General features: G+C 41.7%; 43 protein-coding genes (1 of these 43 running past the window's edge). 20 read left to right on the top strand and 23 right to left on the bottom strand.

What is annotated here, in order from left to right; translation table 11 throughout:
* A protein-coding gene (locus KHS79_RS09415) for an ABC transporter substrate-binding protein (RefSeq protein WP_212718517.1) crosses the window boundary here: on the top strand, positions 1–759 show its 3' portion. It extends 90 nt beyond the left edge of the window; 759 of the gene's 849 nt are visible here — the last part of the coding sequence; the start codon falls outside the window, past its left edge; it ends in the stop codon at positions 757–759.
* Positions 760–1,091: 332 nt separating this feature from the next.
* Here the strand turns inward: KHS79_RS09415 and KHS79_RS09410 are convergent, their stop codons facing one another.
* Positions 1,092–1,433, bottom strand: coding sequence for a GFA family protein (locus KHS79_RS09410; protein WP_212718515.1), 342 nt, complete (start codon positions 1,431–1,433; stop codon positions 1,092–1,094).
* Positions 1,434–1,764: 331 nt separating this feature from the next.
* On the opposite strand from KHS79_RS09410, the gene KHS79_RS09405 reads away from it, so the two are divergent.
* Entirely contained in the window at positions 1,765–5,247 is a 3,483-nt protein-coding gene (locus KHS79_RS09405) for a LamG-like jellyroll fold domain-containing protein (RefSeq protein ID WP_212718513.1), read from the top strand.
* Between the two features lie 63 nt (positions 5,248–5,310).
* Here KHS79_RS09405 and sucD read toward each other — a convergent pair whose 3' ends face one another.
* From sucD to sdhC, 9 genes are all read right to left on the bottom strand, one after another.
* Entirely contained in the window at positions 5,311–6,186 is an 876-nt protein-coding gene (sucD, locus tag KHS79_RS09400) for a succinate--CoA ligase subunit alpha (protein ID WP_212718511.1), read from the bottom strand.
* A 2-nt stretch (positions 6,187–6,188) separates the two neighbouring features.
* On the bottom strand, positions 6,189–7,355 hold the full coding sequence (sucC, locus tag KHS79_RS09395) for an ADP-forming succinate--CoA ligase subunit beta (protein ID WP_027708729.1): 1,167 nt from the start codon (positions 7,353–7,355) through the stop codon (positions 6,189–6,191).
* A 323-nt stretch (positions 7,356–7,678) separates the two neighbouring features.
* Complete coding sequence (gene lpdA / locus KHS79_RS09390) at positions 7,679–9,121, bottom strand: dihydrolipoyl dehydrogenase (RefSeq protein ID WP_027708730.1); 1,443 nt, start codon at positions 9,119–9,121, stop codon at positions 7,679–7,681.
* 90 nt (positions 9,122–9,211) lie between these two features.
* Positions 9,212–10,444, bottom strand: a complete 1,233-nt coding sequence (gene odhB / locus KHS79_RS09385) for a 2-oxoglutarate dehydrogenase complex dihydrolipoyllysine-residue succinyltransferase (RefSeq protein WP_212718509.1) — start codon at positions 10,442–10,444, stop codon at positions 9,212–9,214.
* A 65-nt stretch (positions 10,445–10,509) separates the two neighbouring features.
* Positions 10,510–13,344, bottom strand: a complete 2,835-nt coding sequence (locus KHS79_RS09380) for a 2-oxoglutarate dehydrogenase E1 component (protein WP_027708732.1) — start codon at positions 13,342–13,344, stop codon at positions 10,510–10,512.
* A 231-nt stretch (positions 13,345–13,575) separates the two neighbouring features.
* Complete coding sequence (locus KHS79_RS09375; RefSeq protein WP_027708733.1) at positions 13,576–14,283, bottom strand: succinate dehydrogenase iron-sulfur subunit; 708 nt, start codon at positions 14,281–14,283, stop codon at positions 13,576–13,578.
* A gap of 12 nt (positions 14,284–14,295) precedes the next feature.
* On the bottom strand, positions 14,296–16,068 hold the full coding sequence (gene sdhA, locus KHS79_RS09370; protein WP_027708734.1) for a succinate dehydrogenase flavoprotein subunit: 1,773 nt from the start codon (positions 16,066–16,068) through the stop codon (positions 14,296–14,298).
* 3 nt (positions 16,069–16,071) lie between these two features.
* The gene (gene sdhD / locus KHS79_RS09365; protein WP_027708735.1) at positions 16,072–16,440 is read right to left on the bottom strand and encodes a succinate dehydrogenase, hydrophobic membrane anchor protein; all 369 of its coding nucleotides are present in this window, start codon (positions 16,438–16,440) and stop codon (positions 16,072–16,074) included.
* Positions 16,434–16,808: a succinate dehydrogenase, cytochrome b556 subunit gene (gene sdhC, locus KHS79_RS09360; protein WP_027708736.1), complete on the bottom strand. Its 375-nt coding sequence runs from the start codon at positions 16,806–16,808 to the stop codon at positions 16,434–16,436. Before sdhC ends, sdhD begins: the two co-directional genes overlap by 7 nt.
* Before the next feature lie 1,082 nt (positions 16,809–17,890).
* On the opposite strand from sdhC, the gene gltA reads away from it, so the two are divergent.
* Positions 17,891–19,180 carry a citrate synthase gene (gltA, locus tag KHS79_RS09355; RefSeq protein WP_212718507.1) on the top strand — a complete coding sequence of 430 codons (1,290 nt, stop codon included), beginning with the start codon at positions 17,891–17,893 and terminating at the stop codon, positions 19,178–19,180.
* Between the two features lie 156 nt (positions 19,181–19,336).
* Here gltA and KHS79_RS09350 read toward each other — a convergent pair whose 3' ends face one another.
* Positions 19,337–19,588: a zinc/iron-chelating domain-containing protein gene (locus KHS79_RS09350; RefSeq protein WP_027708738.1), complete on the bottom strand. Its 252-nt coding sequence runs from the start codon at positions 19,586–19,588 to the stop codon at positions 19,337–19,339.
* A gap of 307 nt (positions 19,589–19,895) precedes the next feature.
* Between KHS79_RS09350 and KHS79_RS09345 the strand changes: the two genes are divergently transcribed.
* From KHS79_RS09345 to KHS79_RS09335, 3 genes are read left to right on the top strand one after another with little or no spacing between them, the layout of a single operon-like run.
* Entirely contained in the window at positions 19,896–20,519 is a 624-nt protein-coding gene (locus KHS79_RS09345; protein WP_212718505.1) for a paraquat-inducible protein A, read from the top strand.
* Position 20,520: 1 nt separating this feature from the next.
* Positions 20,521–21,174, top strand: coding sequence for a paraquat-inducible protein A (locus tag KHS79_RS09340; protein ID WP_230400413.1), 654 nt, complete (start codon positions 20,521–20,523; stop codon positions 21,172–21,174).
* A 2-nt stretch (positions 21,175–21,176) separates the two neighbouring features.
* Positions 21,177–23,534, top strand: a complete 2,358-nt coding sequence (locus tag KHS79_RS09335; RefSeq protein WP_212718503.1) for a PqiB family protein — start codon at positions 21,177–21,179, stop codon at positions 23,532–23,534.
* A 150-nt stretch (positions 23,535–23,684) separates the two neighbouring features.
* Here KHS79_RS09335 and KHS79_RS09330 read toward each other — a convergent pair whose 3' ends face one another.
* A complete protein-coding gene (locus KHS79_RS09330; RefSeq protein ID WP_212718501.1) occupies positions 23,685–24,365 on the bottom strand; it encodes a hypothetical protein in 681 nt (226 codons plus the stop codon).
* Positions 24,366–24,962: 597 nt separating this feature from the next.
* On the opposite strand from KHS79_RS09330, the gene KHS79_RS09325 reads away from it, so the two are divergent.
* The 13 genes from KHS79_RS09325 to KHS79_RS09265 all read left to right on the top strand — a co-directional run bounded on the left by KHS79_RS09325 (position 24,963) and on the right by KHS79_RS09265 (position 41,614).
* Positions 24,963–26,678 carry a S8 family peptidase gene (locus tag KHS79_RS09325; RefSeq protein ID WP_212718500.1) on the top strand — a complete coding sequence of 572 codons (1,716 nt, stop codon included), beginning with the start codon at positions 24,963–24,965 and terminating at the stop codon, positions 26,676–26,678.
* 1,007 nt (positions 26,679–27,685) lie between these two features.
* The gene (locus tag KHS79_RS09320) at positions 27,686–28,810 is read left to right on the top strand and encodes a cysteine synthase family protein (protein WP_212718499.1); all 1,125 of its coding nucleotides are present in this window, start codon (positions 27,686–27,688) and stop codon (positions 28,808–28,810) included.
* A gap of 1 nt (position 28,811) precedes the next feature.
* A complete protein-coding gene (locus KHS79_RS09315; protein WP_212718498.1) occupies positions 28,812–30,023 on the top strand; it encodes an ATP-grasp domain-containing protein in 1,212 nt (403 codons plus the stop codon).
* 17 nt (positions 30,024–30,040) lie between these two features.
* The gene (locus KHS79_RS09310; protein ID WP_212718497.1) at positions 30,041–31,204 is read left to right on the top strand and encodes an MFS transporter; all 1,164 of its coding nucleotides are present in this window, start codon (positions 30,041–30,043) and stop codon (positions 31,202–31,204) included.
* A gap of 15 nt (positions 31,205–31,219) precedes the next feature.
* Positions 31,220–32,119 carry an ATP-grasp domain-containing protein gene (locus KHS79_RS09305; RefSeq protein WP_212718496.1) on the top strand — a complete coding sequence of 300 codons (900 nt, stop codon included), beginning with the start codon at positions 31,220–31,222 and terminating at the stop codon, positions 32,117–32,119.
* 9 nt (positions 32,120–32,128) lie between these two features.
* On the top strand, positions 32,129–33,307 hold the full coding sequence (locus KHS79_RS09300; RefSeq protein ID WP_212718494.1) for an ATP-grasp domain-containing protein: 1,179 nt from the start codon (positions 32,129–32,131) through the stop codon (positions 33,305–33,307).
* Between the two features lie 341 nt (positions 33,308–33,648).
* The gene (locus KHS79_RS09295; RefSeq protein WP_212718493.1) at positions 33,649–34,899 is read left to right on the top strand and encodes an ATP-grasp domain-containing protein; all 1,251 of its coding nucleotides are present in this window, start codon (positions 33,649–33,651) and stop codon (positions 34,897–34,899) included.
* Between the two features lie 120 nt (positions 34,900–35,019).
* Positions 35,020–36,387 (top strand): pyridoxal phosphate-dependent aminotransferase, encoded by a 1,368-nt coding sequence (locus tag KHS79_RS09290; protein ID WP_212718492.1) that lies wholly within the window; start codon positions 35,020–35,022, stop codon positions 36,385–36,387.
* A gap of 48 nt (positions 36,388–36,435) precedes the next feature.
* Positions 36,436–37,038 (top strand): NADPH-dependent FMN reductase, encoded by a 603-nt coding sequence (locus KHS79_RS09285; protein WP_212718491.1) that lies wholly within the window; start codon positions 36,436–36,438, stop codon positions 37,036–37,038.
* 16 nt (positions 37,039–37,054) lie between these two features.
* Positions 37,055–37,660 (top strand): GTP cyclohydrolase II RibA, encoded by a 606-nt coding sequence (ribA, locus tag KHS79_RS09280; protein ID WP_206196718.1) that lies wholly within the window; start codon positions 37,055–37,057, stop codon positions 37,658–37,660.
* A gap of 18 nt (positions 37,661–37,678) precedes the next feature.
* Complete coding sequence (locus KHS79_RS09275) at positions 37,679–39,370, top strand: WD40 repeat domain-containing protein (protein ID WP_212718490.1); 1,692 nt, start codon at positions 37,679–37,681, stop codon at positions 39,368–39,370.
* Complete coding sequence (locus tag KHS79_RS09270; RefSeq protein WP_212718489.1) at positions 39,363–40,364, top strand: formylglycine-generating enzyme family protein; 1,002 nt, start codon at positions 39,363–39,365, stop codon at positions 40,362–40,364. The genes KHS79_RS09275 and KHS79_RS09270 overlap by 8 nt, the downstream gene beginning before the upstream one ends.
* 56 nt (positions 40,365–40,420) lie before the next feature.
* Positions 40,421–41,614: an MFS transporter gene (locus tag KHS79_RS09265; RefSeq protein ID WP_212718488.1), complete on the top strand. Its 1,194-nt coding sequence runs from the start codon at positions 40,421–40,423 to the stop codon at positions 41,612–41,614.
* A 201-nt stretch (positions 41,615–41,815) separates the two neighbouring features.
* Here KHS79_RS09265 and KHS79_RS09260 read toward each other — a convergent pair whose 3' ends face one another.
* From KHS79_RS09260 to KHS79_RS09230, 7 genes are all read right to left on the bottom strand, one after another.
* Positions 41,816–42,394: a hypothetical protein gene (locus KHS79_RS09260; protein ID WP_212718486.1), complete on the bottom strand. Its 579-nt coding sequence runs from the start codon at positions 42,392–42,394 to the stop codon at positions 41,816–41,818.
* A 307-nt stretch (positions 42,395–42,701) separates the two neighbouring features.
* Entirely contained in the window at positions 42,702–43,721 is a 1,020-nt protein-coding gene (locus KHS79_RS09255; protein ID WP_212718484.1) for an oligopeptide/dipeptide ABC transporter ATP-binding protein, read from the bottom strand.
* Positions 43,718–45,694, bottom strand: a complete 1,977-nt coding sequence (locus tag KHS79_RS09250; protein WP_212718482.1) for a dipeptide/oligopeptide/nickel ABC transporter permease/ATP-binding protein — start codon at positions 45,692–45,694, stop codon at positions 43,718–43,720. The genes KHS79_RS09255 and KHS79_RS09250 overlap by 4 nt, the downstream gene beginning before the upstream one ends.
* A gap of 23 nt (positions 45,695–45,717) precedes the next feature.
* Positions 45,718–46,677, bottom strand: coding sequence for an ABC transporter permease (locus tag KHS79_RS09245; protein WP_212718480.1), 960 nt, complete (start codon positions 46,675–46,677; stop codon positions 45,718–45,720).
* Between the two features lie 39 nt (positions 46,678–46,716).
* The gene (locus tag KHS79_RS09240) at positions 46,717–48,351 is read right to left on the bottom strand and encodes an ABC transporter substrate-binding protein (protein WP_212718478.1); all 1,635 of its coding nucleotides are present in this window, start codon (positions 48,349–48,351) and stop codon (positions 46,717–46,719) included.
* 219 nt (positions 48,352–48,570) lie between these two features.
* Positions 48,571–50,547, bottom strand: coding sequence for a choline BCCT transporter BetT (betT, locus tag KHS79_RS09235; protein ID WP_212718476.1), 1,977 nt, complete (start codon positions 50,545–50,547; stop codon positions 48,571–48,573).
* Between the two features lie 621 nt (positions 50,548–51,168).
* Complete coding sequence (locus KHS79_RS09230) at positions 51,169–51,960, bottom strand: substrate-binding periplasmic protein (protein WP_212718474.1); 792 nt, start codon at positions 51,958–51,960, stop codon at positions 51,169–51,171.
* Positions 51,961–52,231: 271 nt separating this feature from the next.
* Between KHS79_RS09230 and KHS79_RS09225 the strand changes: the two genes are divergently transcribed.
* The gene (locus KHS79_RS09225; protein ID WP_094787009.1) at positions 52,232–52,423 is read left to right on the top strand and encodes a hypothetical protein; all 192 of its coding nucleotides are present in this window, start codon (positions 52,232–52,234) and stop codon (positions 52,421–52,423) included.
* 126 nt (positions 52,424–52,549) lie between these two features.
* Here the strand turns inward: KHS79_RS09225 and KHS79_RS09220 are convergent, their stop codons facing one another.
* The 4 genes from KHS79_RS09220 to KHS79_RS09205 all read right to left on the bottom strand — a co-directional run.
* Positions 52,550–52,876: a hypothetical protein gene (locus tag KHS79_RS09220; protein ID WP_212718472.1), complete on the bottom strand. Its 327-nt coding sequence runs from the start codon at positions 52,874–52,876 to the stop codon at positions 52,550–52,552.
* Positions 52,877–53,170: 294 nt separating this feature from the next.
* Positions 53,171–54,241, bottom strand: a complete 1,071-nt coding sequence (locus KHS79_RS09215; RefSeq protein ID WP_212718470.1) for a transposase — start codon at positions 54,239–54,241, stop codon at positions 53,171–53,173.
* A 177-nt stretch (positions 54,242–54,418) separates the two neighbouring features.
* A complete protein-coding gene (locus KHS79_RS09210; RefSeq protein WP_212718468.1) occupies positions 54,419–54,886 on the bottom strand; it encodes a hypothetical protein in 468 nt (155 codons plus the stop codon).
* Positions 54,887–54,897: 11 nt separating this feature from the next.
* The coding region (locus KHS79_RS09205) for a polymorphic toxin-type HINT domain-containing protein (RefSeq protein ID WP_233468356.1) at positions 54,898–57,671 on the bottom strand (2,774 nt) is incomplete at its 5' end.

Below are 57,671 nucleotides of genomic sequence, written 5' to 3'. Positions count from 1 at the left end.
CCTTATTCTCTTTCCAACCCAGAAAATACTACAAAACCATCAATCAACATTGCTACCGTTCATTGGCCTGGCTATACGAATAAAGATGGCAGTGGTTTATACTTAACCATACTAAAGTCGATCTTTGATGAAAAAGTAGTGACATTAGATATTTCACTAATGCCTTACCGTAGAGCACGCTATTCAGTTGAAACACTGCAAAATGATATTTTCTTGGTAGAAAGCGAGTTTACTAGATCGTTTAAACTCATCTACTCCCATATTCCCATAGATATTGGTAATGTTGATTATTTTCATAGTCAGGATACATTTTTTAGTGATGCAACGTCCTTTTCAGGAAAAACCCTGGGATGGGTAAAAGGCTATGAGTTTCAAAAAAAAATTAGCTTACCAGAAAGTCACTACAACACTTTTCATGTTAATGATGTTCTTCAAGGTGTCAAAATGTTAACCCAAGGACGTCTTGACTACTTCATTGACTATGATGAGGGTATAAAGCAAACTGCTCATCAAAACAATATTGATATTAAAAATTTCACATTTACACAAGGCTTTCAAGAAGTCTACCTAGTTGGCTTTTCTTCAGATACCAAGGGTAGAAAGCTCAGAGTTATGTATAACAATGGTATGAAAATGCTTTTTGCAAGTGGTCAGCTAGAAAATATACTGTTTGAGTATGGTGTAATACCTCAAATTATCGATGAACAACAAATTGCTACTATCTTGAATTATTACTCAAAACTATTTAGTCAAAATTAATCTAATATCAATTTTTTTTAAAAAACAGACACCCAAAATGAAGTTTTTTTAGGGGACCTGGTCTAGTCTATTTAGGCCTGTTAGGTTAAGTACTATGGGTAGGTAGCGCACATAAAAATGATTCATGAAAAATATAGTCGAACAATAAGATAGGTAAGTTTTTTTGTAACGCTAATCTCCTTATGGGCACCTCTAAAAATGCACCTTTTTCATAATAGCTGTCAGCGCTGTACTTAAATCCTCATGTATTCCTTATACACTGCGGTTATCCGTGCAATACATCCTTGCTCTTGCAAAAAAATCACTATTTTTAGAGGTGCCCTAATGAATGCTTACAACAGTTCCTTTCCATTAAAAAAACGTATAGGTATTTCTTTAGCTATCGTTTCATCAATCATTCGAAAATTAATAGCAACCCTAGGCTCTGGGCTACCTGAAACTGTACGATAGTAAACTACACAGCCACAGTTTTTACAGTGTACAAACGCTATCTCATTATCACCCCATGAATAACATTTCTCTCCAGCAGAGCCTATACTAATTTCAACCTCATCTGGTTTATAATACCCCCATAATGCTTGATAACGGCTACAAATGGAACAATTGCAGCTTGTAACCTGTTCAGGCTTTGTCACTTCCACTTTAATATTTTCACAATGACAGTACAGTTTCATGTATTCTCTCTATTTCTGTATACAAATATGCACTATTAATAGTATTTCATGATAAATCACTGATAGCACTAAGCACTTTGTAAACTCGCTATCATCACCAAGATTTAAAGATTATTTTCAGCTGCTAATTTAGACAACATCATTACTTTTGAGTTTTAGTTTTCCATAGAATCTACTGAAAACTCAAGCTTGGTCTAAACTAGATAATCTGTAATATTAAAGGATTTTATTGCATGCAACTAAACTAATACTATCTATAACAATAAAACATTAGCATTCACTTTATAAAGTACTTATTTATTTTCAATTTCCTGCTTAAAGGACTTAAGCGATGAAAGTGCTTCCTAAAAGCGTTATTAACACCACAGCTTATTTGATTCTGCTTATAATTCATAATACATCTTTTGGTGCCTTACCTAATCCATCTTTTGAAGTAGGAGAAGTAGGTGAAAAACCTGAGGGTTGGACTTGGTTTGGCCAGGATAGTACTTATCCTCCTCACATAGTTAAAGATGCTTTCCATGGTGAAAAAGCCGTCAAAATTCCTGTTAGAGACAAAGAATATGGAGATGCAACTTCTGGCATAAAACCAAGTAACCATCTTCCTGCAGGGAATCAAAAGTTTTATAAATTTGGTTTTTACTACAAAAGTAAAGACTTAAAGTCAATACGGATCAGAATGAGGATGTATGATGCCTCCAATACAAGCATTGGTTATGTTGACTCATTATTCGGAATAACTGATACCAATACGTGGACATATGGTGAACTTGATATAAAAACTTCTAAACCACAAACAATGTACATTAGTCCTCAGTTTGCAGGAGTGGGAGTTCGAGGCTGGGAACGTCTACATATGTATCACGATTACGACTTTAAAACTGACCACTCAAGCATGAATAAAGTATATGATATTAGTGAATTTACCAATCACGGTAATTATCTGGGCGATGCAACTATTTCTGAAGGCAAATACGGGCTTGGACTGCGCCTTGATGGCCAGGGTGATGCAGTTGTAGTCTCTCATGATGACTCATTAAGTCTAAAAGAAGAGTTTACCATTGCCGCTTGGATAGCTCCCGAACAGTCTGCAAACGTTGCTCGCCAAACAATTCTAGGAAAAAAAAACAGCTTTGAACTATACCTTGAAGCTAACAAGCTCGTATTCAGAGGGTATGGTTTAAATAATCAAAAGCATGAAATCCCTTTTTTTACCAGTCTTAAAAAATGGCATCACATTGCTGTCAGCTATCGTGGTTACGATTTAAAAATTTATATTAATGGTGAAGAGAAATATACCAATAATAAAGTATTTGGGGACTTACAAGTTTCCCGTAATGACCTTTTTACAGGTAGTTATGATGAAACACTCACCAATACTTTTAAAGGTAAAATTGACGAGCTTCGTATCTATAAAGAAGGGCTAACCGCACTGCAAATTGCTGAAGATATGAATAAACGGGATCCCTCCCCTGTACTCTGGCTTGACAATGTTTCTATGCAAGAAATTGGCAGCACAAATGGTATTGGTGAAATCAGAAATAGAACGAATCCCGTTATATTCCCTACCCCCAAAAAGGTAAGCTGGGATAGTTCAGATCAACCAGGCAAATTTACCATTAATAGTGAAACCGTCATTTATGTCCCTGATCTGAAAAGTGTTGAAAGCGCTATCGTACTTAAATCAGAAATTGAGTATTATTTTGGGCTCAAGTTACCAATACGACCATGGCAGAAAGACCATCAACCTGATAATTCAATTTTAATTGGTACAACGGCCAGTGACGACTTAGCCAAGTTGTTAGACAGAATGGGACTTCTCGATTATTTCAAAAGAATGTCACTTACAGGCCAAGGCTATGTGTTAAACGTTAATGCCAAGGGCGTTATTTTAGCCGGTCAAGACTACCCAGGCAGCTACTTTGCAAGCACCTCATTTTTACAAACCTTAAAGTTTAATTATGCTCAACAAACCGACCCGGTTTCACCTTACACTTTAGTTGTCGACTACCCTGATGTGAGTAACCGTGGTTTTCATTACACGATGAATAAAGATAAGCTAAAAGTTGATATGACTACATGGAGAGAGCTTATTCGAAGAACATTAAGCCAGTTTAAGGTAAACGAGCTTCAGCTTTATCTAGGTAATTTAGCCATTGGTGACGGCGCATACTACTATATTTGGGATAGATATCTAACCCCTCAAGAAATGCAACGTTTGATCCTTATCACCAAACAACATTTTTTTGAAAAAGTGGTTCCTATTGTCTACGGTGGAGCATTATTCCGAGACAAACATCCTGAATGGGCTTGGGTTGTCAAAAATGACGAAATTTACAGCCATTTTTTTGATACAACCAACCCCGGTTATCAAGCACTTACTGACGCTTACTATCAGGATATACTCTCCGCTTTTCCCAGTGAAAATTCGTTTAATATTGCGCACGATGAATCATTAGGTGATTACTGGGTAAATAAAACGCCCTTTGAAGAACAGGATTTTTTAATTCAAGGTCCTGGCCGGTTTCAGGAACCAAGGACAGTATGGTCAGATAGTATTATACGGCAGTACAATAAGCTTTCTGAGTTAGGTATAAAAGAAGTCAGATTTTGGGCTGATGGCTTAACCCCAGAACGAAATGGTGGTGCACCTTTTCACACAGATACTCAACTTTCAACTATTGCCAAACAGTGTCCCAATATTGTTCCTATGTATTGGGTCAGCCGCACTAAACATTATGAAAGAGGCTTTATTGATAAGTTAAAAAACGCAGGATTTAAAAAGGTTATTTTCTCAACCAATAAAGCAGACACATCACCCTATGACTTTCCAGATGCTACCAAAACAAACACCATGTACTCCAATAAGTGGTCTTCTTCTTACCTTTGGTGCTCTGTAACCAATAGCCCTAAGCAAGGCAAGTCATCAACAGGTTATGCTGATTATTGGTCTTTTTCAAAAGTCGTACATGAAGCCAACCTCTTCTGGAATGCTAATCAACAAAACCTACCTAATTTTTGGGAGTTTACCAGTCAATATGGAGTAGATATCTCTCGTCTCACCTCCATTTCTCCAAATATTTATGGTGGTGAACATTACAAGATATTTCCTGTGCTCAACTACAACGCTGACCTAATAGGGAATGAAAATGATTGGGCATTACCAGGTCCAGGGTTTGATTTTTCCCAAGTCATTATGCAAGGCAGCGAGCCAGCTGCATCATTTGCCTCTGTCATTCAAACACTACCTGAAAATGAACCAAACTCACTGGTATTATCTGCATCCGGTACAGCTACTACTACACAAGTGATAGATGGCTCAGCCTCTTCAATTTTACTTGTGCTCAGTAGCGCCTGGGAAGGCCCAGATCAAGATGCGTCGATGACAGCCTATATGCAACGCATAAAGGACATGTATCGAAATTACTATACCACTGATGATGGTCGAGATGGCGGAAAAATTGCCTACTTAACCATAAATTATTCAGATGGCACTAGGTACGAGGAACCTATTCGTTTTGGTAATGATATTTACCTTCATAAAACCAACGATATGACTCGAATTGCCTATGGTGCCAGAGACATATTACATGTTCCCGCAGGCCCAATGCAGTCAAATGCTGCGTATATTTGGGAAATCGTAAACCCTAATCCCTGTAAAAAAATTAATTCAGTAACCCTATGGTTAAATGATGGAAGGTATGAGCCTGAGATAGACACCGGTGATTATTACCGACCTGGAAATATTACAACAGAACTGAAATTAGCCCTCTTTAGTATCGCAGGACGAAGTGTGAAAGGCCGCTGTGAGTAATATTTAATAAAGGCAGCTTACGCTGCCTTTATTGTTCAAAGCCTAACTTTAGTAAACGTTAATTTATTTCCAGCCGGTCAACTCAGCCAAGGCTTGTCCAATATCTGCCAGACTACGAACTGTTTTAACACCAGCGTCTTCCAGGGCAGCGAATTTTTCATCTGCGGTACCTTTACCACCCGCAATAATCGCACCTGCGTGCCCCATACGCTTACCTGGAGGTGCTGTTACCCCAGCAATATAAGACACAACGGGTTTAGTGACATTGGCTTTAATGTAAGCTGCCGCTTCTTCTTCTGCAGTACCACCGATTTCGCCAATCATGACAATAGCTTCAGTCTGTTCGTCTTTCTCAAACAGTGCCAAGATATCGATAAAGTTACTGCCAGGAATCGGATCACCACCTATGCCCACACAGGTAGACTGACCAAAGCCATAATCTGTCGTTTGTTTAACCGCTTCGTATGTCAAAGTACCTGAGCGAGATACAATCCCTACTTTACCTGGCTTATGAATGTGACCTGGCATAATACCAATCTTACACTCGCCTGGCGTAATCACACCAGGACAGTTAGGGCCAATCAAACGTATACCTAACTCGTCGCACTTCACTTTACAGTCAAGCATATCCAGCGTGGGAATACCTTCTGTAATGCACACAATCAGCTTAATACCTGCATTCGCAGCTTCTAAAATTGAGTCTTTACAGAATGGTGCTGGTACATAAATAACAGAAGCCTCAGCTCCCGTAGCGGCAACTGCTTCAGCAACAGTATTAAAAACAGGTAAGCCTAAGTGGGTTTGACCACCTTTACCTGGTGTTACACCACCCACCATTTTGGTGCCATAGGCAATGGCTTGCTCAGAATGAAAGGTACCTTGTGAGCCAGTAAAACCCTGACAGATTACTTTGGTGTCTTTGTTAATCAATACGCTCATACCTAGTTACCCTCCGCAGCCTTCACTACCTGTTGAGCAGCATCGGTCAGACTTGAAGCTGCGATAATTGCCAGTCCACTGTCTGCAAGTTTTTGTGCACCTAATTCTGCATTGTTACCTTCCAGGCGAACAACAACAGGCACATTAACGCCGACTTCTTTCACTGCACCAATAATACCGTCTGCAATCAGGTCACAGCGGACAATGCCACCAAAGATATTGACCAGTACAGCCTTAACATTGTCATCTGACAGGATGATTTTAAAGGCTTCGGATACACGCTCTTTTGTTGCACCACCACCTACATCCAGGAAGTTTGCAGGTGCCCCACCATGTAACTTGACGATATCCATGGTACCCATAGCCAAGCCCGCACCATTAACCATACAGCCAATGTTACCGTCCAGCGCTACATAGTTAAGCTCCCAGCGAGCGGCATGGGCTTCACGTGGGTCTTCTTGAGAAGGGTCATGCATATCTTGTAACTTGGGCTGGCGATACAGTGCATTACTGTCAATGTTCACTTTTGCATCCAGACAATGCAGATTGCCTGCATCGGTAATGACGAGAGGATTTACTTCCAGCAGTGCCAAGTCATGGGCTTCAAATAACTTCGCCAAGCCTAAAAAGATCTTCGTAAACTGCTTGATTTGATCGCCTTGTAAACCCAGCTTAAAGGCCAAGTCACGTGCCTGATAAGGTTGGGCACCCACTAATGGGTCAATTTCTGCCTTGAGGATTTTCTCAGGGGTTTCCTCTGCTACTTTTTCAATTTCTACCCCACCTTCAGTGGAAGCCATAAATACAACACGGCGAGTGCCACGATCAACGACGGCTCCCAAGTACAGTTCTTTCGCAATATCAGTACACGATTCAACCAGAATCTTACTAACAGGCTGCCCTTTTTCATCCGTTTGATAAGTTACTAGATTATTGCCAAGCCATTTTTCAGCAAATTCTTTTACATCTTCTTTAGTGCTAACAACTTTTACACCACCGGCTTTACCACGTCCACCGGCATGGACCTGAGCTTTAACAACCCACGTGTCACCACCAATACGATCGGCCGCTTCTACGGCTGCTTTTGGAGTATCTACCGCGTACCCTTGAGATACGGGCAAGCCATATTCAGCAAAGAGCTGCTTTGCCTGATATTCGTGCAAATTCATGCCTAATTACCATTTTGCCTGGTTACGCCAAGTTACCAGCAGAAGTTTAGTTCTGCGGACCAAATGGGCGGCTAAGCCCGACAGCCTCCCAACTGCCCTGCAGCAGCCATCTCTCTCAACTTAGTCTTTATCAATGTTGAATTAAGTAAAGAGTGATGTGTCATTGTTATCTGGCTACTGCTTATTTTACTTCCCAGTAAATCGTGAGTTTGCTCTTAACACCCTCTAAGTAGCTGGACTCACCATAAACGGAAAGAGGAATGCTTATAGTTTAGGCTGGTGAGCTCATCACCAGCCCCAACAAGTCTTACTTGTTATCTGTGCTACTTACGCTTTTTACGGTTTGCAATATGGATCGCATGTCCATCAACCGCCAACGCAGCTTCATGTAGTGCTTCTGAAACAGTGGGGTGAGAGAAAATCATCAAGCCCAAGTCTTCAGAGCTAGAGCCAAACTCCATGGCAATCGCACCCTGCTGTACCAGTTCCGCAGCACTAGGACCAATCACATGGACGCCAAGGATACGATCAGTGGCTTCATCAGCGACCACTTTGACCATACCTTCGGTTTCATTAGAAGCCATGGCACGACCACTCGCCACAAATGGGAAGGTCCCCACTTTGTATGGCTCACCACTGGCTTTTAACTCTTCTTCCGTTTTCCCTACCCACGCTATCTCTGGATGAGTGTAGATGACAGAAGGAATAAGGTCATAATTCATTTGTGCAGCTTGGCCGGCTATCAGCTCTGCTACCATAATTCCTTCTTCAGAACCTTTATGCGCCAACATAGGACCACGCACCACATCACCCACCGCAAAAATGCCTGGTACGTCTGTACGGCACTGGTCGTCAACAAAAATAGCCCCGCGCTCGTCCAAGTTTACACCGCAGCCGGGGGCCAATAAGCCTTCTGTGTAAGGACGGCGACCCACTGCCACTATCAACTTATCAAAGGTAATTTGCTGCTCTTCACCTTTGTCATCCAGGTATTTAACGATAACTTCCTGGCCTTTATTCTCAGAACCCGTTACCCGACAACCCAGGCGAATATCCAGATCTTGTTTTTTGAATACCTTCAGCGCTTCTTTGGCAATCTGCTGATCGGCGACAGATAAAAAGGCTTCTTGTGCTTCCAGCACTACAACCTCAGCCCCTAAACGTGCCCAAACAGAACCCAGCTCCAAGCCAATGACACCCGCACCAATAACACCTAAACGCTTAGGTACTTCGGTAAACTCCAGTGCACCTGTGGAATCAACAATCAGGTCTTCGGTTAATGGAGTGGGCGGAATATCAATAGGTACAGAACCCGTCGCAATAATAATGTTCTCGGCATCTAAAACTTCGCTGCTGCCATCCTGTTTGGTCCATTCCACTTGCTTACCAGGCAGCACCTTGCCCATACCATGTAAAGAAGTCACGCCATTGGCTTTAAATAAGCCTGCAACACCTGTCGTCAAGTTATTTACAATCTTATTTTTGCGGGCAAGCATCGCACCCACATCAATTTTTAAGTTATCCAGGCCGATACCATGTAACTTAAATTCTTTATGTGCCGACTCATACTTATACGAGCTATCCAACAGTGCTTTTGATGGAATACAGCCCACATTCAAACACGTGCCACCTAAAGCTTGCTTACCATCTTCACGTGTCCACTTTTCAATACAAGCGGTTTTCAAACCTAGCTGGGCAGCTCGAATTGCAGCAACATACCCTGCAGGTCCTGAACCAATAACAACAACATCAAATTTTTGTGCCATTTCTGTTTCCTAACTTGCGTTTTTCGCGATGCGAACAGTACCACTTCTCCTCAGAAAAGAGGAGAAGTCAGGCCACTATTTCAAACAACATCAAATATCTAAAAGCATCCGCGCAGGATCTTCCAATAGCTCTTTGATGGTCACCAGAAAAGAAACGGCTTCTTTACCATCTAACAGCCGGTGGTCATAAGATAGCGCCAGATACATCATCGGTAAGATTTCTACCTTACCATTTACCGCCATTGGGCGATCCTGAATCTTATGCATACCCAAAATGGCGCTTTGAGGTGGGTTTAAAATGGGGGTCGATAACAGTGAACCAAAAACACCACCATTTGAGATGGTAAAAGTTCCCCCAGTCATTTCATCGATACCCAATTTACCGTCACGCGCTTTTAGCCCGAACTCGCGGATAGTCGCTTCAACTTCTGCCAGTCCCATATTTTCAGCATTACGCAATACTGGGACAACCAGACCACGGTCTGAAGACACTGCGACACCGATATCTTGATAGCCATGATACACAATATCATTACCATCAATGGAAGCATTTACTGCAGGAAAACGTTTTAGTGCTTCAACTGCGGCTTTGACAAAAAACGACATAAAGCCAAGCCGGACACCATTGTGTTTCTTCTCAAACAGCTCTTTATAACGGCTGCGGAGATCCATAATTGGCTGCATATTGACTTCATTGAACGTGGTCAACATGGCTGCTGTTTGCTGAGCTTCCACTAGGCGTTGAGCTACACGGGCACGCAACCGAGTCATGGGCACGCGCTTTTCAACCCGCTCTCCTGCAAAGACAGGTGCTGTAGGTTCGGGTGTCACTGCAGCTGGCTTAGATGCAGATGGTGCTGCTTGAGCCTGCGCGACCGATTGAGACTCAATATACTTGAGCGTATCTTCTTTTGTCACACGCCCGCCTTTACCAGAGCCAGGGATCACCTGCGGATCAATACCGTGTTCGTCAGCGAGGCGTCTTGCGGCTGGGCTAAGAATCGGTGACTCATCATTATTTTTTGCTGCTGGCGAAGCAGATTCTGCCGCCTTAGCGGGTGCAGCGGGTTTAGCTGACGCCACAGCCCCCTCAGCAAAAATAGCAATCAGCTCTTCACTGCTGATGGTTTCACCTTCCCCCTTCACGATTTCCTGTAGCACTCCATCAGCAGGCGCTACAACCTCCAATACCACTTTATCTGTTTCAATATCCACCAACAGGTCATCGCGAGAACAAGCATCCCCTGGTTGCTTGTGCCAAGTGGCTACCAAACCGTCGGCAACCGATTCAGGAAATGTAGGCGCTTTTATTTCAGTGGCCATGAGAATTCCTTTAATACTTATCGTTAAATACAGCGTATTACCAAAGTAATCGTTATTAGCGTGAGTTACACAGTGAAAGCAGTGTCGACTAGACGCTGCTGTTCTTCCACATGGGTGGACATATAGCCACTGGCAGGTGCAGCAGAAGCCTCACGGCCAGCATACTCTAAATACAGCGATGGATTATTATGATCAGCAATCACTCGCCGCATATGATGCTGACTTGAGTACCAAGCCCCCTGGTTCATCGGCTCTTCCTGGCACCACACCACTTTTTCTAAGTTTGGATACTGCAAGAAAATGCTCGATAAGTCCTCATGTGGGAAGGGATAAAGCTGCTCAATTCTTACCACAACAGCGTCTTGAATATCATCTGCCAACTGTTTTTCCAGCAGATCGTAATACACCTTACCACTGCACATAATAAAGCGTTTCACCTGCTCTGCAGGCACCTCTTGGTGGTTTGGCAGTACAGTCTGGAATGAGCCTTCAGCCAAATCCTCTAATGAAGAAGTTGCCTGTTTATGACGCAGCAAACTCTTCGGGGTCAGCGCAATCAACGGCTTACGCAGTGGACGAAGCATTTGGCGACGCAGCATATGGAAGACTTGCGCAGGCGTCGTAGGCGTACACACCTGAATATTATGCTCAGCGCACAGCTGTAAAAAGCGCTCCAAGCGGGCTGACGAGTGCTCAGGTCCCTGCCCTTCATAACCATGAGGCAGTAGCATAGTGAGGCCACATAAACGTCCCCACTTATGCTCACCACTGGTAATAAACTGGTCAATAACTACCTGGGCACCATTTGCAAAATCACCAAACTGTGCTTCCCATACCACCAACGCATTAGGGGTGGTGGTCGCATAGCCATACTCAAATGCTAACACCGCTTCTTCCGATAAAATGGAGTCATAGATATCAATGCGCGGCTGATTTTCGGCTAAATGACAAAGAGGGATATAAATTTCATCCTCTTTTTGACTATGTAATACCGCATGGCGGTGTGAAAATGTACCACGCCCGACATCCTGCCCTGTGATACGTACTGGGTGACCTTCCATTAATAACGTGGCATAAGCCATCGTCTCCGCAAACCCCCAATTTATAGCTAAGGCACCTGCTGCCATCTTGCGGCGATCATCAATGATTTTGCCAACCTGACGTTGTAGGACAATACCCTCAGGAATTTCACACAGCTTATGGGCTAATTCCTGTAATGTTTGTAAACATACCGAGGTATCATGTCGTGCGGTCCATTCGTGCGCCAAATAAGGTGCCCAATCAACAAACAGCTCCCGGTTTGGCTCCTTAACCAAGCTTTTGACCACATGCTGTCCGTTGTCTAATGCCTGACGGTAATCTTCAACCAGCTGCTTATCATCTTCTGGTGTCAGCGCCCCCTCCTGTACTAACTTTTCCGCATACAAAGTACGCGTTGTGCCGTGTTTTTTTATCACATCGTACATTTGGGGTTGGGTTGCACCTGGCTCATCGGCTTCGTTGTGGCCACGGCGGCGATAACATACCAGATCAATAACAACATCCTTTTTAAATTGCATCCGATAGTCAAGCGCCAGACGTGTAACAAACAATACGGCTTCTGGATCATCCCCATTCACATGCAGAATCGGGGCCTGAACCATTTTAGCAATATCCGTACAGTACTCTGTGGAGCGTGCATCCTCTGGACTGGTAGTAAACCCGACCTGATTATTGATAATAATGTGAATGGTACCACCTGTCTTATACGCCCGTGTTTGCGACAGTTGCAGGGTTTCCATGACTACCCCTTGCCCGGCAAAAGCAGCATCACCATGCAAGGTAATTGGCAGTACTAATTCCTGTTTGCTGTCCTTACGACGATCCTGCCTGGCACGAACCGATCCCTGCACTACAGGGGCAACAATCTCCAGATGTGAGGGGTTAAATGCCATGGCTAAGTGAACTTCTCCACCTGGCGTCATCACATTAGAGGAAAAGCCCTGGTGATATTTCACATCACCTGATCCCTTATCAAAAACACGCTTACCTTCAAACTCACTGAATAAATCCGCAGGATTTTTACCCAGAATATTAACCAGTAAGTTGAGGCGGCCGCGGTGTGCCATACCAATCACTAACTCTTTTACTTCATAGGCACCCGCCCGCTGGATAATTTCATCCACCATGGGTACCAGGCTTTCCCCCCCTTCTAAACCAAATCGTTTAGTGCCCGGGTACTTAGTGCCTAAATATTTTTCCAAGCCTTCCGCTGCAGTGAGTCTCTCCAAAATATGGAGCTTGGTTTCTGCACTGTATTCCGGGTGCGACCGCATACTTTCCAGGCGCTGTTGGAACCAGTGGCGCTCATCCGAGTTCACAATATGCATAAACTCAGCACCCACGGAACTACAGTAAGTTTGCTGCAGGGCCTCAACAATGGTGCTTAGTGGCGCTTCTTCTTGTCCAATATTAAGCGATGTTGAGCGAAACAACGTATCCATATCGGCTTTGGATAAACCATGATGCTCAATGGTCAAGTCCAGCACTGCCGGACGCTGCTGCAAACCCAGAGGGTCCAGCTTAGCATTTTGATGCCCTCGTAAACGATAGGCCTCAATCAGCTCGATCACCTGAACCTGCTTCTTCTCATGCTCTGTCGATAATGAAGCAGGCGTTAGTATCTTAGACTTAGCGCGATTCTTTCCAAGTAATAAGAAATGTTCACGAATGGTAGAGTGAGGAACGTCCTGGGTAGAAATACCACTGACGGTGGGTAACTTTTCAAAGTAATTTCGCCACTCCTCAGGAACGGCATTGGGATCCTGAATATAGGTTTCGTAAAGCTCTTCGACATATGCAGCATTACCACCGGATATATGACCTGTCTGCCACATCCGCTGCATGACACCTTCTTGCATTCTTAGCTACCCCATGAGATACAAGGCTTAGTGGACGTTGTGAGAACACCATGGCTCACCGGTCACTATAATTCAATCCTTTAGGGGCCAGTAAAACCAGGCACTCATTTCACTGCTATTACTGAATACGCTTTTTTAGAGTTAAGAGGACAGTTGCTGTACACGTGCTATCTTACACAACACCTGTACGTCTTCAGAACTCAAAAAAGCGCATCTTCAGCATATTTGCGATTAAGTACCGCTCTTCAACAACATTTGTCGTATGTGTCCAATTGCACGGGTTGGATTCAACCCTTTGGGACATACATTGACACAGTTCATAATGCCGCGGCAGCGAAATACACTAAATGGATCATCTAGTGCAGCCAAACGCTCTTCGGTATGCGTATCACGACTATCCACTAAAAAGCGATAAGCCTGAAGCAATCCCGCCGGACCAACAAACTTGTCAGGGTTCCACCAGAATGAAGGGCATGATGTAGAGCAACAAGCGCAAAGAATACACTCATAAAGACCGTCGAGTTTCTCCCGTTCTTCCGGTGTTTGTAGTCTTTCGATCGCAGGAACGGGCGTGTCGTTCTGCAAATAAGGTTTAATTTTTTCGTATTGTTTATAGAACTGGCTCATATCAACGACCAGGTCACGAACCACAGGCAGTCCAGGCAAAGGCCTTAATACCAGCTTATCACCATTTCCCACCGCCTGTGTTACCGGGGTAATACAGGCTAAGCCATTAGTACCATTGATATTCATTCCATCTGAGCCACACACCCCCTCACGACAAGATCGGCGATACGTGAGGGTGGGATCCTTTTCTTTCAATAATCCCAGTACATCCAACACCATCATATCCTTACCTTCAGGTAACTGGATATCAAAGTCCTGCATGAATGGGGTTTTATCTTTTTCTGGATTGTAGCGGTAAACACTGACTAACATCTCGACCTCCCCTTAGTAAGTTCTCTTAGTCGGTTGGAAAGCTTCTACTGTCTTCGGCGATTGATTGACATCTCGCTTACCAACGCGTTTTTCCAGAGGAAAGTACAGTGAATGTTTCAGCCAGTTTTTATCATCTCGCTCCGTGAAGTCTTCGCGGGCATGGGCGCCTCGGCTTTCTTTACGGGCTTCTGCCGCAACAGCCGTAGCCATGGCCACTTCAAATAAGTTATCCAGTTCAAGGGCTTCAATTCTTGCTGTGTTGAACGCTTGGCTGCTGTCCTCCAAGCACACGTTTTTCACGCGTTCACCAATACTGTTCAACATATTCAGGCCTTCCTGCATCGCTTCACCGGTTCGGAATACACCAAAGTAAAGCTGCATGGTTTTCTGCAGGTCAGCACGCACATCAGCCACTTTTTCACCAGAGGTCGTACTGTTTAAGCGATTAAGGCGGGCCAGTGCCTGCTCAATATCAGTATCGGTAGCATCGGCCGTATCAAAGCCTTCACTGAGCATTTTTTCAATATGCAGACCTGCAGCCCGACCAAACACCACCAAGTCCAACAGCGAGTTACCACCCAGGCGATTGGCACCATGGACCGACACACAAGCTGCCTCACCACAAGCAAATAAGCCATCTATAGTCGTATCACGTCCTTTACGGTCCTGAGACAGTGCTTGACCACCGACGTTGGTGGGAATTCCACCCATCATGTAGTGACAGGTTGGAATTACTGGGATTGGCTCTTTAACAGGATCAACATGAGCAAAGGTTCTGGATAATTCCAAAATACCCGGCAGACGAAGATTCAGTGTGTCTTCACCCAAATGATCCAGCTTCAGCAATACGTGGTCTTTATTGGGTCCACAGCCACGACCACCGAGGATCTCCAGAATCATCGAGCGAGCCACCACATCACGACCCGCTAAGTCCTTTGCATTGGGTGCATAGCGTTCCATAAAACGCTCACCTTCACTGTTGATCAGGTAGCCACCCTCACCCCGACAACCTTCTGTAACGAGTACACCTGCGCCATGAATACCGGTTGGGTGGAACTGCCACATTTCCATATCCTGTACCGGGAAACCTGCGCGCAGCGCCATGCCTATACCATCACCAGTATTAATTAGAGCATTGGTAGTCGACTGATAAATACGTCCAGCACCACCCGTAGCAAGAATTGTTGCCTTTGCTTTTACGTAATAGACTTCACCTGTTTCTATACAAATGGCAATGACACCCACCACTTGGTTTTGCTGATTTTTAACCAGGTCAACGGCGTACCACTCATTAAGAAACGTTGTACCACCTTTCAGGTTAGCTTGATAAAGGGTATGAAGAAGTGCATGTCCAGTTCGATCTGCCGCGGCACATGTCCTGGCAGCCTGACCACCTTTACCAAAGTCTTTTGATTGCCCACCAAATGGACGTTGGTAAATGCGGCCTTTTTCAGTTCGGGAAAATGGCAGCCCCATATGGTCCAGCTCAAACACCGCTTGAGGCCCTACCGAACACATATACTCAATGGCATCCTGATCACCAATAAAATCAGAGCCTTTAACAGTGTCATACATATGCCAGCGCCAATCATCATTGGGGTCAGCACTGGCGATGGCACAAGTAATCCCACCTTGAGCGGAGACCGTGTGAGAACGCGTAGGAAATACTTTACTGATACAAGCGGTGTTAATGCCTGCTTGCGTTAGCTGGTGAGCAGCCCGTAGACCCGCACCACCACCACCAACAACAATTGCGTCAAAACTCAATGTACGTAGTGATGTCATCGGTTATAGCCCCCAAAGCACCTGAATACCCCAAACAAAATAAGCAAACATGGCAATACCACACACGGCTTGAAAGGCAAAGCGAACGGCTACTGCCTTACATCCCAACGTTTGCTCAGTGAGATAGTCAGTTGAAATAGTCCACATCCCTACCCAGGCATGTGCACCTAGCGAAACCAGCGCTAATAAACTGAAGACACGGACCCAGGTGGAGCTAAAAAGCTGAGTCCACTCTGCATAGGTCAGACCTGGGTGAAACAACAGATACCCCAGCATAAACACGACATATGCCGCCAGTACAATGGCTGAGACACGCTGCACCATCCAGTCATACAAACCACTACGTGACAAGTTGGTTACATTGGTTACCATATCCACACTCCCGCCAATACAATCAGTATCACTGATACAACGATTGTCGCTTTGGCACCTAACGTGCCGCTTTCCTTTCCATCACCGATGTCGACATCCATCAATAGGTGCTTAATACCCGCCACAAAGTGGTATAACAAAGCAGACACCAATCCCCAGGTAATAAATTTAGCGAAGGGGTGAGCAAGTGTTTCTTTAATGGCATTAAATCCTTGTTGACTGCTTAAAGAGGTATCAAATGCCCAGAGAAGAAAGGCAATACCAATAAACAGAATGACACCAGAAATACGGTGCAAAATCGATGTGTAAGCAGGAAGTGGAAGTTTTATTGTTCTGAGGTCGAGATTTACAGGTCTCTTGCTATTCACGGTTCTTCACACTCAATAAGGCCTAAAATGTAACTAAGGCGATAATTATTTGGATGAGGCAATTATTGATGACAGGTTCCTTAATTAGGTTAGAATTCATTAGAGGCGTTAGCCAGCCTGTCAATACCGGCAAGAAGTATAAATAGAACGACTATTAATTACAATCGTGTAATGTTACGTAGCTCGGACGCAGCAAGGGCTGCACAAGAAATGCAAAACAGTTGAAGGGAAATTAAGCACACAAAAAAACCATATCTTTTTTATGGATAATTTTTATTTCAGAAATTTTCCTCATAATAATCATGAAAAACAGGCTATTGTTTGACAACTGTACTGGTTTTGAGCAGATTATTTTATACCCATTAGGTAATGACAAAAACAATCTAAGATACGACCACATGACTCATCATTCACTCAAATAATATGTCAAGTGTATGTAGCTAAATACAATAATTTTCGTAATATTACTGATCTCACCTACAGGTTATAATCCAACTATTTGACAAAACGATGAATCACCCTATAGTCTTGCGCCACCAATTAGTAGTTATTTATATCAAGTGTGTGTCATAGTCGCTTTAAGTAAACAAGAATAGAGCTGCTTGTTACGACGATAGATTGATTGCAGATAACTGGCATTACTCAGCATAAAAAATAAAAGTAACACCAATTAATAACCATACAAATAGTGCATAATACCAAGTGTCGGTTAACCATAAAATAACTGATATATACTGAGTTAACCGTCCTTGAAAGCCTGAGCCGTTCCCTGTCATATAGCCTACTGAGGCTCTAGGCTTACATTATCTTTGCAACTAAATCATAAAATGAAAACTGAGTTACGTATTTAGGCCAACACAATACTTTTACGTGGTTAAAAAGCTATAAAACACTTAGCTTGCAAGTATTGAGCGGGAACTCATGGTATCTGGGCAACAACCCAACATGAGAGACGCTAATAATTAGTGCCGTGCAAGGTCATAGAAGCAAATAAAACAAATACAATGTAACGCATGACGGTTGGTGTTCCCTTTTATTGCAATGCATGAGCTTTACAAGAATGACATGATAGGAGGCCATCTATGGCTGAAAAAAAAGCAATGTTAACCATCGACGGACAACAACATGAACTCCCTGTTTACACAGGTAGTCTAGGTCCTGATGTGGTAGATGTTCGCAGCCTTACTGGTGAAGGCTTGTTTACCTACGATCCCGGGTTTGTTTCCACTGCAGCGTGCGAGTCAAAAATCACTTACATCGATGGTGACAAGGGAATTTTGCTTCATCGTGGTTATCCTATTGAACAGCTGGCTGAGCATTCCACCTACTTAGAAACGTGCTTTCTATTGATTTATGGCGAGCTTCCCCTTCAATCAGAATTACGAGAGTTCGAAGAAATCATTCGTAAGCACACCATGGTCCATGAACAGCTACGTAACTTCTTCAATGGTTTCCGTCGTGATGCACACCCAATGGCTGTCATGTGTGGTGTAGTGGGTGCACTTTCAGCGTTCTATCATGACTCATTAGATATAAGTAATGAACGTCACCGAGAAATTGCGGCATTCCGCTTAATATCAAAAATGCCAACGCTAGCGGCCATGAGTTATAAATACTCTAAAGGACAGCCTTTTGTATACCCTCGCAATAGCCTGGACTACTCGGCTAACTTTCTGCACATGCTATTCGGCACCCCTTGCGAGGAGGCAGAAGTCAACCCCATTATCGCTCGTGCAATGGATCGCATATTCCTGCTTCATGCAGATCATGAGCAAAACGCGTCCACCTCTACAGTCCGCCTGGCAGGCTCCTCAGGAGCGAATCCTTTTGCCTGTATCGCTGCGGGCATTGCCGCACTCTGGGGACCCGCTCATGGTGGTGCTAATGAAGCCGTCTTAAATATGCTGCAAGAAATTGGTGATGAAAAAAATATTGATAAATATATTGCTCGCGCCAAAGACAAAGATGATCCTTTCCGCTTGATGGGTTTTGGTCACCGTGTCTACAAAAACTTTGACCCCCGCGCCAAAGTAATGAAGCAGACCTGTGATGAAGTATTAAATGAGCTTGGTTTAGAAGACGACCCACTTTTCAAAATAGCAAAACGCTTAGAAAAGATAGCGTTAGAAGATGAGTACTTTGTAGAGAAAAAGCTTTACCCTAATGTTGATTTTTATTCAGGGATAATTTTAAAAGCGATTGGTATTCCTACTGAAATGTTTACCGTTATCTTCGCGACTGGCAGAACGCCTGGATGGATAGCTCACTGGCATGAAATGATCAGTGGCCCCTACCGCATTGGTCGGCCCCGTCAATTATATACAGGCTCTGATATTCGCGACTATGTAGCTGTAAGCCAACGTAGCGTGTAAGCCCGATGTAAATGTAATGGATAAAAGTTGTGTCCTTCACAATCACAATCCATGCATTAATTTTCTCTTCCCGCGGTAGATGACCATCCCTGGTCTCTACTGCTCACAGCACTTTCAGCACCTGTATCACAACCGCATTCAAACTATCTTCGCACGTTATTGAGTGGATATCTCCAGCACCGTCAAGATTTCAAAAGCCTGCTCAGCACTGGAGCCACAGATAGCATCCTCGGCACGAAACTCAGCACAAACAGTGGGACGGCGTGGATCATTAAATAATGCACAGCGAAAATCAGCACCCAAGTGCAAACAGCGTTGGCCTGCAGGCTTACCGTTTGGCATACCAGGCAAAGAAGAGCTAATTGAAGGTACAATACAACAGGCACCACAACCACTTCGACAATTCACGCAAGACCTCTTACAAACCTACAATCCCTCATAACAACCCCTCATAAAAGGTATATTTCACTGCATAGCGACGACAAACCAGGCATAGTATATACCCAATTCACTTCACATAATTACAGTTAACACCACTCATATACAATTTATGCTTAGGTATGTCACATGGGATCATCTATGATTATTAGTTGTCATTATAAAAGTGTGTTATTCGCTAAACGCTTCAAGAATGTTCTAATGTACCTATGTATAAACCACTTTTTATTCGTTTTTTGAGCTGCTACAAACTTGGTCCTTTGAAAACAGTACAACCATGAAGGAATTGATTGCTTGTCATGAGTGTGATCTGCTGCTGCCTTACACCGCACTCCCCCCCGGAACCAAAGCCTGCTGTCCTCGCTGTGGATACCAGCTTTATAGTGCTCGTCACAACAGTCTAGAGCGCACACTAGCGCTGAATATTACAGGGCTGCTGTTGTACATTCCTGCGATGTTTTTACCTATTATGTCTCTAGAGATGTTAGGGCAATCACAATTTGATACGGTTTTTGCGGGTATTGCTACACTCTTTGCTCACGATATTTGGTGGGCTGCCTTGTTAGTCCTGTTTTGCAGCATGTTAGCGCCCTTATTCAAAAAACTATTGTTGTTGTATGTTCTGTTAGGCATTAAGTGTACATGGTCGAAACCACCATTAGCTCGCGCATTTTCCTGGTATCAACATCTTGATAGCTGGGCCATGCTAGAGGTCTATATGCTAGGTGTTTTAGTTTCAGTTGTTAAACTCATTGACCTGGCCGCTATCCAGTTTGGGCTTGGCTTAGTCTGTTTTATTGCACTGATGATTTGCTCAATGGCTACAGGTATCGTACTTGACCACCATTTAATCTGGCATAAGCTGGAGCAATTTCCTAACCAACCAAAGGCTGCAGAATAAAATGCACCACTCTGTAATAACGGCAAAAGAAGCTGGCTGGCTGGTTTGTTCGACTTGCCACAAACTCTCTCGACCTGTGTCTCATGCTCAACACTTGCGTTGTCCCCGCTGTCATACCCGTCTTCATTGGCGAACGCCAAACAGTTTAGCCTATGCCTGGGCATTTACATTGGCGGCTTTTATTATGTTCATTCCTGCCAACATGTACCCTATTACCCACATCAATTTTTTTGGTGCAGGCCAGGCAGACACTATTCTTTCTGGGGTAATTGAGTTAGCTAAAGCAGGTATGATTCCGATAGCCGCTGTTGTTTTTATTGCCAGCATCGCAGTCCCTTTATTGAAACTTGCTGGACTGATTATACTGCTATTGTCTGTTCAATTTCGTTGGGCAATGAGTGTTCGGCAACGCACACTTATGTACCGTTTTATTGAGTGGATTGGTCGTTGGTCCATGTTGGACTTATTTGTGATAGCCACACTGGTGGCATTGGTTAAATTAGGTAATATCGCCACGATTGAAGCCGGTATTGGTGCCAGTGCATTTGGTGCAGTTGTTGTACTTACCATGTTAGCAGCCCATGTCTTTGATCCAAGACTCATGTGGGATAATGCAGCCCTGCCTGAGAGTGCAGCCGAAATTGAAGAGGATTGACTTTGAGTCAAGAAACACCTGAAAGCCCTGAAACAGCAGAAGTACTACCTCCTTCTCCCGAAGACCAGCTGTCATTGGCTGAAGTCGATATTAAGCCACGTCGAGCTCTTTCGATGATTTGGCTACTCCCCTTTATTGCCGCATTAATTGGTGCATGGCTGATCTATAAAGGCATTTCAGAGGCAGGCATTGAAGCCACTATTTTCTTTAAGAGTGGTGAGGGCATTGTGCCTAATAAAACACAAGTCGTGTATCGCGGTCTGCAAGTTGGTATTGTCAAAAAAGTATCCATCACACCCGACTTACAAGGTGTAAACGCCACCGTAGAGCTAAAACCGCAAGCTGAAGCATTATTACGAAAAACATCAAAATTTTGGCTGGTAAAACCACGTATTTCTGTAGCTGAAATTTCTGGTTTGGAAACATTAGTTTCGGGTAATTATATTGATGTACAGCAGGGAGAAGGCAAACCCCAATATCACTTTAACGCATTAGAAAATCCACCCCCTGTTGACCCTGATACCCCAGGCCTGCACCTTACGCTACAAACAAAAGATTTAGGCTCACTTGAGCGTGGTAGCCCCGTGTTTTTCAAAAAAATACAAGTGGGTCAAGTGACTGATTACACTTTATCTAAAGATAATAAGAACGTTAATGTCCGTATTATTATTTCACCTAAACATCAGCACTTGGTTCAAAAAAATAGTCGCTTTTGGAATGCCAGCGGTGTCAGCGTAAAGGGGAATTTATCAGGATTTAAATTCAGAACAGGCTCTTTAACCTCTATTCTCAGCGGCGGTATTGCCTTTTTTAACCCTGATACAGAAAAAACTATTAAACCAGCCAAAAGTGGTGACTTATTTACCTTATTTGAGGATTTTGATGCCGCCGACATAGGCATACGCGCTAAAATTCATTTTTCCTCAGGACAATTTTTAACAGAAGGTCAAACAAAAGTCGTGTTTGAGGGACTCACCATTGGTGTAGTCAAACGGGTCAAAGTCAACAAAGACCTGAAAGGTGTTACTGCCACAATTTTATTTGATCCACGGGCAGAGCCTGCACTAATAGAAGGCACGCAATTTTGGCTAGTAAAACCAAAAATTAGTCTGGCAGAAGTCACAGGTCTGGATACTTTAATTAGTGGTAACTACATTGCTGTTCGCCTGGGCGATTTAGAGCAAAGTAAACCCCAACGGGTTTTCACTGCATTAGCAGGCCCTCCACCTCTGCCTCTTCATGAGCCAGGTTTGCACCTAACACTTGTGAGTGAAAGTCTTAGCTCTGTTGAGGTGGGAAGCCCCGTCTATTATAAAAAAATACCTGTCGGCAGCGTCCAAAGTTACGCATTTACCGAAAACAATAAACAGGTCAGTATCAATATTTTTATTAAACCAGAATACGCCGACTTAGTACGAACCAATTCGCGCTTTTGGAATGCCAGCGGCGTCAGTATCAGTGGAAACCTGTCGGGTATTAAAGTCCATACTGAGTCTATTACTTCCTTACTCACCGGCGGCATTGCATTTTATACCCCACCAGGACGCTATCGTTTAGCCAAAAATAGTGATCAATTTAATCTATATAATAATTATGATGATGCGCATCAAACAGGTATACCTATCAGCATATCATTTCCTAGCGGAGAAGGATTACGGGAAGGTACGCCTATAAAGTACGAAGGTGTTGAAGTGGGTAAAGTAACGCGTTTACGACTTAATGCTAAAGAACCTGGTGTTATTGTCAAAGCACTGATCACCCAAGGTGGTTACCGCCTTGCACAGGAAGACACCCAGTTTTGGATTGTCAAAGCACAGTTGGGACTGGCTAAAACACAACACTTAGAAACCCTAATTTCAGGACAATATATTCAAGCCAAGCCTGCCACAAAAAAAGGTAAACGACAGTATGTATTCAAAGGTTTGCTCAACGCACCAATGATCAAAGCTACCTCCGCACCAGGCTTAAAAATCACACTCACAGCTCCCCGTTTGGGTTCAATAAAAGAAGGGGTTAAGGTCTTTTATCGGGATATACCGGTTGGCTCAGTGACAGGTTTTGAACTCGCCCCTACAGCCAATAAAGTTCACATTTATCTTAATATCGAAAACCGCTATCGACACTTAGTAAGACAGCATACCCATTTCTGGAATACCAGCGGCATTGGTTTTGACTTCTCACTGTTTGGTGGAGCAAAACTAAAAACTGACTCGCTAGAATCTATAATTGAAGGGGGTATTGCCTTTGCAACCCCTAATAACCATAACATGGGTGGATTAGTTAGGCCATTTACTAAGTTTAGGCTGCACGCAGAACCCCTTGATGAGTGGTTACAGTGGGCTCCCAAAATTCCACTTTAACCATTAACACGCCCAGTGTAGAGTATTTTATAGCCACTAAAAGCACCAAAGACGGTTGCTCTTGCAACCGCCTTTAAAGTTATTTGTAGAGCAACTGCGCTTTAACTCCCCATACTAAAGAAGAGATTTATAGCTTCACTGAGAGACTCTTTAGTGAGGGGCATATTTTAGCTGGCGCTGCAGCAACAGACATAAGCCAAGTAACATCAAGCCTAATCCACCAGGTACAGGCATGGGGGTAGGATCTGGCTCGCCTCCTGGTGAAAATGCCGTTAATATCCGTATACTGTCACCTGGTGAGCTGGCCGTAAAGTTAATGAGTGCACGATGGGTTAGTACTGGATCAATGGCAACTGAATCAGCCGATTCTAGACCCCGGGCAGAGGGGCTTAAATAGTTTGCTGAAACATTCGCCAAAAAATCACTCGCCGCCAAAGTCGCTGTTTTTGTCATGATAGCTAAAATAGGTGCATCAAAATCCACATAACCAATCATCCGCTGTGAAGATGCAGGATCAAATACCACATAATGGCTAGCTACTTCAGTTCCCGTTGGCAAGGTTGCTGAAGGACCTATATCGACCGTTAAAGGTGCAGGTATAATAATATTTTGGTCTTCATCAAAACCATACAGGTTAGGATCATTAAAGTTATCATCACCAACATCGCCTATTGGTGGTATGAGTTTTATAAATATTCCTCCTGCTGTTGCTGCACTTCCTCCTGTTACATCTCCCGCTATGATAACTGCCTGTGCACTATTTAACCCAACAACAAAACAGCATACACCGTATATTATATGTCGAGCCATTATTAACATTTTTTTTAGCATTACATGCATCTCCTCAAAAGAAACCAGCAATACTAAAGCACAGTTCATACCAACCAACTTTAACACTAAAAATTAAGCTATTTCCAATTTTAAGATATATTGATTGAATAATAGGTCGAAAAATATATAAACACTCAACTTTATACAAAGCTTACCTGACACGCTCCCACCAACATTAATTCTCCAAGATAAAAAAATAATATTCCTAAAATATTTTTAACACTAAGCCCACATCAGTTTCAGTGTATTTATCAAACAGCATAAATGCTGTTGTAAGACAAAACACAAACATTAGAAAAACATCATAAACACTTTTTATAACTATGAATAATTTTCGTTAGTAATATACGACATATTGACTCACAAAAAAAATCCTGCTTATAATCGAACGCGGGAGTTATCTGGGGATTATTCCAGCAAAGATAAAATATAGTACAAAGTGGGATATTCGTACTTATTTAGCACTACCTTATTAAGGTAGCAAAGCCGATAATATAAGGTGTTTTTATAAGTTGAATAACAACCATTATTTATATTAGAAAAATAACCAAAGCAAAATACACAACATATAAAGTGTAAAATCAGTTAGGAAATTTCATGAAGCTTAATCAAGTTAAGGGTGTAACCTTATCAGCCCTTTTTTTGTCTATTTGTAGTGCAAACACGTTTGCAGCCAATCCTACGCAACTGCCACAGCCGGAACCAATGACCAATATAAAAGGTGTCATTATTGAAGAACCGGTACAGCTTAAACAAAAAACACAAAAGCGCCGTAGTAAACGAAGTGTTCCCCTTCGTGCACCTGTAGTAGAAGCTAATGACTGGTATAATTTAAGCCCTGAAGAAGACAATATCGAAGGCTCTAGCGTCAACAAAGTATATAACCAGCTTTCACTCACCAATAAATATAAGCCTGTTATTGTTGCGGTTATTGATAGTGGCGTTGACATCAAGCATGAAGATTTACAAGGAAAAATTTGGGAAAACTCTCGAGAAATACCCAACAATGGCATCGATGATGATGGTAATGGCTACGTTGATGATATTCATGGTTGGAACTTTATCGGTGGTAAAGACGGTCGTCATGTAAATTACGATACCTTAGAAATCACCCGTGAATATGCAAAATATCAAGCGCTTTTGGCTTCTGGTGCCTATATTCCTGCCAAGAAAAAAGCTTACTATGAAGAGCTTAGTAAAACATTCCAAGATGAAGTAAAAGAAACAACAGAAACCCGTGACCGATATGTCAACTATCAAGCCCAAATTAAGGAAAATAAAGCATTACTTTCTACCTATAATTATAATGACTTTTCCAAAGAAGGCTTATCAAGCATCAACAGCGATATTGAAGAAGTAGCCGTCGCTAGAGATTTTCTGTTAAAAATATTAGACCTATTCGGTAAGTACGAAAAAGTCGATAGTCGAGCTGAATATTACGCTAACAAATTGGCTTATAACTATAATACAGAGTTTGATCCTCGTACTGATATTGTCAAAGATGACCCAAACAATTTTTGGGAAACGGGTTATGGTAATAATGACGTAACAGGACCAGACTCTGATCATGGCACCCATGTATCTGGTATCATTGCGGCGGACCGGCATAATGATATTGGTATAAAAGGCATAGCAGAAAATGTCAAAATCATGGTATTACGTGCTGTGCCTAATGGCGATGAACGTGATAAAGATATTGCTAATGCAGTGCGTTATGCTGTAGATAACGGCGCTAGTATTATTAATATGAGCTTTGGTAAAAGCTATTCACCCAACAAAGCTAGACTTGATTTGGCCTTTGAATATGCCTCAAATGCCGGAGTTCTGTTAGTACATGCCGCGGGCAATGACAGCAACAACAATGACGAAAAACCTCGCTACCCTAACCGTAATTTCAAAAACTTTCCAGGCTATAAAATCAGTAACTGGTTAGATGTTGGTGCTTCGTCTGCTAATAAAGGTGAAGACTTGCCCGCCAGCTTTACCAACTTCGGCAAACGAACCGTTGACATTTTTGCGCCTGGCGTAAAAATCCTGTCAACCATTCCTGGCAACCAATACGCCAAATATAGTGGTACCAGTATGGCAACCCCTGTAGTGTCTGGTATTGCTGCATTAACACTCTCCCAGTACCCTTACTTGGATGGTTACTACCTGAAGTATATGCTACTCAACACAGGAAGAGAGTATCCTGGCCTTGAAGTTAAACAACCTGACACCCCTGAAACAAAAGTTGAGTTTAGTGAGTTATCCAAAACAGGGAGCGTTGCCGATGCTTACACTTTGTTGAGGAACTTTAAGCAAGGCCAATAGAGAGTACTAGGTAATTTATTTAGCAATAAACGCGCTAAATAACCCGCCCATCAATCGCTATAGTAGCTACAAGCTATCTATAGCGATTGCCCCGTTAATAAAACATCACTCAAGTTTCTCAATACTCTTCTAATATAACTACAGCGAAAGTTTTTAATGGGAGTAGAAGACCATCCTTGGTCTCCATTGCCCACGCCGCTCATTGCACTTACGTCACAAGCCAATTCAAGCATTGCAAATCCACTTTTTGCTCCATCTCTATCATTGTTAAAAGAACAATGGTGATGTATTAACGTAGCTCATTGACTAGGATCTGTTAACAGTCTTTTAGTTTATGCATGGTTTTAAAAAAGCCTTCTATACCCTTCACGAGTGATTTCTAGGTTTTGTTATCTTCATTCCTCACCCCAATCACCTATTAATATAGGCTCATGGGACTTCCTCACTCGATGGCCGCACCTAAAAACCATTCGTATTGGGTATAGGTTTTTACATTTTTAGTAGTATAAGACTAAAGTAGTATATACACCCTTTTTTAAACATCTGATAATTAAGAGCAACTCTAAAATACAATTTTTTACAGCTGTTTCAGCGCTGTACTCAGGTTTTGATGTATTCTTTAAACGCTACGCTCTTGTGTGCAGTGACTCATTGTTCTGACAAAAAGCACTACTTTTAGAGTTAACCCTGAATACGATACGTTTCACTAAATATAACGAATTAATTAAAACAGCCACTACCCCTTAGCAAAAAATATAAATACTTAACTCAGCCAAATTCTATAAATCCAAACAGTACATTTTTATATAGGGCCTACAAAAAAAACCAACAGCTTAGCTTTATGTAAAAATAAAATTCATTACCCAGCAAGAAAATGTCATGAGTCATTGAAATACAAACCAGAGAAAGCATAACTTATTAACCAATAAAGGAAGCAAAAATTGGGATAGTTTTTGACATTGAGCTGATAGTGCTAGTTAAACTAATTCCCCATAAGGAAGTATTCCATGCCATTTAATAATATTTTAGACAGCTTAGGTAACACCTCTTTAATTCATATTAATAAAATCAATCAGTTTTTAAACACTAATGTATTAGTTAAGTTAGAAAAAGAAAACCCTGGTGGTAGCATCAAAGACAGGGCAGCGACTTTTATTATCGAGCAAGCTGAAAAATCAGGCCTGCTACAGCCAGGAGGGACTATCATTGAGTCTTCCTCTGGGAATTTTGCTATTAGTCTAGCAATGATTGGAGCCATAAAAGGCTATCGAGTTATGGTCCTCGTCGACCCAAAGACCACTAAAACAAACATAGCTCTGATGAAAGCCTACGGTGCAGAAGTAATCGTCGTTACTGAAAAAGATGATACTGGCTCATACCATAAAACGCGAATCGCCAAAGCAAATCAACTTGCCAGAGAAAATGCAAAAAGTTATCGACCTGATCAATGTTTTAATGTACTTAGCTCCGTAGCTCACTACAACTCTACCGCTAAAGAGATTTATAAACAAACCCAAGGAAAAATAGATGGTGTTGTGTGTGCAGTAAGTACTGGCGGCCAAATTGGAGGGATCGCTGAATACTTTAAACGTTACTCGCCCAGGTGTAACATTGCCTGTGTCGATGCCTATGGTTCTGCAGTCTTCGGGGGGCCTTCCCATGCATATAAAATTCCTGGTGTAGGACTAGGCTGGACGCCAAGAAATATTAGAGATGTTAATAAAATAGACTATGTTTACCGAGTGTCTGATCAAGCAGCTTATACAGCCTCACGCATATTATGCCGTAATGAAGGCATACTAGTCGGAGTATCATCAGGTGCCGTATTACTGGCAGCGCTAAAGCTTTCCCTACAACTGAAAAATAAGCATCCCATTATTGCACTATTAGGTGATAGTGGCGAACGCTATCTGGATACGTTGTTTGATGATGAGTGGTTAATTAAAAACAATATTGACCGTGATACTAGCATGGTACAACTATGCAGTTTATTGGAAAAAATCGATACACCGCAACAAAGCCCCAATATTGAAAGCAATTATAATGATACACTGATTGATTTACTCAATGTTCCATCGACAACAGTCACTCGCTTTGAGCAAATCGATGAAAGCCTGTTAGAGAGTGCCTGACATGAAAAAAAGATTAATATTAATTGAAACACTTCATACTGGAACAGGACTTGAAATCATTAAGTCTGCACTGACACGTAATATAGAAGTTTATTTTATTACGGCTGAGGCTTATTGGTTTGAACCAAATGTACCAGAGTCAATTAAACAGGCAATCCATGTATCATATGTTGACTGGAGTAAAACAACCGTCAGGGAACAGTTCTTAAAATACTGTGAGAATGGCGTAAAAGTAGCACTCTTTACGCAGCGTGATGGCTTTGTTGAAGCGGTTGCTGATGTATGTGCTGAATTTAATCTTAATTTTCAAAGTGCTGAAGCTATTCAAATCGGTCGCAACAAACAACTTGCACGCCAACATTTAGCTAACACTAACGTTTCAAGCCCAGGTTATTATCATGCATCCACTATCGCGCAACTGCGTAAAGCGGGTGAAAAACTGAGTTTTCCGATCATATCGAAACCCGCAAATGGCTCTGGTAGCAAAGATATTACCTTACTGCACAATTTAGTTGATTTAAATGCCCTGATAGCCCGAACTCAATCTGAACAAGTTAATCTTTTATTGGAAGAGTTTATCGTTGGTGAGCTTATCTCTGTTGAATCTTTTACTTACAAAGGAATGAATCACATCCTTGGCTGCACTAACCGGCTAATGACCCATCATCCAGAATTTATTGAGCTAGGCTATGCTTTCCCCTACAAATTAAATGACAACCTTCAAGCCAAAGTGGAACACTACACAAATACGGTATTAGATAAGCTCAACTATACCTTTGGCTTTTGTCATATAGAGTTTATTGTCGGGGAAGATGACATCTATTTAATTGAAGTCAATCCAAGGTTAGGCGGCGGTCAATTAGGTAAACTGATGTCAAACAGCCTCCAGGCAAATGTTTATGACATCATGGTCGATGCACTATTTGATGACTTGAGCGATCAGGTTAATTTTACCACAGGTGATGCATACGGTTGTTACACCATTTACCCAACTCAAGCTGGAACAGTAAAACAGATTCATGGTGTAGAAATTGCCAAGCATCATCCAAACATTGAGGGCGTTATTTCTGCAGTAAGTCAAGGCGATCAAGTAACCCCGCCAACAGATATGCTTGGCCACGCTTTTCAGGTTATAGCCAAAGAAAAGACAGCAGAACGAGCCCTCCTGACAGCTTACTCAGCAGCAACCTCAATCTCCCTGGAAGTGGTATAAATTAATGAGATAAGCCAATGTTAAGGTATTATACTTTCACAATTATTTTTATAATTTCATTTACAAATTTTCTGATATTTTATACTTATCCATTTTTGTTAGATAAATTAGGTGTTGCTGAAGGAACTGCTGGCATTGTGGTTGCGCTCGCAACTACCTTAACCCTGCTATTTAGAATAATGGCTGGTTTTATTATTGACCGGCGACCTCCCAAACGCGCCTTAACACAAGCTCATGTTATCTATCTGTTATCTTTCCTGATGCTATATAGCGACTCATTCTGGATAGTTGCCACAGGCAGAATCATTTTAGGGTGCGCATTAGGTTTTATCGCGACTTTATTACTTTACTACTCAGTATCCTCTGAACCCCAAAATAAGGAAAAAGCTAAATCTGTATCCTTACTTACCTTTTTTAGTATATTACCCACATGCATTGCGCCTTTTACGGCACTACAACTAAAACAGCATATGGGGATTGATGCAATCACTGCTATTGCCATAGGTGCGGTGCTAGTATCACTTGTACTTGCGTTTATCACTGACCAAAAAATTAACGTCGATTACCCAAAACATAATAGTCACTTATTAGAAGAGTTCTCAGCAATTCTGCTTGATCGTCCCATAAAAACAGTTATTTTCGTATTAGTACTAACCTATATTATCAGTGGCACCACCGTCACCTTTCTCCCACGACTTTTTGAGCAGCGTGGTGTGGAGAATATCAGTGTTTACTTTTTTATCTTTTCTACATTTATGGTATTACCGCGTTTCCTATTGAAAAATAAGATGCCCGATGGTAGCCACTTTCCATATTTACTACTGGCAACCTGTGTGCTCATGGGATTAATTGGAAATAGCCTGAATGCATTTTCTGAAAACTTAGTTTTACTCTCACTCGCTGCAGCATTAAATGGTGCTACATTAGGTATTTTATACCCAGCCATTATGGCATATACCATTTGCTCAGTCAGTGACCGATTGACCGGATCAGTAAGCGCTGTCATTGCAGGCGCTGCAGATACTGGGGTTATCCTGTCAAACTTTGTGCTTGGAGCCCTAAGTAACCAACTTGATCTTGCTACCTCTTTATTATTTCCAATTGCAACATCAGTACTTGCAGGCGTGATATTACTTTTTTACCTTAGCGCTGAAAAACGTGTCAATAAAGCAGTGTGTTGACCAAGGAAGTCTTATATGAAAACGGTTCTTTTTCTTTCAGATTACGAAAACCAAATTGAATTTGATGCTGTATTTGAACAGCTCATATCATACGATATTAAAGGTGTGCTTGCTAAACCAAGAGATATCACTATTTTCTATGACTCACATAAAACGGAAGTACTATTTCTCAACCAGCCTTTGCAACCAGATCTGGTAATTGGTTATGCCTTTGAAGGAGACCTCTTGCCAGCCATTAGACTGATGGAAATTTTTAAATCTATGGGGGTTCAGGTCATCAACGATGGAATCACTCTGTTTAATGGTCAGCATAAAGACGTTGCATCAGCCTGGTTAAGCAGTAACCCTGATATTCGCCACTTACCTTACCTGACATTGAACAATGCACCCAGTGAGGCCAAGTTAAATGAAATTGGTTTTCCGGTTGTGGTTAAACCCACAAATAGTTCTGGTGGTAAAGGCTTAATGCGATTTGATAACTACCAAGCATTTAACCAGTGGTATAACGAGAATAGCACATATGCCGTACACTACTATGCTCAGCCCTATATCCCCAAACTAGATAATAAAGACTTTCGAATAGTGGTTGTCAATTATAAAGCATGTTATGCCTATCAACGCACTGGATACAACGATAGCTGGATAACCAACTTATGCAGTAATGGTTCTGGTGTTATCTTTGAGGTATGTGATTTATCTATAAACCTCATAAACATGTCAGAAGCTGCTGCAAAAGCATCTAGCGCACCTTTCTGTGGTGTCGATATCGCATTGGATGAAAACAACAATCCCTTTATCATCGAGATAAACACCTGCCCTGCGATAAAAATCAGCCACTATATTAATGGTGCTTCAGACCAAGTTGAACGTGCATTTGCCTCATTCATCAACCAACAATTAACCAAGGTTAGTTAAGGTAAGATCATGCAACATCAAAAACACGTCATAATGATTGGTGGGTGTCTGGAGCAATTTGAACAATATCAATATTATCCTGACTTAACAGTTTCGGTCCTAGCCAACGGTAATGATCTCAAGGATGCTATAAAAGCAGGATTAAATTGTTATGAAGCTGATCCGAAAAATTACCGTCAATGCCTGGATATTATTGTCACCAACCAGCTATCCGTTAATCTCTATGCTATTTTCTCATTCATTGAATATGGCTTGGAAACTGCAGCTTATCTTGGTGAGGCATTAGGTGTCCTTTGCAATCCCCTTAAGCCTGTTATCCACACCCGAAATAAACATCTGATGCGACTTACTTTATCCCAAACATGTCCAGAAATTTCGATACCTTACTTAATTCCCAGCAGTAAACAACAAATTCAGGCGTTTCTTGAAACTCACCAAAAAATCATCATCAAACCCATAGATGGTGCTGGCAGCATGGGAGTACAAGCAATTACTGCGTTAAATGAGCTAGCTGATATTGACGATAACCTCAGCAATTTAGTATGTGAGAAATACATTGGCGGTAAAGAGTACAGTGTTGAAAGCCAGTCCGCCCAGGGGCTACATCAAATCGTAGCGATTACTGAAAAATACACCACAGAACATGCTCCCTATGTTGAGCTATCACATATCGTACCCGCCAGACTTACACCTGCCGAACAAAGCCTAATAGAACAGACCGTTCATACTTTTTTACAAGCAATTGGTCAAGTGCATGGCCCAGCCCATACTGAAATCAAACTATATAATGGTCAGGCCTATATCATTGAGAGTCAAACCCGGCTCGGTGGCGACCGAATTTGGAAACTCTGTGAGCTTGCTACTGGTCATAATTTTATCCGCTCCTTTGTTGAGCAAGTACTTTTTAAAAAAATCTATAACGTTGATACTCAGCATAAAACAGCAGCGATTAAGTTTTTTGCACCTCAGCCTGGTAAGTTACAAAAAATCAGTATTCCAAAGGAGCTTGAGCACACAGAAGGCGTTGTAGATATACATATCGCTCGTAAAGTAGGCGATAACATTCCACCATTGGCCTCTTCTTTAGATCGTACAGGGTTTGCAATTTTATCTGCCAAAAACTATCAAGCACTCGATCAACTTATGCAAAACATGGACACTATCCATCTTGAAACAAGTCATAACTAGGGACTTTTAACACTATTTGAATATCACAGTTTGGTCGAACACTTTGTGCTCGACCGTTGGATCTTTCTACCGAGAATACAAAGCTACTAATACAAGACTAAAGTAGTATATACATCTAAACAATTAAGATGCATAATACACGACAGTACTACTGATAATAAAAAGTACAAAGAGCTTTATGGATAACACAATAGTGAAAAAGAATATAATTAATATCAGCTTAACAAGAGTAACATAATAAAAAAAGCAAACACTATACATATAGTGAAAAGTATAATTTTTGATTTTAATTTCACTCAGCAGTACTTATGACCTTTCTATAGTTTAATTGAGTGATAAATATGGACACAAAAAAAATTATTTTTATAATCCAGTCTCGAATAGGTAATGCACTAGACATTTCCTTTGACTTAATAACCACACAATCAGATAGTGCCCTTGTTCTAATCGCACAGCAAGAAGTGATTGAGGAAGTGAATCGCAGGAAATGGACTGGCTATTTTAAAGCAATCTTACCTGTCAGCCCATCATTTTCGTTTGCAGAAGTTAGTACGTCAATTGAGCAATACTTAAGCGAACTCGAGTCATTTAAAAATAACCTGACTTTTGAGATTGTCACCATCAACGAAAGCAAGGTCGATCTTTGCGGTAAATTGAAAGTTCATTTTGGACTTCAATCTCAAGACCTTAGTCATTTTGTATATAAAAACAAAATGAAATCATTCGCTCAAGCACACAAGATAAATACTCCCAACTTTACTGTAATAGATAAAAATGAGGCCAAAAAAAACCTATCACAGTATTCAGAAAAAATTATAAACCATATTGGCTTGCCATGCTTTATTAAGCCTGTAAATATGTTTGCATCAAAGCACTGCCACAAAATCAATAGTAAAGATCAATTAGAAAATAGGCTCAAAGTGCTAGTCGATGATTCACTAACTTATCAGGCTGAATCATTTATTGATGGTAATCTCTACCTCTGTGACACTATCGTAACGCGTGGACAAGTACGATACTTGCAAGTATGTGAATACTCAAGTCCTTGTGTAAAAATATATGATAACCCATCACTAGGCTGGATAACTCTCCCTAGATCAGACGCATTAAACCAGAAAATCGAACAGTTTGCATATCAGGTTAACAATGCTTTCTTACCCAATGGAAGCGGTGTAACTCACCTTGAAATATTTGAAAATAGAGGTGAACTAAGCTTTTTAGAAATAGCTTATCGTTCCAACGGAATTGAGCCATCAAACTTTTACTTAAAGAGAGCTAATATACCCTTGAGAGAAATGCACTTTCTCACTCAAATGAATCCTGATATCCCTATTAATATTGAAGAGTCGAACTATGTAGCCTGTTTTCTTATCAACTATCCTCAAAAAGCAGGCAAGCTTAAAAAGATAGCCACGCTACCTATACAAAGTGAGTTTTCAATTCGTTGGAATTGTGATATTGGTGAAAGCTTACCTTCCAATCAAGGATATGATGCATACGCAGGAACCATTATTATATGGAATCAATCTTATAAAACACTTAGAGATGACTTTGAAAAGATGAAGTCTTTCGAACCGCTGATTATAGATTAATTCACATGCACTAATAGAAAACATTTATAATACTTAAATTATTTTATTTACTTTAAACATTGCCTCTTCGCTAAATATGAATATGGGCCTTTGATCGAGAATAGTAGATGAGAGACCATCATGCCCACTAAAAAAACAGTAGCAGACCCTTCAGATAAAATATACGAATCTTTCAGCTTATTTATTGAAGCTGCAAGAAGCGTCAAAACAGTCCATATGTCGGCAGGTGTCAATTGGCAAGATGCCAGCCCCGCAATTATCAGCTTACTTCAAAAAGAGTTAGAAACAGGTTTAACTTACAAAAACTATGGTCGTTCAGCGGGCGGCAAAATAATAACAGATATACTCTCATATGTTGAACGTGATATTGTAAGCGCAAAAAATAAAATAGATAGCGTTATTGTCAATGGTGCTAGCGATGGCGCACATGTTTTATGTTCATATCTGTTAGAGTCTGGCATCATAAATAAAACGCAAACCGGAATAATGATAGGCTATGCTTTTCCAATTTACAGCTCTCTCATGGAAAAGTTAGGCATTGACTATACTGAAGTTATGAATACTTCAACTATTCTACCTTCAATTGAGCAAGTAGAATCCTCTATTCACACCATTCATCCATCACTTATTATTCTCCCCCTCCCCCATAACCCCAGTGGTATAATCAGAGAGTTAGCTTATTATCGTCGTATTTTTACTGCCGCTAGAAAAGTAAATGCAATCGTTATTGTAGACCGTGTGTGCCTTATGCCTTGGGACACTCATATTGAATTGAATGAACTAATTTATCACGAGATCGCTTTAGGCAGCACTTTTGTGATTGATTCTATGTCAAAATCAAACAGTTTAGCAGGTATCCGAATAGGCTATATTTTGACGAATCATGAACACTTATCTCCTCTTGAAAAAGAAATACGCTACCGAAACTTAAACCCTACTGTATTTGGAACCCCCACTATGGCATTGTGTCGTGTGGGTGATCTGGCCCTGCTGAAAGGCATAGCCTTTACCCAGAAATATATTAGACTGCTGACTCGATACAGTAAGCACTTTTGGTTGGAATATCCTAGTGACTTTACTCCACCTAATCTTGGGGCAATAGCTCAACAGTTTTTAGCGAGTTATATTCGTGACCAGCAACAGCTAAAACAACGTATAGATATTAACTTTAATAATATTAATAAACTATTTTCAACAAGAGTCACGCAGCCAATAATCTTAGATGGTGGATTTAATGTCTTACTGCAACTACCAGAAATGATCACTGAAAACGAAAACAATGACCAATTGGTATTAGCCAAAAAGTATGGTATATGCATATTAACTAAAAATTGTTTTCACAGTGGACACAATACAAATAATAACTATTTTGTACGACTCTCTTTAACCATACCAGAACATGACTTTCTCCGAGGGTTAACCACTCTCTATGATTACTATAAATGCACTAAGCATGTTACTGTTGATCAACAACTAAAATTTGGCTGAGAACTCACGCCATTTAAATAGATGACAAAAGAGTATATGGACGCAACAATGAACCTTTGTATTATTAGTGGTAGTCACCGCAAAAATTCAGAAAGTAGCCGTATTGCTAGCTATATTGCTGAACAGGATTTTATTAACAATGCCTACCAACAAATTAATCTCCTTGACCTTAATACACTCAATCTTCCTTTATGGAATGAGGGTGTTTGGGAAAATAGTCAGGAATGGGAAATTTGGCAAGCACCCTCAGCGTGTTTGAAAGCAAGTGACGCATTTATTTTTATAGTACCAGAATGGGCAGGTATGGTACCCCCAGGGTTAAAGAACTTACTGTTACTCGCAGGTCCTGAAGAACTAGGTCATAAACCAGCCTTAATTGTAACTATCTCATCAGGCCAAGGTGGCTCAATCCCCGTTCATGAACTACGTACCACAGGTTATAAAAATAATCATATTTGCTTTATCCCAGACCATGTTATTTTGAGAAATATCAATAATTTATTCTCTGAGACAATAAATGAGTCAAACCACTATTTTCATCAACGCTTGAAATACAGCACTGACCTGCTAACAGCTTATGCTGAAGCACTGAAGCCAATACGTAATAGTGGCATTATAGACAATGATAACTACCGATACGGTATGTCTTAACAGTGTGGTAACTCGTATGAAAGTAAGACAACATGTTGAAATTCCTTTAACGGACCAGTCAATAAAAGCAACTTTTTATACTTTTGATGGCTTTGATCATACCAATGAACACCTGTTAATTGAAATACGTAATCCTCAGGGAGAAATTCCATCAATACCCAAACTTAGAATACATTCTGAATGTTTGACCGGTGATGTATTTCACTCTAGGCGCTGTGATTGTGGAAAGCAGCTTAAAGAAGCAATTGAGCTGACCTCTAAAGAAGGTGGCTACATTGCCTATCTTCGCCAGGAAGGCAGAGGTATTGGTCTATATAATAAACTTGATGCTTATCATCTACAAGATAATGGAATGGATACCTTTGAAGCTAATCTCCACCTTGGGTTTGCAGAGGATGCCCGCGAATTTGACATGGTTGCAGAGATGCTAAAAGCAATCAATATTAACGAGGTAGAGTTAATCACAAATAATCCGAAGAAAATTAAAGCGTTGCAAAATCAAGGGATAAAGGTCGTCAAACGTGTCGCTACTACCCGTTTTGAAACACCGGATAATTTTCACTATCTACGCGCTAAAGAAGAAAAAGAAAATCATTGCTTTGGAAAACTTCCCCGAAAATAATTGATGCAGGATAAATCAATGTACCATTTATCTCCTATCAGTGGTGTATGTAGCACTGACCATGGCTATGTCGCAAGTGCAGGTTATGACAACAAAGTTATCATTTGGAAAACCGCCAACCACGAGCCCATTGCCGTTGGTAATCATGATCATTTAGCTAATCAAGTTACTTTTTCAGCAAACGGAAAACTGCTTGCATCATCAAGCAGCGATTACACAGTACGTATCTGGTCAGTGCCCGCTATGCAATTACTCGCAGTTCTTGCTCATGATGATGATGTAGAAGGCATTAGTTTTAATGCGACTAATGACTTAATCGCCACCGCATCACGAGATCGTACCGTTAGAGTTTTTACAATTGATGGTCATTTAGTCAGACAGTTTAAAGGGCATCAAAATGATGTACTCACTGTAGAATGGATAAATGCAACGGAATTAGTCTCCTGTGGAGATGACAGTACACTTCGGTATTGGAGTTTAGATACAGGAACTAATACCAAAACTATTCAATTAGGTGGTATGGAGACAGATACCTTATGTATTACTAAGGAAGGTAAAATCGTTTCTGGAAATGATGATGGAGAACTTGTTTATTTTGACCAAAATGGTGAAGAAATAAATCGAGTCAACGCTCACCAATCTGGAGTAAAACGACTAGTAATTCATGATCAAAAGATCATCAGTCTAAGCTATGACCGCACATTTAAGATATGGTCTATTCAAACCAATAAATTAAACTTTGAAGTTGAAGGTAAAATTCCTAATATTGTCTGGCCACGTTCTTGTGCCTTTATTAATGATCATCAAGTTGCATTTGTTACATTTGGTGATCGCTATGCTGTCTATGACTTATCAACACAACAATGGGACATTGAACGAATACAGCATACCCACGGTATAAATGCCGTTTACGCTAATACATTAGGTTATTACACTGTAGGTGACAGTGGCATCATTAAATTTAATGACCAGCGTATCAGTCAAGTTCCCTCACTGTGTAACTTCATTCTAGAATCTCACAATCAACTATTATGTGGCGGCCAAGATGGTGCTATCTACGATGGTCACACAACGAATATTGTATATCAACATCACTCTCCTTTGAACTGCTGCCAACTTTTCACATTAGATGACCAAGAGTATGCAGTGGTTGGTACCTACACAGGAGAACTTATTTTCTTACGCTATTTACCAGACACAGGTTATCAGTTTTTTACTACTACTCAGGTACATAACAACGCAATAAAAGACATTGCTGTTTTACATAATACCATCTTTAGTGTGTGTGCAGACCATACTGTTAAACTTCATACATTTGATCACTCGTTAACACCTAAATGTTTAGCCAAAGGCGAGCATGATAAAATAGTTAATGGTTGTACGGTAATTCAAGATAAATTTGTATCTGTCAGTCGTGACCTCACTCTACGTATTTGGCAAGAACGTTGTTTAACACTCACCACGCCCCATAAAAACTCTATTAAATGTGTCACTTCCGATAATAATGATTGGATTGCCAGTGGTGATTATCGCGGTACGGTGGCTTTGTACAATATCAACTCTCAAGAGTGGCGAACCAAAAAAATTAGTCAACGTGGTATTTCCGCCCTCACCTTTGACGAAAAAAAACAACGCTTTCTAGCAGCTTCTTATGACGGGCATGTTTATCCCATCCATGTTGAAACATGTGAGGTATATATTCATGACTAAAATCATCAATGGTGTTATCAATGAAATGGATAATCGGGAAGCAATGGGGCTGCCCGAACAATTTTCGCCGACCAAACTCGATGATCTCAGCGCTATAATTCGCAACCTTTTTAACACATCGACTGATGTCTTATGCAATATCATTGAAAGTGAAGAGGCTGACGTCAAAACTCGTTATAGTGCAGGTTTACTGCTTGCATTACAGGGTGATCCTCGAATAGATACCCATAACCCTGAAATGATCAGTATTCCTGCCGCAACAGCCCGGCTAGGGCTAAATCCAGATGAAGTTGATACAATTGTTGACCAATATCGCGACTATGGTGTCATTCATGAGTGGATACTGAAAGAATGTCCTGAGTATATTGTAAATCTACCTGCGTTTAAAATTGGCAAATATTGTATTACTAACCAAGAATATCGGGATTTTTTAATCGACTCAGGGTATAACTCACTGCCCAGCTCATGGGAATTTGGCGTTTATCCGCATCACCGTGCAAATCACCCTGTTTATACACTTGCTCCAGAAGATGCTGAAGCTTATTGTTATTGGTTAAGCCAGAAAACCAAGCGCTCTTTTCGTTTGCCTACTGAGCAAGAGTGGGAATATGCAGCGGCTGGAGATAGTCATACCGACTTTCCATGGGGAAATGTTTTTAAACCTGACCACGCTAATACAGTAGAAGAACAGATTTTATCGACAACACCTGTCGGTATGTTTCCTAAAGGCCGTTCACCTTTTGGGGTAATGGATATGGCGGGTAATGTTGAAGAATATACTGCCAGTAACTATGCTGCTTATCCCAATGGACAAAATATTGCTGATGATTTGCTTGTCTCAGAAGGAGATTATCGCGTTGCTCGTGGTGGTAGTTATACACGTTTTCGTGATTTAGCACGAACTCGTAGGCGGCATGGTTGGTACAAAAAAGCAATCTATATTATGGGCTTTCGTTTAGCTGAAACAGTAGACAACAAAGACCGTATAATATAATAAATCTACTGTCATACGTTACATACGCAATACAACCATGTATAGGTAGCCATCACATGCTGTTGGATAAACATGTAGCTAAAATGCTACTCGCCAATTTTTTTACCTCATCAGCCGTAGGGATTGCGGCTATTTTAATACCGTGGGTGCTATTAAAAGAGTTGAGTAGCCAATTCTTCAGCGTGATTGCTACTCTCACTATTTTTATTACTATTGCCGTTATGCCATGGATTGGCAAGGGGGTTGATTTATTTCAACGAAAAAATGTCTTGACGTCGACTGCAACCATATTGGGCATTTTCTTTACTTTACTATATATAACACCTAATGATGGCTTATTACTTTCTACGTTATTACTCATCGCCTATGTTTTAAAACAGTTACATTTCAGCATTTTCTACACTGCTAGAAGTGCTATGGCCCAATATCTGGTCAATAAAGAATACTTTGCACGCATTAACAGCTGGCTAGAAATCGAATATCAACTGGCCGCTTTTACTGCAGGTGGTTTATCCATTTTTCTACTCGACTATGTTTCAATACAAACCATTCTCTTGATTTGTGGCATCTCATTACTTATAGCCGCACTTATTTTTCAAACGCTACCCAAGGGTAGTACATCTACCACCACTAAGCATAACAACACTGACTATAAACCTCCTGCAAATAGTCATATCATTATTATACTTTTCTTGTCGGGTAACATACCCTTTATTTGTGTTATGTTACTTAATATTATACGCCCCATTTATATTTCGGATATTCTGCTGGCAGAACCCGCCATACTCGCTTATTCAAGTTTATTTTATACAGTAGGTGCTGTATTTGGCGGTTTTGTCAGTGGTAAATTTCTGAATTATCAACGCGCTTTTATTTTACTAATATGTGCGGGCATTGGCTTTTTCTTATCAACCGCTATGCTCATTAACTTCACAGGAATAACTCTGTTTTATGTGGCTTCTGCTGGCTGGGGGCTATTTAATGGATTGTCCAGAATTGCCAGTCAAACGATCATCATGCACTATATTCCCAATCAATTTATTGGACGGTTTATTGCGCAAGCTCAGCGCGTAGTTCTTTTTATGCGTGCATCAATCATTTCGGTATATACCGTCTTGTTCCTTTACATTGATTATCGGTATTCATTTATCTTTTTATCACTGGTAAGTATCGCTGGACCTTTGCTTTTTATTTGCCACATTTACCTTAAAAAACGCGCTACCACAGAGCAGCCCCAACTGATGTCATAGTCAATTGAAACGGTGTAAGCATTTTCTGCTTCCACCGTTTTGATGGGTAATATACCCAATACCAATGGTTTTTAGGTGCGACCATCGAGTGACGAAGCCCCATGAGCCTATATTACCCATGAGCCTGTATTAATAGGTGATTGGGGTGAGGTGTGAAGATAACAAAACCTAGAAATCATTCGTGAAGGGTATACATGCAGTTTAAGGCCAAACGTCGCCTGGTGTACAGTTTTCGACGTATAAAATGTCCTTACGTGAATCATTAGGTACAAATACTTGGTTAACGGCAGATTTTGGATAGCTTGTTGACAGGCAGTTTGCACTTTGGCCAGGACCAACCACCAATTTAGTACCTGCTTTTAAAGTACATTCACTCATTCGGTCTAATGTGCTCCAAGAAGGACAAATCACATTTTGTTCTCGGTATTGTTGTTTAGGGCCATGAGGTACTTGAAATGACCACCAACGACCATACTTGGAATAATCCTTTTGGCTATTCCATACTCGGTAAACCTTAACGGGTTTGGTTGCTACAAACGTTTTTCCTGCACATAGCTTCCCTTCTCCTGTTACCCCTAAAGACTCATCAAGCAACGACTTATCTTCTTCCGCTACAACACCTTCAGGAGGCTGATCAATGTATCCAACACAAGCTACACCATCAACACCGTGTAACTCACTTTTCTCAGGAGCAATGTGTCCTGCACATCCCACTAAAATAAGTAACGAAAACCAACAAAGAAACCCACCGCCTTCTTTTAAATGTTGTTTAAAGTCCATTTAAAAGCTCTCCTTTTAATTAACCCAACAACGAGTCTCATTAGGGCCTGTTAACACTATTTTAATATCACTGTTATGGGGGTAAAAGCACTAATCTAGGCGCGAAGCGTGAAGTTTAGTGGTTCTAAATGAGCAATGAGCAACAACGAGTAGTGCTTTTACCATCATAACCCTTCGGGCCGTGATTATTTTTCCACCTAGCAGCGTTACAAGTCACTTATGTAGAATGACTACACGGCATTCCTTGTGCCTTGCCAGGTGGAAAAATAGTCTACGGCAGTGGTGATTCAAATAGTGTTAACAGGCCCTAGGATAAATGTGGAAAGTGACAAGCTGCGGTATGTTGCTCTCCAGGCATCGTAGATAATGTTGGCTGTTTCTGAAAGCAGGTTGGCTTAGCTCTGGAACATCGAGGTGCAAATGCACACCCTTTAGGTGGATTAAATGGATCAGGTAGTTCAGTAGAACTATCCATACCACTCATATCAAGTGACTGGTCAAGCCTGGGAATTGAAGCTAATAACAGTCGTGTATAGGGATGACATGGCTGTTGAAAAACATCATTAACAGGTCCTTGCTCAACCACTCGACCAAAATACATTACACTCACTCGCTGGCTTATTTTTTCGACTACCGATAAATCATGACTAATAAACACATACGTCAATTTATGTGTTTGTTTTAATTCCAGTAGTACATTAAGCACTTGCGCCTGAACAGAAACATCTAATGCCGACACTGGCTCATCTAACACCAAAACCTTTGGATCAGCCGCCAATGCCCGAGCAATTCCCACCCGTTGTGCCTGACCTCCTGACAACTCATGAGGATAGCGCTGTAATAGTTCATAAGGTAATTTAACCTGAGCCATCAATTGTTTTAACCTGGCGTCACTGTGCTGGCGTGTCAAACCCAATAAATATTGCATGGGTTCTTGCAAACTCATTGCTACTGTTTTACGAGGATTAAGCGCACTTACCGCATCCTGAAAAACATATTGTAAGGATTTAGCGAGTGAGTATTTATTTTCTTTGTCATACATACCCAACATGTGTTGTGAATCAGGCCTGTGAATGGGTGTGTTATTAAAATAAACATCACCTCGTGAAGGGCGGTCTAATCCCACTAATAAGCGAGCCAATGTGGACTTACCACAGCCAGATTCACCGACAACCCCTAGCACTTCACCAACCTGCACTGACAGATCAACCCCTTGCAAGGCATGCAATCCCTGCTGCTTTCGGCTAAAAAATGAGTGCTTTTCGCTAAAGGTGCGCCACAACTGCTTTGCTTCTAATATAGGATAACGACCAGGTCGAACATTCATAATGGCTTACCACAGCGTACCCAATGCTGACTGGCTATAGGCATCAAGGCAATGGAAGACTTGCTGCAACTCGCGTCTGCCCAAGGACACCGTGCTTTAAAGAAACAACCCGTAGGTAGTGCATTGGTGGCTGGCGGTAACCCCTCAATGGTGGCAAGCTTGCCTTCCTCAGTTAATGGATGACCTAACTTAGGAACACATCGAATAAGTTGGTGAGTATAGGGATGTGCTGGGTGATTCAAGACATCCGCCGTATACCCCATTTCAACAATCTGTCCTGTATACATAACGGCTACTCGCTCACAAAGCGAAGCAACAACGCCAAAGTCATGAGTAATAAACAATAATGCGGCACCTGTATCCTGCTGCAGCTTTTTAAGTAACCTCAAAATTTGAGCTTGAACTGTCACATCTAATGCCGTTGTTGGCTCATCAGCAATTAACACCTGGGGTTGATTTATTAATGCCATCGCAATCACCACCCGCTGCCGCATACCACCCGATAGCTGATAAGGGTAGCTATGTGCACGCTGCTGTGGATTAGGTATCTGCACCCGCTCAAGCCAATTAATCGCTTGCTGCCATGCTTGTTGGTAAGAAACTGGATGGTGAGACCGAACTGCCTCTACTAGCTGATCGCCTATAGTAAACAGCGGATGCAATGCTGTTGCGGGATCTTGAAAAACATACGCCACCTTGTTACCTCGTATGTTCTGCAACTGACTCAAAGGTATGCGTAATAAGTCATCCCTGGCCTGCCTGACCTCTCCATGCACAATACAGCCTGGTGGCGAAGGGACCAAACGTGCAATAGAAAGTGCTAAAACGGACTTACCACAGCCTGACTCCCCCACCAGCCCGATGCACTCACCAGCCGCTAGGGTTAAGCTGACATCATTGACAGCCTGATAGGTAGTAGCTCCAATTCGAAATTCCGTTTGCAACTGATTTACTTGAAGACCGTCCACTTCAGCGGTAATCATTTCGCTTTTAATCTTTTCACACTGCACATCAGTTGCTGACGCAGGCCTTCCCATAACACCAGACTTTAAGCGAGGATCCAGCACATCACGTATACCATCCCCAACAAGATTAATGCTCATGACCAAAATAAATATCATCAAGCCCGGGATAACTGACACATGAGGAGCCGTAAATAATAACTTTCGCCCTTCCCCTAACATAGCGCCCAGATCTGCCTGTGGAGGTTGTGCACCTAACCCTAAAAAGCTTAGCCCTGCTGTCTCAAGAATCATCCAGCCTAGGGTGGTTGTCATGGTGATCACGATAGTAGGCAGGACATTGGGCAATACATCCGTCAATAAAATCTGCAGTCTGTTTTTGCCCACTAACTGTGCTGCATCAACAAATGGCTGACGGGCTATACCAAGGGTGACACCACGCACATTACGTGCAAAAAAGGGAATATTGACAATCGCGATAGCAAGCAAAGCATTCATCAACCCTGCACCTAATACGGCAACAATCGCTAAAGCCAAAAGAATATAGGGAAAAGCCATTAGCATATCGATACCCCGCATCAGCAAGTTATCAGTACGTCCACCCCAAAAACCTGCAACTAATCCCAGGAGAGACCCAACCAATGCTGCGACTAAGGTTGCCGAAATGCCTACCAGTAAACTGACTTGTGTTCCCCATAATAGACGTGACAACATGTCTCGTCCTAAGTGGTCAGTCCCTAACCATCCACTATCACCCCTTTGATCCTGCTCTACACCTGAGGCAAGCCATTTCGTAAACCAAGGCTTAACCAAACGCTGGGCAAGTACCGTTTCATTAGGGTCAGGCATTGGCAGAATAGGTGATAAACAGGCTACTATGGTACAACCAACAAAAACCCACATCCCCACATACGCCAGGCGATTATGGATAAAAAGCTGCCAGCCTGACGGCCGAACAGCAGGCTGATTTGGTTTACGTAATCCTTTACGCCACACAGCATAGCTCTGCATGAATATGACTTAATAATTGAAGTTTAAATACGATTTCTCAGTCTTAAACGAGGGTCTAAAGCATGTTGTGCAATATCAGCACATAAATTAAATAAGACATAAGCAGTGGCTACCATCAGCACACCGCCTTGTACTAACAAAATATCGCGGCTGGCAATGGCATTTACCAGCATACGACCAATACCAGGCCATTGAAAAACCGTTTCAATATAAACGGCTCCCCCCAACACAAATCCTGCTTGAATCGCCATGACAGGTATAATATTCACTAAAGCCGCTTTTAAGGCATGACGAAAAATCACTCGGTGCTCTTTTAATCCTTTAGCGCGTGCTGTACGAATATAATCCAGCCGCAGCACTTCCAGCATGGCACTGCGTGTAAGCCGTGCCACCACCCCCATAGCTACAATGGATAGCGTCAATGCAGGTAATACCAGATGCGTTAATAAATCCCTGATATCACCTCCCCCATAAATGGCATACATACCACTGGCAGGAAGCCATTGCCACTCAACAGCAAACAGCATTATCAAGAGCAATCCCAGCCAAAAAGCGGGCATGGATATCCCCACCAGCACCACAAAAGTGACGACTTTATCAATCCAGCTATACTGTCGTACTGCAGCAATTACACCTGCCAGTAACCCAAACACACTGCACAGCAGCCAAGCTGCACCGGCCAGTATTAACGTCGCATGAAATCGCTCCAGGACTTCATCCAGTACTGGCCGATTGAGACTATAAGAACGCCCCCAATCCCCTTGGGCTAAGTGACTTAGCCAAATAAAATATTGCTCTGCAAGTGACTTATTTAAACCAAGCTGCTGATTAAGTCGCGCTACATTTTCCGGTGTTGCAAAATTACCTAGAATCGCTGTCGCAGGATCACCAGGGATCAGCGCCATCACCAAAAACACCAGCAGCGACAAACCTAGCAGTACGGGAATAATGGCTAATAAACGGTAACCGATATAAGTCAGCATTCGACCTAACGCCACTGCGATACAGCATGTGCTGCATTATTAACGCTGTTTTTGTACATCTTTTAATAACAAAAAAAAGGATGGTTGCAGTTGGAACCCCTTTACCGAATGGTGTGCCACCGCGTTTTGCTGCCAGTGGGCAATAAAAGCCCAAGGTGCATCGTCATGCACAATAGCTTGTACTTTTCGGTAAAGCTGTCCACGCTGTGCTTGATCTGTCGTTTTTCTCGCGGCTTTTAACAAAGCATCCACTTCCGGATTAGTGTAATAGCCTGAATTAAAACCCCCTTTATCAGGCCAAGCAGCTGTCCTGAGTGCTAAATAAGGCAATGTATCAGGATCATTAATCATCCAAGCCATTTCAGCCATGTCCGCTTTTTCCCCAAGACCTGGATTAACCTTTCCCAAAAAGGTATTCCACTCGTAGCTTTCAATAACCACCTTTAGCCCGACTTTCGCCAAATCAGCTTGAATGGCAGTACCCATTGCTACGGGTTCTAACATGCCAGAGCCACCCTCTGTTACATAAAAAGTCAGCTTTTCTCCTTGATAACCTGCGGCTTTAATCAACTTACGGGCTTTTTCAGGATCGTAAGGATAGGGTTGAAGTGACTCATTATAGGCCCATGTAAATACAGGGGGCGTAGGTCCTGCAGCAATCACTGCTGTGTCTTGCAATACATTGTTAACCAGCGCTTGCTTATTAATGGCATAATTCACCGCCTGGCGCATACGCTTGTCTTTAAATGGACCATGCTTCATATTCAAAATTAAAAACCAGACATGAGGTCCTGTTTGCTGAGACACAGTCACGTCTTTTGCTTTTTCAAACATTGCCAAGTTATCAGGTGGCACTTCCACCATTAAATCAATACCACCCGCTAGCATTTCCGCCACACGTGTATTGGCATCAGTGATGGGTCGGAAAATAACAGCCTCTAAAGTTGGCGCACTATCCCAATAGGCAGTATTTCGAGTAATGACGACTTTTTGATTACCTTGCCACTCGGCAAATTGAAACGCCCCAGTACCCACAGGCTGACGCCCAAATGCTTTACCATGTTTTTTAACAGCTGCAGGAGAAACAATTAACCCTGTAGGATAAGCAAGGTTTGAAAGAAAGGGCGCAAAAGGCTCTTTTAAGACAAACTCAACGGAGTAGCGTCCTTTCACAGTGACGCTTTCAACCACACTAAAGAAAAAAGCTAACGGAAAAGGGCCTGTTTTATGGTAAGGATGCGTGTCGTCAAGCATCCGTTCAAAACTAAATTTTACGGCTTCTGCAGTAAACTCAGTACCATCATGAAATTTAACCCCCTGACGCAAAGTAAACGTATAGTATTTACCGTCTTTACTAATAGTCCATGCTTTGGCTAACGCAGGTTCAATCTCCAGTGTACCCGGCTTATAACGCACTAAGCCATCATACATATTCATTAAAATACGAAAATCGTTGAGTGCTGTGGCCGCATGAGGATCCATGGATTTCGGCTCAGCAATTTGCCCCACGATTAAGATATTTTCAGGTGTCTGAGCATTTACTCTAAGGAAAAAGCCAAAAAAGCAAAATACAGCCAGTAACCAGCAACACACTATTTTCAAGAAACTATATCGTGAACGTAATCGAGGTCGTGGTCGTGGTCGAAGCTGTAGAGTACCTCTTATCGCACCCATGAGATATAACGCTTTGAGCCTTGTTGGTATCCATACCATACTTGCACTCCGGGAACTGTCAGTAAAACACTGTAAATATTATTTTTACAGACTCACCGTGAAAATACATCATACAGGATAACCATTATTTACCCTCCGCTGTCAAGTTACCCATAAAAAAAGGGCTTATTTCTAAGCCCTTTTAATACACGACACATTAATTAAAGAATAATTCTTAATTTAACGCAGTAAGTGTAGAAAATGCATGTGTTTATGATACTGGTCAATAATGTCATTAATCACAGCTTCTTTTGACCAGCCCATGACATCATAATCCTGCCCACCTTCACGCAGGTGTATTTCTGCCCGGTAGTAGCGCTGCTCTTCTGTAGCTTCTTCCTCAGCCATATCTGGTTGCAAATAGGCTGGTTTAATGTGAGAGCGACTTCTAACCTCATAGACAAAGTCAACTTCCTCTCCTAAAAACACGACCAGTCTTACCCGATTTTTGACTTCATCGACTTCTACAGATGCATCTAACTCATGGGTCTGAAGCTCACAGGCAACTGTTTCACAAGCAGGTTTCGCAATTTTGTCAATAAAACGTTTGACGTTTTCACGACTTGGATAATCCACAATATTACTCAGCCGGTCTTGCCAGCTACCCGCTTTACCCGTCGGCGCAATAGGCGCAATATTCATTTGTAGACTTTCTCGCTTCGCAGCATCTATCCTCAGCGCCTTCATCAACCCATAAGTGGCTATCAGCAACACAATGGCAAAGGGCAAAGCACTGGCAATGGTCATGGTTTGCAAAGCCCCCAGACCACCAACTAATAATAAGACAGTTGCCACGAGACCTTCAGCACTGGCCCAGTAAATTCGCTGCCAAATAGGCGTATTGTCATGGCCATTGGAACATAACATATCCACCACCATCGAGCCGGAGTCAGATGATGTTACAAAGAACACTATGACCATTACCGTAGCGAGCACTGACAGTACGCTGGACATTGGAAACTGCTCTAAAAATGCAAATAACGCTAAAGCCACATCACTTGACACCGTTTCCCCTAAAGATGTTAGCCCTTCGTTCATAATCATATTAATCGCTGAGTTACCAAAGAAGGTCATCCACATTAGGGTAAAGCCAGTAGGTACAAAAAGTACGCCCATCGCAAACTCGCGAATAGTCCTGCCTCGCGATACCCGTGCAATAAATAACCCGACAAAAGGCGCCCATGACATCCACCAGCCCCAGTAGAGTATGGTCCACCCACCGATCCAGTCAGTTTTTTCATAGGCAAACAGGTTAAATGTATTGCGGACAATGTCTGAAGCATAAGCTCCAAAATTTTGTACAAAGGCTTGCAACAAGAAGACCGTTGGGCCAAATAGCAAGACAAATGCCAAAAGTAAAACCGCCATCCCCATATTCAGCTCTGATAGAATACGGATACCTTTGTCCAAACCTGTTGTGACAGAAATAATCGCCAGCAACGTCACCCCAATGATCAGGAAGACTTGCGTTGTAACATCTACTGGGATATCAAATAAATGGTTAAGTCCTGAATTGACTTGCAATACACCGTAACCCAGTGAGGTTGCAACACCAAACACGGTACCAATCACTGCAAAAATATCCACTGCATGACCAATCGGCCCATATATCCTCTCACCAATCATAGGATACAAAGCTGAGCGCAGTGTTAATGGCAAAGAATGACGATAACTAAAGAAAGCCAAGATCAATGCGACAATGGCATAAATCGCCCAGGCATGAAGCCCCCAATGGAAGAAGGTTATTTTCATTGCCTCTCGAGCAGCTTCCACCGTACTAGCATCACCTACCGGTGGTGATAAAAAATGCATCACCGGCTCAGCTACCCCAAAAAACATTAAGCCTATCCCCATGCCTGCTGAAAACAGCATGGAAAACCAGGTTAAATAAGAGTAATCCGGGGTTGAGTGGTCTGGCCCCAGCTTTATCTCGCCGTAACGAGATAAACCAAGGAAGGCAACCACAATTAAAATGATGGCAACAGTGAGCACATAAAACCAACTGCCATTATCGATAATGCCACTTTGTATTGTTTTAAACCAGCTATCAGCGGTTTCCTGAAATAAAGCGGTAAATAGCACCAAGAGTATAATCAACCCTGATGCGGTATAAAAAACGGGGGGATTTAAATGAGCTTTATTATCGGAGCTCGACATCACTACACCTTTTAGAATCTTGGTTAAGCTTGATCTACACACCTTAGCGAATCATTTATTGCCTAAAGGTACAGATGAATACTTTCCGTACCCAGTACAACATCAGCACTAAATTATTACTGAACAGGCGTTTCACAGCAGTGACTGCCTGTCTTTTAGCTTTCAACTAATGTGTTTTAACAAAGCTTTAAACAGCCTAACTTAAGCATAAACCAGGTCATTTAAAACCTTAAAACAATATAAAAAACGATCCGAACAAGGCTTAACTGTTGTATTCATAAGTGTATATCTTAACAGTTTTAGGATTTTGATCCACTCATTAGCCCTCATTTAAAGTATTTCGTTCATTTTTTATTTACCGTCCATTATAAAACTCACAATAATCAAATAAAAACCACTGCTAACACTTTTACAAAAAACATAGTTAAGCATTTGTCAAGTAGTAAGTTCCCAAAAAAAATACAGCAAATTCAGCTGAACAGGAATCCTCTCTTGAAAACCCAATACGCTTGACAGCTTCACCTTTGTTTCCTTAGGCTCTAAAAATCCTTTTTTGTAAGCTTATAGGTATTTTTATAAGCTGTAAGGTATATAGTTTTCATACTAGTGCTAATGTTAAACTTATTCTGCCTTATATTCCCCCCTAAGGCTTGCTTCAAACATACGCTTAAATTCACCACTGGCTTTTAACTTAGCTAACCCTTGATTGAACTTTTCCAGCAGGAAAAGACTCTTTTTAGCATTTTTTGTAAAGATTAAATGGTGTGATGTTTCTAAAACAGGTTTAGGGTGGAATGTAAATCTCTTTCTATCTTCTACACTAAAATACTCACCCAAAATTGAAAAGCCCACTTCTTTTTCAACCGGAAACAGCTCAATTCGCCCTTTTAGTAACATTTTAAAATTCAACAAATCACTTCTCAGTGGCACCACAATAATTTGACCATTTTCTGCACTTTTATCAAAGGTTTCACCATAGGTGTAACCAAGTGTCGCACCAATAGTGTAATTTTGTAGGTCATTAATTGAACGCCACTCAAAAGATTTGTCTTTCAGATAAAAAAATACTTTGCTGCTGGTATGTACTACATCGCTAAAATGAAAATCATGCAATCGCTCAGGGGTTGGCACCCATGATGGCGAAGCATCCCAATTACCGTTCATGACTTGTTTTAATGCACGCTTCCAAGGAAAAAAAGTGTAAACAACTTTGATATTCTCCTCAGCAAATGCTTCTTTAATGACATGGGAAACTACACCATAGTGTTTTAGTTTTTTGGATATATATGGAGGCCACTCTCCTGTGGCTATTCGAACCACGCCGGAACCAACAACTTCAACTGGTACCTCAGCAGCCCATAAAGAAGTCGATGTTATGCATAATATGCTCAATATTATTTTCAGGCATTTCATTACATATTACTTTTATTCTTAACCTCTTCCCCCAGCTTAGCAGAATTAACGCCTCATAATATGCTCATCACCTATCCACAATAAAAGTTGAATGTTAGTTAATGCTTTCTATGCGAGTTTAAAACACCTTGCAAATAAACTGCAATTTCTGTGTAACTAATCCGCAATATTTTCAGGTAGGATCTTTAACATATTGCTATAAACAACTTGACCCTGAAAGCCAAAAAGATACACAATGTAATTTTATTGATTTACTATTGGAGGAGTAAGGATGCCCGACTACAAAAGCCTTTCTTTTAAAACGGTTTGGTCAGAAGAAGACGAAAGCTATATTGGTCTATGCAAGGAGTTTCCTAACCTATCCTACCTTGCCACGACTGAAAAAAAAGCATTAAAAGGCATCAAGGAACTTGCGCAGGATGTGCTTAAAGATATGGACCAAATGCTTGATGATGGTTTTTAGCATTAAACTCGTTCAAGAGCTTCAAACCTCAAAGCTGTTTTTGATTGTTTATACATCTACCCTCAAAAATAGCTGTTCCAATACAGCTATTTATTTTAAATTGATCACACAACATATGCGTTGAATCTATTTATCTTGTGCTTGCTGCTCTCTACTACGAACCAACTTTAAATCAGTACTTAATTGACTCTTCATCATCATTATCAATATTATTTGTACAAAAGCCATTATAGCTAGCGCTTTTGCTCCTACAAAAATGAAACCAACAATTCCAGCTATTAAGACTGCTACTAATAGAGTAAAAAAAGCTTTAGCAGCCCGTTCTGCTTTAGGGTTCTTTTCAAACTCTACTGGCACACTACAATGAGGACAAACGTTAAGAGGATCTTTTTGGTAGTTAGATAAATCTATATCCTTATGGCACTCTGGGCAGGAAGTTTTCATATCTAACACTCCAAGATGATCACCTTGATAAATCTCTAGCACATTCAAATAATTATACTACTTAACCACTAAATATCTAACCCATATTATTTTCCCTTTCATAGACTGTTAATATATGCCCAATACGAGTGGTTTTTAGGTGCAGCCATCGAGTAACGAAGTCCCAGCCTATATTAATAGGTGATTGGGGTGAGGAGTGAAGATAACAAAGCCTAAAATTGATTCGCGAAGGGTATACAAGTTAGTAAACAAACCATGTTCTTTATCAATTATTATGAAACTCTATTTTTTTAATCTTTTACATTATGTATATTGAATACCCCTGATCGAAAATAGTTGTTTCGCAAGACGAATGCCTTTAATAAACTTCCGCTGCCATCGAGTCACTGTTTTTTGAATACTATTTTCGGTTCCCACCACATCGATAAAACGCTTTTCTTTACAGCTCACAAAGGCTAATAATTCATCTTTATTAATATTTAAGCGCTCAATAATAGGTGGCTGTTGTTCGCTAATTGAACCACGCTTATTATCACGGATAGCCCGTCCCAACCAATCGACTAATTGCAGATAGTCTTTTAACGTAAAGGGGATTGTTGTTTTCTTACCTTGTTTTTCATTACCTGAAAAACGCAATAAGGGAACGACAGGTAGGGTTTGTTTAGGCAGTTTTGTTTTTCGTACAAAGGACTGATTTCGCGGTTTTCTTTTCTGTTGGCTTTTCTGTTGACGTTTGACCCAGGCCACCATTCGTGCCTGGATTGAGGTAAAATCTGACGCTTCGGGTGTTTCTGCCATACCGGCACGAACAGGATTTAAATCCACGTAGCTCATGCAGGTCAATAATGCCGCTTCATCCAATAAAGCCTGACTTTTAAAACGTCCCTCCCAAAATCGTCCTTTACAACCATCTTCATCATTGGCCCAACGGGCAATGGGTTCATTTAAACAACGCATAAACCAGGATAAATCAGATAACCGTTGCCGCCATTGCTGAACAATCTCATTAACAACCTTAAGCTCAGCTTTATCCAGCGTTGCGCCTGCTAAATAACGCTGAATCGTAGGAGGCCCTTGATACAGTTTTCGCCAACGACGAATCACTTCATCATCAGACCACTGCTCTGCCTTTTTTTGATCAATGCGAACCACCAAGTGGTAATGATTTGACATCACCGCATAAGCACAGATATCAATCGCAAATACTTTAACCAACACAGTAAGACGCTCAACCATCCACGCTTTACGGTGATCAAAATTTTGACCTGTCACCCGATCATCGCCACACAAAAAAGCACGGCGCACACAGCGACAAATACAGTGATAATACGGCGTATCCTGCACACTCACCAACTCACTTCGTGGCCTCGTCATCCTTAAACCTCTACACCTAATTGACTACTTTACAATCAAAAGTATAGCCCTCCAGTTATGGTTATTTTTTTGATCAAAATCAAATCTAGGGTGTCCCTTTCTTTGTTTTACTCGAAGTCTCAGCGGGTCGCTAGCCCTTACTGAGTAGAGGAATTTCACCTCCAACCTTTTGCCGGCTTAGCCCGGCGCACAGGGTGTCCCTTTCTTTCGCTGTTGCTCTTTCCATTTTTCATAATTACCCAACCAAAACTCAATAGAGTCTAACGACTCTTTTTCCCGTTCAGTAAGGGAGTCATGCTGAAAACGCTTAAGAGCATCTTTCACAGCATCCAAACCACACTGTTCAACAAAATAAAATGGCAAGTGCTCCACACTTAAATCAAAGTATAAAAGGCAATCTTTAATCTCGGTATACAAATCAAAGCGGGCTTTAGGACTTGTACGAAAAAGTAATCGACCAGCTAATTCCTGGCGAACGCTTAAGTTATTACTATCCTCCTTAAATACCTCGACAAGCCCCTGAAAAACCTCTTGCGGATCACAATTTGAAAATACATGCTCTAGCTGACTAATTTGCTGGCTATTGCTATAACCAAAACGATCAGCACAATTGATCACCTTATCTTTAACCTCATGTATGCTCAAAATATTTTCTCCTACTGAGAATGAGATACTTTAACTCCAAACTGCTGCATCGCATTTACAAACTGTTTTCGAGTTTCTGAATTCCAGTTCCTCCAAAAGGTACCACTAAATTCATTTGTAACAAACTCACCATTTTTCCCTCGGCTAAACATTCCACCAACAACATTAGAGTGTTTTGCACCAATAGAATTAGCTAGCTGATAATGCTTAAATTTACCTGGCGTCCCTACAAGGAAAGTTTTTGATTCAGTGTCAAAAATAAACTCTACGCTTTCCCCCTTCTTAGGGAAGTAATTCATGATCGCCTTATTTGATTTTGACGACGCATTTAAACCTAAAATTCCTTCTGCTGGTCCAGAACCAGACCACGTTACACAGCAATTATTATTATGAACCCAGACCCCTAACTCTCCAACAAAGAACGTATGATAGTCTTCAACCTCTAAATTATAAGTAATTGGTGACTGGTTTAATGCCTCTAAACTAACAACCTGTAACTCGCTACCATTATAACCTGAAATCATCATGCCAGGCCGTAAATTGATAGCTTCAACCCATCCTGTACCAAGCACATAAAATAGATGATTATCAGTTAGTTCAAAACTTTCCTCTTTTTCGTCATCACTCTTAAGAACTAATTTATAAGTCAGTCGATTATCATCATACACAAATTTATGCGTTACCGCTTTCCAACCGACCTCTCCAGTTTCATCACTTTTTGCAAAAACAAACTCACCCACTTTAATTTTGTCAATTGCTTTATAACCATCGTTTGTTAAAACTAAAGTATCTTTTGTAAAGCAACACTTACAGCCTATTGAAGATTTCCCACTGTTTTTTGACCCCCTTCCACTGCCTGACTTAGTCCCTTTTAAGTCATCTGCTAAATATTTAATGTCTTTACATTTAGCTTTACATGCAACTAATAGAGCTAATGCTGCTCCAGAGTACTCTGGATGCTCAATTGCATATTCGGCCATTGTTTTAATATCTTCTATTGGCGATTCAGTAACAAACTGGTATACATCAAACACGCCTTTAGCGGCAACAAAACCACTCGCTATATCTGCAACTACAGCAAGCTGTTTTAGCTTCTCTCTGTAATCACTCCGAAAATAATGTATACGAACGATACCCAACTGCTGATAAAGTTCATCAGCAGTTAATACTGTACTTTCAGACTCTTTAGTAAGTGCTTTTTTCCTCTCAGCTTCTTGCTTAATCCGTTGTAATTCTCTGTAATACTCATTTGAACATGCTCTAGGGTTAGCATCACAGTATTTCTGATACTCTGCAATTTTTTCTCTTATTTTCTGTTTTTCCCTAGCCTGTTTTTCTTCCCAAGCAATTTGCTCTGGATCTGGAGCTTTTTCCTTTGGCTTAGTTTGTGTTGGAGGAGGAACAGGTTTTTCTTGCTTTGTTGGTGGAGGGTTATATCCATAATGAGTTATACCATTTTCATCAACCCACCTATGTGCTCGCTGTGATTGATGCCCAAAAGGATCCACCCAAACCAACGGATTCCCATACGCATACAAATACTTATGCAAACTGGGCGCTAACGTTAAATCCCCTTCCCAGGCATCCATACTCAGGAACCGGCCCACATCCGGGTCATAAAACCGGGCTTTGGCATACACTAAACCGGTCTCCGGATCTTCTTCATGGCCGGTAAAGCCAAAGCGGTTCCAACTGTCGCCTTCTTGCAGGCGATGATGGCCCCAGGCGTCATACAAGGTGCGGGTTTGTACGGCACCTGCCGTAGTGGTTAAGTTAACGATGCTGCCCAACGCATCAAAGTGGTAAAAGGCGGTGCCTTCATCGCGGTGGGTGAGGGCCATTAAACGGCCAGGACCGTAATCGTAATGGGCAATGGGTTGGTTGGTGGAGTCTAGCTGAGCGAGGACACTTTGATCATCATAGGTATACCGCTCTAGGCCACGGTTACCGAGTTTCTCAACACGCAGACCACGAGCGTCGTATAAAAACTGGCCGACGCTGGAACCACCCTGCATCACCTGTCGTAGATGATCACGGATGTCATAGACAAAGTCGGTGGTCACACCAGCTTTTTGTTTTTGGGTCTGGTTACCATTGGCATCATACTGATAACTCACCGCCACTGTATCAGCAGGTAGGTCTTTAATTGCTAACAGCTCATTACGCAGGTTATAGCTAAAGCCCTGGTCTTTAGTAACTTGATTATTGGCTGTATCCCTGGTGGTTTCTCGTATCCGGTTATACACCGCATCATACGCATACGTCACCTGCTGTTCAGGATACGTCACCTGCTGTAGTCGATCTAAAGTATCATAGGTATAAGTGGTGGTTTCCAGGGTGCTGCCATTCCGGGCGATTTGTTGTAGCCGGTTTCCGTTTGCATCGTACTGATACTGGAATTGCGACACCAGGGTATCCCCTACCCGATGCTCTAGGGCTAAAATTCGCCCTGCGCCATCATAGCTTTGGCTGATCGATGCATTGTTGGGATACAACGTGCGTAATAACAGACCACTGAGGTCGTATTGATAGCGGGTACTGCCCTGGGGATTATCCACCCGCGCCAAGCGATTCAACGCATCATACACATAGTTGGTGGCACGCGGTGTTGGTGTTCCCCCACTGGTAGTCCCCCCACCTGCCGTATAATTCAACCCGGTGCGATTACCATTGGCATCGTATTGATAATTGACGACCTGCCCATAAGCATCGGTGCGTTGACTGAGCCGGTCGAAGTCATCATAGGTCTGCTGAATGGTTTTCTGTTCCGTACCACCTGCACTGC

It is taken from the genome of Zooshikella ganghwensis (assembly GCF_018263875.1).
In the GTDB taxonomy this organism is placed as follows: Bacteria; Pseudomonadota; Gammaproteobacteria; order Pseudomonadales; family Zooshikellaceae; genus Zooshikella; species Zooshikella ganghwensis.
The sequence above is the reverse complement of the archived record's forward strand: the minus strand, read 5'-3'. Positions and strand labels throughout refer to the sequence as shown.

Bases quoted from the DNA above. Each gene is read 5' to 3' on its own strand.
- KHS79_RS09410 (WP_212718515.1), bottom strand. From the start codon at position 1,433: ATGAAACTGTACTGTCATTGTGAAAATATTAAAGTGGAAGTGACAAAG.
- KHS79_RS09405 (WP_212718513.1), top strand. From the start codon at position 1,765: ATGAAAGTGCTTCCTAAAAGCGTTATTAACACCACAGCTTATTTGATT.
- sucD (WP_212718511.1), bottom strand. From the start codon at position 6,186: ATGAGCGTATTGATTAACAAAGACACCAAAGTAATCTGTCAGGGTTTT.
- sucC (WP_027708729.1), bottom strand. From the start codon at position 7,355: ATGAATTTGCACGAATATCAGGCAAAGCAGCTCTTTGCTGAATATGGC.
- lpdA (WP_027708730.1), bottom strand. From the start codon at position 9,121: ATGGCACAAAAATTTGATGTTGTTGTTATTGGTTCAGGACCTGCAGGG.
- odhB (WP_212718509.1), bottom strand. From the start codon at position 10,444: ATGGCCACTGAAATAAAAGCGCCTACATTTCCTGAATCGGTTGCCGAC.
- KHS79_RS09380 (WP_027708732.1), bottom strand. From the start codon at position 13,344: ATGCAAGAAGGTGTCATGCAGCGGATGTGGCAGACAGGTCATATATCC.
- KHS79_RS09375 (WP_027708733.1), bottom strand. From the start codon at position 14,283: ATGTTAGTCAGTGTTTACCGCTACAATCCAGAAAAAGATAAAACCCCA.
- sdhA (WP_027708734.1), bottom strand. From the start codon at position 16,068: ATGACATCACTACGTACATTGAGTTTTGACGCAATTGTTGTTGGTGGT.
- sdhD (WP_027708735.1), bottom strand. From the start codon at position 16,440: ATGGTAACCAATGTAACCAACTTGTCACGTAGTGGTTTGTATGACTGG.
- gltA (WP_212718507.1), top strand. From the start codon at position 17,891: ATGGCTGAAAAAAAAGCAATGTTAACCATCGACGGACAACAACATGAA.
- KHS79_RS09345 (WP_212718505.1), top strand. From the start codon at position 19,896: ATGAAGGAATTGATTGCTTGTCATGAGTGTGATCTGCTGCTGCCTTAC.
- KHS79_RS09340 (WP_230400413.1), top strand. From the start codon at position 20,521: ATGCACCACTCTGTAATAACGGCAAAAGAAGCTGGCTGGCTGGTTTGT.
- KHS79_RS09330 (WP_212718501.1), bottom strand. From the start codon at position 24,365: ATGCTAAAAAAAATGTTAATAATGGCTCGACATATAATATACGGTGTA.
- KHS79_RS09325 (WP_212718500.1), top strand. From the start codon at position 24,963: ATGAAGCTTAATCAAGTTAAGGGTGTAACCTTATCAGCCCTTTTTTTG.
- KHS79_RS09320 (WP_212718499.1), top strand. From the start codon at position 27,686: ATGCCATTTAATAATATTTTAGACAGCTTAGGTAACACCTCTTTAATT.
- KHS79_RS09315 (WP_212718498.1), top strand. From the start codon at position 28,812: ATGAAAAAAAGATTAATATTAATTGAAACACTTCATACTGGAACAGGA.
- KHS79_RS09310 (WP_212718497.1), top strand. From the start codon at position 30,041: ATGTTAAGGTATTATACTTTCACAATTATTTTTATAATTTCATTTACA.
- KHS79_RS09305 (WP_212718496.1), top strand. From the start codon at position 31,220: ATGAAAACGGTTCTTTTTCTTTCAGATTACGAAAACCAAATTGAATTT.
- KHS79_RS09300 (WP_212718494.1), top strand. From the start codon at position 32,129: ATGCAACATCAAAAACACGTCATAATGATTGGTGGGTGTCTGGAGCAA.
- KHS79_RS09295 (WP_212718493.1), top strand. From the start codon at position 33,649: ATGGACACAAAAAAAATTATTTTTATAATCCAGTCTCGAATAGGTAAT.
- KHS79_RS09290 (WP_212718492.1), top strand. From the start codon at position 35,020: ATGCCCACTAAAAAAACAGTAGCAGACCCTTCAGATAAAATATACGAA.
- KHS79_RS09285 (WP_212718491.1), top strand. From the start codon at position 36,436: ATGAACCTTTGTATTATTAGTGGTAGTCACCGCAAAAATTCAGAAAGT.
- ribA (WP_206196718.1), top strand. From the start codon at position 37,055: ATGAAAGTAAGACAACATGTTGAAATTCCTTTAACGGACCAGTCAATA.
- KHS79_RS09275 (WP_212718490.1), top strand. From the start codon at position 37,679: ATGTACCATTTATCTCCTATCAGTGGTGTATGTAGCACTGACCATGGC.
- KHS79_RS09270 (WP_212718489.1), top strand. From the start codon at position 39,363: ATGACTAAAATCATCAATGGTGTTATCAATGAAATGGATAATCGGGAA.
- KHS79_RS09265 (WP_212718488.1), top strand. From the start codon at position 40,421: ATGCTGTTGGATAAACATGTAGCTAAAATGCTACTCGCCAATTTTTTT.
- KHS79_RS09260 (WP_212718486.1), bottom strand. From the start codon at position 42,394: ATGGACTTTAAACAACATTTAAAAGAAGGCGGTGGGTTTCTTTGTTGG.
- KHS79_RS09255 (WP_212718484.1), bottom strand. From the start codon at position 43,721: ATGAATGTTCGACCTGGTCGTTATCCTATATTAGAAGCAAAGCAGTTG.
- KHS79_RS09250 (WP_212718482.1), bottom strand. From the start codon at position 45,694: ATGCAGAGCTATGCTGTGTGGCGTAAAGGATTACGTAAACCAAATCAG.
- KHS79_RS09245 (WP_212718480.1), bottom strand. From the start codon at position 46,677: ATGCTGACTTATATCGGTTACCGTTTATTAGCCATTATTCCCGTACTG.
- KHS79_RS09240 (WP_212718478.1), bottom strand. From the start codon at position 48,351: ATGGGTGCGATAAGAGGTACTCTACAGCTTCGACCACGACCACGACCT.
- betT (WP_212718476.1), bottom strand. From the start codon at position 50,547: ATGTCGAGCTCCGATAATAAAGCTCATTTAAATCCCCCCGTTTTTTAT.
- KHS79_RS09230 (WP_212718474.1), bottom strand. From the start codon at position 51,960: ATGAAATGCCTGAAAATAATATTGAGCATATTATGCATAACATCGACT.
- KHS79_RS09225 (WP_094787009.1), top strand. From the start codon at position 52,232: ATGCCCGACTACAAAAGCCTTTCTTTTAAAACGGTTTGGTCAGAAGAA.
- KHS79_RS09215 (WP_212718470.1), bottom strand. From the start codon at position 54,241: ATGACGAGGCCACGAAGTGAGTTGGTGAGTGTGCAGGATACGCCGTAT.